The organism is Allostigmatella hybrida, assembly GCF_020103775.1.
Taxonomy (GTDB): domain Bacteria; phylum Myxococcota; class Myxococcia; order Myxococcales; family Myxococcaceae; genus Hyalangium; species Hyalangium aurantiaca.
The window spans coordinates 1-41481 of the sequence record NZ_JAHXBH010000046.1 but is presented as its reverse complement, the minus strand read 5'-3'; the positions used below and the strand labels follow the sequence as shown (position 1 = coordinate 41481).

Below are 41481 nucleotides of genomic sequence, written 5' to 3'. Positions count from 1 at the left end.
GTAGGTCGCTGCCGGATTCTTTTTTGTACACTGCGCCCCTGGCGCCCTTCACTGGGCCCCAGGGGCGTTTTGTTTTTCGGGCTTGCTTTCTCGCCAGCGGGATGTTCTCGCTTCCGCGAGCACCAGAGCGCCGCCCGGTTGCGCGAAGAGGGCGGGTAAGCGCCTTAAGTTGGCGGATTTTCTAGGCATTTTGGGACGTTGCGTCGTTTGACTCCCCATCTCCGCTCCGACTAGAGTCCGGGGGCTCCGGTCGGCATCCCGCCGCTTCCAGCTGCATCGTCCCTGCCCGGTGCCGGGCGATTCCACGAGATGAAGCGTCCCACTACATTCGGGAAGTACCTGCTGCTTGAGCGCATCAACGTCGGTGGTATGGCGGAGGTGTTCATCGCCAAGGCGTTTGGCGTCGAGGGCTTCGAGCGCTTCCTGGCCATCAAGAAGATCCTCCCCACGATGGCCGAGGACCAGGAATTCATCACGATGTTCATCGATGAGGCGCGGATCAGCGTTCAGCTGAATCACGCCAACGTCGTGCACATCCACGAGCTCGGCAAGTACGAGGACACCTACTTCATCGCGATGGAGTACGTGGCGGGAAGGGATCTCCGTACCATCCTGGAGCGCTATCGCAGGCGCAAGGAGATCATGCCGACCGCTCAGGCGGTCTTCATCGCGTCGAAGATGTGCGAGGGGCTCGATTACGCGCACCGCAAGAAGGATGCGCGCGGGCAGGACCTGTCGATCATTCACCGGGACGTCTCACCCCAGAACATCCTGGTCTCCTACGAAGGAGAGGTGAAGATCATCGACTTTGGCATCGCCAAAGCGACCAACCGCTCTCAGAAGACCCAGGCCGGCATCCTCAAAGGCAAGTTCGGGTACATGAGCCCGGAGCAGGTCCGCGGGATGCCGATCGATCACCGGAGCGACATCTTCGCGGTGGGCGTCATCCTTTACGAGATGCTCACCGGTGAGAAGCTCTTCGTGGGCGAGTCGGACTTCTCCACGCTCGAGAAGGTGCGCAACGCGGACGTTCCGCTGCCTCGCCAGTTCAACCCCAACTGTCCCGCGGGCCTCGAGAAAGTGGTGCTCAAGGCGCTCGCGCGAGAGCCCGACGAGCGCTACCTCTGGGCGTCCGATCTTCAAGAAGACCTGATGCGGTTCCTGCTCGCAGGAGACGCCATCTACTCTTCGAAGCACCTGTCGGCGTTCATGAAGGAGTCCTTCGCCGAGGACATGTTGCGTGAGGCCGAGAAGATGGAGCGCTTTTCCGCCATCGAACGGCCTGACCAGATCGAAGCTTCGGGGGTCACTGCGATCCCGCCTCAGCGGGCTCCTCGCAGGACCTCCCTGGCGACGCCGGTTCCGCACGCGGTGGCCTCCTCGGCGCGCGCCACGCCTGCTCCCTATCGGACGCCTCCTGCCCACGACATTCCTCCTCCTACCGAGGAGGAACTCGCCGAAATGGATGGGGCGTCGGACAAGACCCAGATCGTCGACTCGGCCATGGCCCTCAAGGGTGAGGAAGCCGCGGGCGTGCTCTACGACGACAGCCAGACGGGGAAGAACGCCAACCCCCTGTCGAGTGACGACACCGGACGCTCTCAGAATCCGCTCCAGGACGATGACACCGGAGCGCGGCTGCAGAATTCTTACACCAGCGACGCCACCATGGCGGCGCCCATCCCGACCGCCTCGATTCCCGTGCTGCGGCCCAAGGGCAAGAGCGGTCCCAAGTCCCAGGTCGTCATTGGAGAGGGAGAGCCCGAGAACTTCGGGGGGGCCACCATGATTGGCCCGGCTCCGACGTCTCGCCCCAACGAGGAGGAACTGGACGAGGACCCGGCGTCCACCGTGGCGCTGTCCGGTCACGGCGCCCAGGACGACAGGCTGGACGAGGCCGATGGCCCCTTCGAGGAGGGGCCCGAGCATGAGACGGGCGAGGTTCCCGCGGCTCCTGCCAGGCGTCTTCCCCCTCCGAAACCCGCGGCGCGGGCCCCCCTGCTGCCGGCGAAGCTGCGCGATCCCAGGATCCTCGCGGCGGCGGGCGGTGGGGTGCTCCTCCTGGTCGTGCTTCTTGCGGTGGTCTTCTCTGGCCCCGATACGGGGCAGATCATGTTCCGGGTCGAGCCCGCGGAACGGGCGCAGATCCTCGTGGACGATCAGCCGGTCGTTTCGGGAACCGTCCTCGAGCTGGAGCCGGGAGAGCACAGGGTCGTGGCTCGGGCCCCCGGTTTCGTGCGCAAGGAGATGACGGTGCAAATCGAAGCCGGGCAGAAGCCTTTGCCCGTGCTCCTGAAGTTGCAGCGGGAGGCCGAGGAGAAAAAGCCGCCTACCGAGGTCGCTCAGAAGCCGGAAGCCGTGCCTGCGCCTCCTCCCAAGCCCGAGGAGACGCCCTCGCGGCAGCCCACCCCGCCTCCGGAGCCTCCCAAGCCGGCGACGTTCATGGCGGTCTTCGAGGGCAATAAAGGCGCGGAGATCCTTGTTGATGGAAAACCCGCCGGGCAGACCCCCAACGCCAAGGTCGCGGATCTGGTCGCCGGGAAGACTTATAAATTCGTGGCCAAGATGGTCGGGTACAAGCCCTACGCGGGTGAGTTCGCCTACCAGGGGCAGCCCGAGCAGAAGGTGAGCTTCGCCCTGGAGAAGGAACCCGAGCAGGCCGTGGCCGTCAAGGTGCCCGAGCCCAGGCCGGAGCCCAAGCCCAAGCCGCCGCCGCCCCCCCGGGAGCCCGCCAAGCCCAAGGTGATGGGGAAGTTTGCTTGCAGCACCAAGCCCGCAGGCGCCCGCATCTGGGTGGATGGCAAGGACACGGGCCGGGAAACCCCGGTGGCCATCGGCAACCCGCTGCTCCTGCCCGTGGGCCCTCGGAAGATCGTTTTCAAGCTCAACGGCAAGCAAACCAAGCCGAAGACGGTGATCATCAAGGAGGGGGAGGTCGAGAAGCTCATCAATGAGCCCATTGAATGAGCCCATCGGATGAGCCGGTCAGCCTCACCCCTGCCTTTGTCTGGTTGAGAGGTAACGCGCCATGCAGACGACGCCTGTCCGGGCCCCAAACGAGGCCGGCCCTGCGCAGCAGCCCATTTCCTATCCGACCCGCCGCGAGTTCCTGGAGCCCGACTGGCGCCGGATTCCCGCCTACAAGGACGTCACGTCCGAGGAGTGGGAGAGTGCGCTCTGGCAGCGCAAGCACACCATCAAGAACCTCCGCGAGCTGAAGGCCACGCTTGGGCCCCTGCTTCCCGAGGACCTCGCCGCGAGCATCGAGCGGGACCAGCAGGAGCGCGCGACCATGTCCGTGCTCCTTCCCCCGCAGATGCTCAACACGATGAACCTCGAGGACCTGTGGGGCGACCCGGTCCGCCGCTACATGCTGCCCGCCTTCGCGGACCGGCGCACCGACTGGCCCAACCATCCCCGCGCCAGCCGGGACAGCCTCCATGAGGCCGAGATGTGGGCCGTGGAAGGGCTCACCCACCGCTACCCCACCAAGGTGCTCGCGGAGATGTTGCCCACGTGCCCTCAGTACTGCGGCCACTGCACCCGCATGGACCTGGTCGGCAATGACGTGCCCCAGGTGGAGAAGCACCGCTTCTCCATCGGTCCCAAGGAGCGCTACGAGAAGATGCTGGAGTACCTGCGCCGCACGCCCTCCGTGCGCGACGTGGTCGTCTCCGGCGGCGACATCGCCAACCTGCCCATTCAGCAGCTCGAGCCGTTCGTCAGCTCGCTCATGGACATCCCCAACATCCGGGACATCCGTCTGGCCAGCAAGGGCCTCATGGGCATCCCCCAGCACTTCCTCCAGGACAGCGTCCTCCAGGGGCTGGACCGGCTCGCCAAGAAGGCCGTCGAGCGTGGGGTCGACCTGGCCCTCCACACCCACGTCAACCACGCCCGGCAGCTTACGCCGCTCGTGGGCAAGGCCGTGCGCAAGCTGCTCGACATGGGCTTCCGCGATGTCCGCAACCAGGGCGTGCTGCTGCGCGGCGTGAACGACAGCGCCCCGGCGCTGCTGGACCTGTGCTTCACGCTGCTCGACCACGCGAAGATCCTGCCGTACTACTTTTACATGTGCGACATGATCCCCAACTCGGAGCACTGGCGGCTGTCCGTCGCGCAAGCCCAGACGCTTCAGCACGACATCATGGGCTACATGCCGGGCTTCGCCACGCCCCGCATCGTCTGTGACGTGCCCTTCGTGGGCAAGCGCTGGGTCCACCAGGTCGCCGAGTATGATCGCGAGCGCGGCATCTCGTACTGGACCAAGAACTACCGCACCGGCATCGAAGCGAATGATGCCGAGGCGCTCACCCGCAAGTACGAGTACTACGATCCCATCGACACCCTGCCCGAGGCGGGCCAGGCGTGGTGGCGCGACCAGCCCAAGGCCGCGTGATGGATTCCTTCCTCCCGCCCCGGGAGGCTCCGGCCGTGGGGGCCTCGACATCCCGGGCCGAGCGCCCTCCGGCCAGCGCGGCCGGACGGCGGCGCCTCTTTCCAGACGCCACGGACGCCGAATGGGGTGACTGGCGCTGGCAGCAGCGCCATGCCGTCCGCAGCCTCGCGCAGCTCGAGCGCTACGTGCCGTTGACACCGCAGGAGCGGGCCGGGGTCCTGGAGACCGCGGCCCTGTTCCGCATTGGCATCAGCCCGTACTACCTGTCCCTCATCGATCCCGAGCACCCGTTCTGCCCCGTGCGGATGCAGTCCATTCCGGTGCAGGAGGAGGCGCGCATCCGCCCCGGCGAGCTGGCGGACCCCCTGGGCGAGGACAAGACGCGCCCCGAGGAGGCCATCGTCCACAAGTATCCGGACCGGGTGCTCTTCCTCGCCCTGGATACCTGCTCCGTGTATTGCCGCCACTGCACCCGCCGCCGCATCACCAAGGGCGGCGAGGCGGAGCTCAGCAAGGACCAGATGCGCCGCGGCATCGAGTACATCCGCCAGCACCCCGAGGTGCGCGATGTGCTCATCTCCGGAGGGGACCCGTTCATTCTCAGCGATGGGCGCCTGGAGGAGCTGCTCTCGGCGCTCCATGACATTCCCCATGTGGAGATGATCCGCATCGGGACGCGCGTGCCGGTGTGTCTGCCCATGCGCGTCACGGATGCGCTGGCCCGGACGCTGCGGCGCTACGCCCCCGTGTACGTGGTGACGCACTTCAATCACCCGAAGGAAATCACTCCCGAGGCCAGCGAGGCCTGCCAGCGCCTCGTGGACCATGGGGTGCCCGTCGAGAATCAGGCCGTGCTCATGCGCCGGCTCAACTCGGAGGCGCGCATCATCCAGGAGCTGTCCCACCGGCTGCTGCGCATCCGCGTGCGGCCCTATTACCTCCACCAGATGGATGTCGCGCAGGGGTGCGAGCACCTGCGCACGCCCATCGCCAAGGGCCTGGAAATCATCCAGCAGATGCGGGGCCACACGACCGGCCTGGCCGTGCCGCACCTGGCCGTGGACCTGCCCGGTGGGGGAGGGAAGGTCACGCTCCAGCCCGATTACGTGGTGGAGCGCGGCGAGCGCGAGACGGTCTTCCGCAACTACAAGGGCGAGCGCTACGCGTATCCCGAGCCGGAGGAGACCGACTGCTCGTGCCCGTATGACGAGGTGTGGCGGGCCCAGGCCCGCTGACGCTTACTCCGCAGGCGCTTCCTGCGCGTCCGCCGGGCTGGAGGGGGCTGCTTCCTCCACCGGTGGCTCGGTCTGCTCCAGTCCCAGCTCCCCGGGCGGAAGGCCCTGCTCCACCACGGGCGGGGCGCCTGCCATGGACTCCAGCTCCACCGGGTTCTCCTCGGTGATGCCGTTCTGGATGGGGATCTCTTCTGGCTGGAGCGGCTGATTCTGGGCCTCTCGCGCGGCCTTCTCCTGCGCCTCCAGTTGCTTCGCGGCCTCCTGGACGGCGGCTCGCTCCTCCAGGCTCAGGCGCGCCACCTGGCGGGCGTACTGCTTGTCCGACACGTCGTGCTTTTCGAGCACGGCCGCCACCGCGTTCTGCTGGTCCTGGATGACCTGGCGCCGCTCCTCGGTGGTCATCTCCGAGGGCTTTCGCTTGCCGTAGGCCTCGCTCACCCGCTCCAGCGCAGCCTTCTCATCCCGGCGGATGAGGGCCAGCTTCTCCGGCGTGAGGGCCTCCTGCGCCAGGGCAAGGCCCGGAACGGCGAGCCAGGAGGCCAGCAGCAGCACGGGGGTGGGGCGGGACATGGTGACACCTCGGAGGTTCTCTTCAATCTAGGAGGACGGACCCGGGGGAGCAATCCGCCCGTGTGGCGGTTGCCTTCAGCCTTGCCGACACCGGGTACAGCGGCCGTGGGCCTGGGCGCACTGTTCGCGGGCCTGGACGCAACGCGGCGGGAGGTCTGTCCGGTCCGGTGTTTCCTCCACCCAGGAACACAGGGAATCGGCCAGCCCGCACAGCTCCGAGGAGGCATTGCAGCGCGAGGCACAGGAGGCTTCCTCCGCGTTGGCCTGGAACCGCAGTTCCTCCATCCGGGCTTTCGCGGCATCAATGCGCGCATCGCTTGTGCCCGCGACCCGCTCCACCCGGTTCGGGCAGCCCGTGAGCACCAACGTCACCACCAGCAGGAGAGGGGAGAAAGCGCGCATGGCCCTCCCTTAAAGCGCCCGCTGCCGCCCCGTCCAGCGCTCACCGCGCGGAGGCCGGGGGCCGCGTGGGCCGTTGCGTGGGCTCCGGCGGCCGCGTCCAGTAGAGGTAGGACGCCAGGGCCAGCAGCAGCACCACCGCCCACCGGCGCAGCGTGTCCTCGCGCTGGCGGCGCGGGGAGCGCGCTTCCTCTCGCTCCAGGGCCTCCAGGGTGGCTGCGACCTCCGGTCCCAGGGTGAGCAGCCTCTGGCACAGCGCCACCGTGCCGGCCAGGGCCGGGCTCACGGGGGCCACCTGCCGTCCCAGGGCCGCCGAGAGCTGGCGCGTCCAGGCGGCCTCCTCCTCCGCGTTCACGGGCTCCCGGCCCTGGCCTCCCATCCGGGCCGTCAGCGCGAGGGACTCCCGCAGCAGGTGGGTCGCGATCGCCTCCTGGCTCACCCCGTAGAGCGCGGCGCAGGCCTCCAGCGTCTCCCCGCGCGCCAGGCGCCGCCGCAGCAGGGCTCCCGCGCGGGGAGGCAGGGCCCGAAGGGCCTCGGCGAACGTGGCCGGTGAGAGCTGGGATGCGTCAAAAGCCGTGGCCATGGGTCTTCAGTCTCCCTCATTCACCGGCCGTTTTCTTGAGCCGAGATCCAGGGCTCCTACACTTCGTCTCTTATGTTGCGACCTGTTGCAGTGGTGCTGCTGGGCCTCCTGGTGTCGTCCCCCGCGTTCGCGCTGGAGACGATGCGCATCGCCATGAGCGAGGCGGGAGCGGAGGTGCAGGTGAGCGGCCAGGGCCTCTCCTCCGGTGCGGATACCGAGGAGGCCACCTTCCAGCCGCTCGGCACACGGCAGGCCCTCGTGCGCCGGCGGGGCAAGAAGCTGGAGGTCAACGGCGTCGCCATCGCGGGCAGCTCGGTGCGGTTCCGCGCGGTGGGGGAGACGCCGGGCACCGGGGAGTCCAGCGAGAAGCCCCTCAAGGCGGGCGGCATGGAGGTTCGCGGGGACGTGGTGGTGCGGCTGTACCGGGAAGGGCTCCAGCTCATCAACGTCATCCCCCTGGAGGACTACCTGGCGGCCGTGCTGGGCAGCGAGATGCCCGTCTCCTTTCCGCCCGAGGCGCTCAAGGCCCAGGCGGTGGCGGCCCGCACCTATGCGCTCCAGAAGAAGCTGGAGGCCTACGGGAGCTCCTTCTACCTGGGCAGCAGCGTGCTCCATCAGGTGTATGGCGGCGTCAACCGGGAAGACCCCCGCACCCTGGCCGCCGTGGAGGCCACCCGGGGCGAGGTGCTCACCTACGAGCTGGCCCCCATCGAGGCCTACTTCCATGCCTCCTGCGGCGGGCGGACCGAGTCCGGCCTGGCCGCGCTGCAGCGGGACTTGCCGTATCTCCAGCCCGCCGAGTGCCCCTGTGGCCGGCTGCCCGCCAGCCGCTGGTCCGCCACCATCAGCCGCTCGGAGCTTCAGAGCGCCCTGGGAGGCTCGCCCTCCGGGTTCAAGATTTCGGGCCGCACGGGGACCCGCCGGGCGTCCCGGGTGAGCACCGCGGACGGCATCACCCTGGATGGCCCCCGCTTCCGCCAGCGGCTGGGCTACACGAAGCTCAAGAGCCTGGACTTCGAGGTGGAAGAGACTTCCCACGGCTACCACTTCACCGGGCGTGGGTATGGCCATGGGGCCGGGCTGTGCCAGTGGGGGGCCAAGGCCCTGGCCGATGGTGGGCAGAACTACCGGGACATCCTCTCCCACTACTACCCGGGCACGGACCTGCAGCAGCTCTATTGATGGGTTCCGGGGCGTCCCCCAGGCTGGTACAAGCGCCCCGTGTCGTCCCGTCTCTCCGATTACGACTTCGAGCTGCCCGAGGCGCAGATTGCCCAGACACCCCTGGGCGCGCGCGATGCCTCGCGCCTCATGACCCTCAGCCGGTCCACGCAGGCCTGCGAGCACCGCCGCTTCGCGGACTTGCCCAGCCTGCTGCGGCCGGGCGATGTCCTCGTCGTCAATGACGCGCGCGTCATCCCCGCCCGGTTGCTGGGCGCCAAGGCCGGCACCGGAGGCCGCGTCGAGCTGCTCGTGGTCCGTCCCGCGGCCCCCACGATGACCTCCGCCGCGCTCTCCCAGGCCCCCGAGGCGCTGGAGTGGATCTGCCTGGGGCAGGCCTCCAAGGGCCTCAAGCCCGGGGCGCGGGTGGACTTCAGCGGAGGGCTGACGGCCGAGGTGCTGGAGGGGCTCGGAGGAGGGGAGTACCGGGTGCGCTTCGAGGCCCCGCCCGGCGGCTCCCTCCAGGCCCTGCTCGAACAGGCGGGCCGGCTGCCCTTGCCGCCCTACATCACCCGCGAGCCCGAGGCCGCGGATGCCGAGCGCTACCAGACCCTCTATGCCCGGGCGCCCGGGGCGGTGGCGGCTCCGACCGCGGGGCTGCACTTCTCCGAGGCCATCTTCGCGGCCCTGGCCGAGCGTGGCATCCGCCGGGTGACGGTGACGCTCGACGTGGGGCCCGGCACCTTCCTGCCCGTGCGCGAGGAGGCGCTGGACCGGCACAAGATGCACCCGGAGCGCTACGGCATCCCCGAGGAGACCGCGGCCGAGGTGAACGCCGCGCGCGCCGAGGGCCGCCGGGTGGTGGCGGTGGGCACCACGGTGGTGCGTACGCTCGAATCGGCCACGGACCCGGCCACGGGCCGGCTGCGCGCGGGGACCGGGGAGACGGTGCTCTTCATCCGCCCGGGCTTCGCCTTCCGCCAGGTGGACCTGCTGCTCACCAACTTCCACCTCCCGCGCTCCACGCTGGTCATGCTGGTCAGCGCGCTGCTCGGCCGGGAGCGCACGCTGGCGGCCTACGCGGAAGCCGTGCGCGAGGGGTACCGGTTCTTCTCATATGGCGATGCCATGCTGGTGACGGAGTGAGTGCGATGGGCGAGCCGAAGCAGAAGGGCGATACACGCGTGGCGCCGGGGCTGGTGCGCTTCGAGCTGCTGCACGAGGACCCGGACACGAAGGCCCGGCGCGGCCGGCTGCACACGCCCCATGGGCCCATCGAGACGCCCATCTTCATGCCCGTGGGCACCGTGGGCAGCGTCAAGGGGGTGGGGCCCGATGACCTGCTCACCCTGGAGGCGCAGATCATCCTGGGCAACACGTACCACCTGATGCTGCGGCCCGGTGAGGCGCTGGTGGGGGAGATGGGCGGCCTGCACCGCTTCATCTCCTGGGACCGCCCCATGCTCACCGACAGCGGTGGGTTCCAGGTCTTCAGCCTCTCGGAGAAGCGCAAAATCACCGAGGAGGGGGCTGTCTTCCAATCCCACCTGGATGGCTCGCGCCACATGCTCACCCCCGAGCGCTCCATCGACATTCAGGAGACGCTCGGCGCCGACATCATCATGGCGTTCGACGAGTGCCCGCCGGCCACCTCCGAGCGGCCCTACCTGGAGCAGTCCCTGGCGCGCACCACGCGCTGGCTGCACCGGTGTGCCAAGGCCTGGGGCCGCGAGCGCTCCTCCCTCTTCGGCATCGTCCAGGGCGGCCTGCACGAGGATTTGCGCAAGTCCCACGCCGAGGAGGTGTGCGCGGTGGACCTGCCGGGCTACGCGCTCGGCGGCTACTCAGTGGGCGAGAGCCCCGAGGCGATGCACGCCGGGGTGGCCTTCTCCGCGCCCCTGTTGCCCCGGAACAAGCCCCGCTACCTCATGGGCGTGGGCACCCCGGTGGACCTGGTGACGTGCGTGGCGGCCGGGGTGGACATGTTCGACTGCGTCCTGCCCACCCGGTGTGCGCGCAATGGCCTGCTCTTCACCTCGGAGGGCAAGGTTGTCATCCGCAATGCCGTGTATGCCAAGGACCCACGTCCGGTGGACCCTGCGTGCACCTGCTACACGTGCCGCACCTTCAGCCGGGCCTACCTGCGGCACCTGTTCGTCGCGGGGGAGATTCTGGCCATGCGGCTCAACACGCTGCACAACCTGCACTACTTCCTGGGGTTGATGGGCCAGGTGCGCCGCGCCATCGCCGAGAACCGGTACGCGGTGTTCGTCCGGGAGTTCCGCGCCCAGGCCGCCGCTCAGGAGGCCGAGCGGACCCGCGCCCGCTGAGGGCGGGGGCCCCGGCCGGGTGGGGAACAGGCACATGCTTTGGGCGTTCACTTGCTCACGATAGGGGGCCCCTGCTAAGAGGCGCACCCTTTGGGTCGACCTTTGCCCACATTTGGGCGGGGCTTGAGACCGAACCTTTCCAAGTAACGAGGCGGTACGTGGCACAGAGCTTCCTGATTCTGGCGCAGGCCCCGGGCAGCGGCGCGAGCCCACTGGTCAATCTGGGCTTCATCGGCCTGCTGGTGGCCATCATGTACTTCGTGATGATCCGTCCCCAGCAGAAGCAGATGAAGTCCCACCGCGAGCTGCTGGCGGGGCTGAAGAAGGGCGACGAGGTCGTCACCCAGGGGGGCCTGATTGGCAAGATCCACCTGGTCTCCGACCAGACGGTGACGCTGGAGATCTCCAGCGGGGTGCGCATCCGCGTGCTCAAGCGTTCCGTGTACGCCAAGGGCGCGGTGGCCGATGACGCGGCCCCCGCCGCCGGGGTGAAGCCCGAAGAAAAGAAGGAGGAGAAGTAATGGACCGCGGCTGGTGGTGGAAGTTCGGAATGATTGTCGCGGTGACGCTGGGGACGCTCTGGCTCCTGGTGCCCACCTACTACTCCCTGGCGGTGCTGGACCGCGCGGAGCGCAACAACCTGGCCATCCTCGACGAGCGGCTGCCCGCGTGGGCGCCCCCGGCGAAGTACCGGATCAACCTGGGGCTGGATCTCCAGGGCGGCATCCACATGGTGATGCGGGTGGACACCAAGACGGCGCTCCAGAAGCGCACCGAGCGCCGGGGCCAGCAGATCGTCCGCTACATCACCCAGGACAAGAAGCTGGGCGAGCTGAAGGCGGACTCCAACCCGGAGGCGCTGACGCTGACGCTCACCGCGGCGGACCCGGCCACCATGGACGCCATCGAGAAGGAGGTGCTCGCCACCTTCAACGACTTCACCCGGGTGAGCCGGGAGGGCGCCACGCTGGTGCTGGCCCCGGACGAGAGCCAGACGAGCTTCTTCCGCGGCGAGGCCGTGGACCAGGCCATGCTCGTCATCCGCAACCGCATCGACAAGTGGGGCGTGGCGGAGCTCGACGTGCGCAAGATGGGCACCGACTCCATCCAGATCTCCCTGCCGGGCCGCTCGGACCCGGAGCAGGCCAAGGAGCTGGTGGGCACCACCGCGCAGCTCGAGTTCCGCATGGTGGATGACACCAACCCGGCCTTCTTCCAGCAGATGCACGAGAAGACGCCGCCGCCGGAGAACAGCAACATCATCGTCACCGCCGAGGAGGGCTTCCCGCAGCTGCAGGGCCCCAACCGCGAGGCGATGCTGGCCTACGTGAAGGACCAGACGCCGGAGAACCGCGAGGTGCTCCTGGAGTGCGTGGCCAACCCGGTGAAGAAGAACGAGTGCCTCTCGTACCGCACCTACCTCGTGGAGAAGGACTCCCCGCTGACGGGTGAGAGCCTGTCGAGCGCGGACGCCCGGTTCAGCGAGCTCAACGAGCCGGAGGTGAACATCACCTTCGACGCGGCGGGCGCGCGCGAGTTCGAGCGGCTGACCGAGGCGGGCGTGGGCCGGCGCATGGCCATCATCCTGGACGACTACGTTCAGTCGGCGCCGCGCATCAACGAGAAGATCGCCGGTGGCAGCGCCCGCATCACCATGGGCAACCCCGGTGGCAAGTCGCGTGAGGAGTGGTTCTCCGAGGCGCAGACGCTGGCGCTCGTGCTGAAGGCGGGCGCGCTGCCTGCCCCGGTGACGACGGGCGAGATCCGCCAGGTGGGTGCCTCCATGGGCGACGAGCTCATCCGCAAGGGCAGCCTGGCGGCCATCGTCGGCCTGGCGCTGGTGCTTGCCTTCATGGCGCTCTACTACAAGGGCGCGGGCCTCATCGCGGACGCGGCGCTGCTGCTCAACGGCCTGCTCATCCTGGCGGGCCTGGCCGTCTTCAACGCCACGCTGACGCTGCCGGGCATCGCCGGCTTCGTGCTGACGCTGGGCGTGGCGGTGGATGCCAACGTGCTCATCAACGAGCGCATCCGTGAGGAGCTGAGCCACGGCAAGACGGCGCGCCAGGCGGTGGACCAGGGGTATGACCGGGCGTTCTGGACCATCTTCGACTCGCACGTCACCGCGCTCATCGCCGGCTTCATCCTCTTCGCGACGGGAACGGGGCCCATCCGCGGCTTCGCCACCACGCTCATCGTCGGCCTGATTGCCTCGCTCTTCACGTCCATCGTGGTGACGCGCACCATCACCACCTACTTCGTCCACGGCCGTAACGCGCAGACGGTTTCGGTCTAAGTCCGAGGAAGGGACTGACATGCAGATCATCAAGAACAAGACGAACATCGACTTCATCGGCAAGCGGAAGATCGCCGTCTACATCTCCACGATCGTGAACCTGGCGATCCTGGTGGGGATCGCCGTCTTCGGCTTCAACTTCGGCGTCGACTTCGCGGGCGGCACCGTGGTGGAGCTGAAGTTCAACACCCCCATCTCGGCGGCAGATGTGCGCAAGCGCGCCGAGGCCGGCGGCCTGCACGACGTGTCGGTCCAGGGCATCGGCTCCTCGGACGAGAACACGTTCCTGCTGCGCATGGGCGGCGTCACCCAGCTCACCGAGCAGAACGCGGAGTCCGCGAAGACGGCCCTGGAGGGCCTGGGCTCCGTGAGCAACGTCTACCCGGACCTGGCCAACGGCATCATCAACTTCCGCTCGGCCTCCGCGCTCACCCCGCAGGCCATCAAGGACGCGGTGCAGAAGTCGGGCACGGGCGTGCAGGAAGTGCGCGAGCTGGGCGCGGCGCAGGGCGGCAGCGGCTTCGACTACCAGGTGGTCGCCAGCGGCATGGCGGACAAGGTGTTCTCCGCGCTGAGCCAGGGCCAGGCGTCGCAGGACTTCGAGCAGCGGCGCGTGGACTACGTGGGCCCGCAGGTGGGCAAGCAGCTTCGCAACCGCGGCATCATGGCGCTGGTGTACGCGATGTTCGCCATCCTCGTGTACGTGGCGTTCCGGTTCGACTTCAAGTTCGGCCCCGGCGCGCTGCTGGCCATGCTCCACGACGTGGTGATGGTGGCCGGCTTCTATCTGGTGAGCCGGCGCGAGTTCAACCTCACCTCCATCGCGGCCCTGCTGACCATCGTCGGCTACTCGGTCAACGACACCATCGTCATCTACGACCGCATCCGCGAGGACATGAACAAGTACCAGGGCAAGCCGCTGGCGGAGGTCATCAACATCGCCATCAACGACACCCTGGGCCGCACCATCCTCACCTCTGGCACCACCGCCCTGTCGCTGGTGGGTCTGCTCATCTTCGGCGTGGGCGAGATCTGGGACTTCGCCGTGGCGATGCTCGTCGGCATCCTCGTGGGCTCTTACTCGTCCGTGTACATCGCCAGCCCGCTCACCATCTGGCTGGATGAGCGCGCCGCGGCCCGCGAGCCCAAGGCCCCGATGGACCCGAAGACGGCCTGAGTCCGGACAGTCAAGGGATGTTCTGGGGCCCTCCTCCCTTCGTGGGAGCGAGGGCCCTCGTCTTTCCGCCCCATTGCCTTTCCAGGGGGCGTAGACTCTTTGCCTTCGAATGAACCCGGCGCAGCTCCAAGTCACCGATTGTCCCCTGGACCGGGTCCGGCCCCCAGAGCCCGCCACCCGCTCCCAGGGACCCGTCATCGCCGTGGACCTGGGCACGACGACGTGCCGTGTGGCCGTCCTCAAGGGGGCCCAGGCCGTGTGTGTCCCCTCGGGGCGCGCGGATGGGACGCCCTCGGTGGTGGCGCTGGCCTCCGGCGGGCGCATGGTGACGGGCTCCGCCGCCCGGCAGCAGCAGGCCTCCGTGCCCGCCCTGGCCACCTGGGCCATCAAGGGGCTGCTGGCGGCGCCCTTCGGCGATCCGAAGATGCGGTGGCTGTATGACCAGCTCCGCTGCCAGCTCGTGAAGGGCGACGATGGCCTGCCCGCGGCGGTGCTGGGCAACCGCACCTTCGCCGCGCGGGAGCTGGCCGCGCTGCTGCTCATCGAGGCACGGGAGCGGGCCCAGAACTTCCTGAGCCAGCCCGTCTACCGGGCGGTGCTCACCGTGCCGCCCACGCGCAAGGAGGACCCGCTGCCGCAGACCATGACGGCGGCGGCGGCCCTGGCGGGGCTGCACGTCGAGCGGGTCATCTCCGAGCCCACCGCCGTGGCCCTGGGCGCCTTCCCCCGGCACCCCGGCAAGGCCGAGCGCACCGCCATGGTGTGCGACTGGGGCGGGGGCCACTTCCAGGCCTCGCTCGTGCGCTACTCGGCGCGGCAGTGCCAGGTGCTCGCCACGGAGGGCATTGGCTCGCTGTGCGGCTTCGAGCTGGACAAGCGCGTGCTGGAGCGGCTGCTGCGCATGTTCCCCCAGGGCTACCGGCTGGCGGCGGACCGGACCAACCCCGCGGCCCTCTACCGGATGGCCAGCGCGGCGGAGTTCGCGAAGATCCAGCTCTCGGAGCAGCCGGAGACCCGGATCCGGGTGCCCCTGGCCGCGGTGAACGCCGCGGGGCAGGCCGGCGATTTCGAGGCCGTCCTCACCCGGAAGGACTTGGAGGCCATGGCCAAGCCGCTCATCGACTCGGCGATCCGCCTGTGTGAGCAGGTGCTCGGCCAGAAGACCCTGTTCCCGGGGGACATGGACGAGGTGATTCTCGTGGGAGAGCAGTGCCGGATGCCCCTGTTCCGGGAACGCATCCAGGAGTTCTTCATCCAGGTGCCCATCCGCCTGGACGAGCCGGGCCAGGCCGCGGTCCTGAGCGCCGTGCGCCTGGGGGGCAACTCGACGCCGCCCCCGTCCTCGCCCCCGCGCACCATGACCCCCGTGCCCGGCCGCCGCTAGGGCCCGTGCCCCGGTAAGACTTTTCCCTGTTAAACAGGGAAGACATGCTAAGTCCGCCTCCTCTACCTGCCGTTAGAGGAGCGAACCATGCCTCAACCGTGGCCTTGGATGTCCCTGCTGCTTGCGCTGCTGGCCTCTCCCGCCCAGGCGGCCATCTCCGGGGTGGCGCTGAGCAATGACGCCACCCACGTCACCTACACGTTCCAGCACACCGGGACGCCCACCTTCCGGCGGGCCTACATCGACGTGGACCGGAACGCCGCGACGGGTTACGCGCAGGGAAGCATTGGCGCGGACTACCTGCTGGAGAACGGCTCGCTCTACAAGCACCTGGGGGGCGGGTGGAGCTGGCAGCTCGTCACGGCGGTGACGCACACGGCCACGGGCGGCACGGCCCGCTGGACGGTGGCCCGGGCGGACCTCGGGGAGACCGCCACCCCGAACGACGCGGACCTCGTCTTCCAGATCGAACCGCCGATGGAGACCTCCGCCAAGGCCACCCACGTCTACAGCGGGGGCCCGGCCTCCGGCACGACGACCTGGTACGCGGCGAGCAACGAGACGATTGCCAACCCGGAGCGTGGCTTCTACCGCTACACCAATGACTGCGGCACCACCGACTTCTCCGCCGCCACGCTGAAGGGCTACCGGGATACCCAGAAGATCACCCAGGTGATCTGCGTCTTCTACCTCGGGGAGTTCAAGAACGGCCCCATCAGCCAGGCCCAGCTGGACCGCTTTCAGCGGCAGGCGAACATCGTCCGGTCCGCGGGGCTCAAGATGATCCTCCGCTTCGCGTACACCACCTCGGAGACGGGGGACGATGCCTCCCCGAGCCGGGTGACCGCGCACCTGGATCAGCTGGCGCCGTACCTGAGCGCCAACAGCGATGTCATCTCCGTGGTGCAGACGGGCTTCGTCGGCGCGTGGGGCGAGTGGTACTACACGCAGAACTTCGGCAACTTGGGCGTGGTGTCGCAGGCCGATTGGAACAACCGCAAGGCCGTGGTGGACAAGCTGCTCAGCGTGCTTCCCGCCTCGCGGATGGTTCAGCTCCGGACCCCCAAGCTCAAGCGGACGATGTACGGCACGGCGGCGCTCACCGCCTCGCAGGCGTACAACGGCTCGGCGGTGGCACGCATCGGCCACCACAACGACTGTTTCCTTGCAGGCCCCACCGACTGGGGGACCTACGAGAACACGTCCGTGGAGTACCCTTACCTGTCGGCGGAGACGGCCCACCTGCCCATGGGCGGCGAGACGTGCAACCCCAACCCGCCCCGCTCGGACTGCGCCACCGCGCTGAACGAGATGGCCCTGTTCCACTACTCCTATATGAACGAGGACTATCACGCGTCGGTGATCAACGGCTGGACGTCGGGCGGGTGCAGGCCCGAGATCGACCGCCGGCTCGGGTACCGGTTCTCCCTGGTGTCCGCCACGTTGCCTGCGTCCGCCAGCCGGGGCGGGGCCCTGGCGCTGAGCCTCACCCTCAAGAACGAGGGGTGGGCGGCGCCCTATAACCCCCGGAACGTGGAACTGGTCCTGCGCCACACCTCGAGCGGAGCCCTGTACCGCCTGCCCCTGTCCGGGGATCCGCGCCGGTGGGCGCCCGGCACGAACGTGACGCTCAGCCAGAGCGTCACCCTGCCGTCGGGCATGGCCGCGGGCACCTATGCGCTCCTGCTGAACCTGCCGGATCCGGCCACCGCGCTGAACACGCGGCCGGAGTACGCCATCCAGCTCGCCAACGCGAACGTCTGGGAGGCCAGCACGGGGTTCAACAGCCTCCAGCGAACCGTGAGCGTGCAGTAAGGGGCGCCTCAGCGCGTCCAGTGACGGCCGGGCTCGGTGCGGCGCAGGTGCGCGTCGTACTCGCGGTCCTCGGGGTAGAAGGCGCCATCCACGCCGGGATGGCGCTCCCCGGCGCAGAGCAGCAGGCAGTCCTGAGTGCCGTGGTTCACGAAGCAGTGCGCGATTCCCGTGCCAGATGGGAAGCTGACGGTATGCCCGGCCCGCAGCGGAAGCTCACGGGCCACGGAGGCGCCGGGCTGAATCAGACGCACGTGGCACGTGCCCTCCAGGATGTAGACCAGCTCCTCGGCGTGAGAGTGGGCGTGGGTGAAGCTCGTGCGGCGGCCGGGCGGCAGGCGCTCGAGCCGCAAGCCGAGCCGCTCGCTTCCCGAGGCCCAGCCGAGGTTCCGTCCGAACGAGAGCCTCTCTCCGTCGAAGGGCGCGGGGTAACGCCCTTCCTCTTCCGGGACGTCGTCCACGTGAACGATGAAGCTCTTGGGCAAGGAGATCATGGGCCCAGCCTAGCCCGCCCAAGACGGGGACGGCTCAGCCCTCCCACTGGCGCCGCACCCAGGATCACACGCCCTCCAGGGTCTTGAACGGCGGCCAGCTCGGCATACAGCGTGCGGATCGCATCCCGGCCAATCCCAGCCGTATCGGGCGTGGCCACCACGGGCTGACGGAGGCCAGAGCGCATCATTCGGGCGCCCCCGGGAACATCGCCGTGAGTTCCTTCCAGGACGCTGGACGCGCAAGGATGCAGGACACCGTCGCGGGTTTCATGGGCTGATAGCGCGTCTCTTGAACCGCATAGCCATGTGCCTCGAGGAGCCTCCGGGCCGTCTCCGCGATGGGCCGGGTCTTGGCCTCGGAGGGAGGCTGGTGAAACACATACAAACGGCCGTCCGGCTTGAGCAAGGCCGCCAGGGCATGCAAGGCACGAGAGGGCTCACCCCAGAAGAGGCTGACGTTGAAGGCAAAAGCCTTGTCGTACGGCTTGCCGCCTGCCTGCACCTTCTCGATGGGGGCAGTCAGGAAGACAGCCCGGCCCTCTTCAATGGAGGAGCGATTGCGAGCCGAGGCCTTCTGCACCATCGGCGCGGAGCGATCGATGGCCGTAAGGGTCCCCGTCTGGAGCTTCCCCGCCACCAGCCCCGCCGCGATGCCCGCGCCACAGCCAATCTCCAGGACCCGGTCACCCGGCTGGATGTCCATGAGCTGAAGTGCCCAGAAATACCGTTCGTGGATGTCGAGGGTTGGCATGCTGGGGAGCCATCCTACCTGCACCGGGCGCTTGACCTTGACACCAGTGTCAGGTGCTACGGTCCTGGACAGAGGGCGCTCACCACCCGGGTGGGGGAACTGGCGCCGGAGCGGGTAGGGCGGTTGGTGTACCTGACGGCCTACTGTCCCGTGTGATTGAAGGCGTTCTTGCCCTTCGCGCTCGCGCTCACGCTGGATTTGCCGCTTGGGCTCTGGATTTCCGAGTGCGTGGTGACGCGGGAGCGGTGGGGCCGCATTCCGCGCAGCTACATTCGCTGTACTCTGGATCGCGCCACCACGCCCGCCATCCAGGTTTTGATGATCCGTGAGGCTGCTATTCCGTGTGCCAACATACTCAGTGACAAGATGCTTCGTGTTGCAAATGTCTCGCCCCCCAACGAGGGGGGCGTCCCTGGGCTGACGTGTCACATCCATTTTTGATACGTTAGTGACGCGTCAGTTTTTGTGCTCTTCGCTTTCGTTTGAGCTCCATGCGTGGCGGACTTTCCTCTCAGCCCGCCATGCAGCTTGAGTGGGTATGCTGCTTGCAGTGGCTGTTTGCAGCAGCTGGTTGCAGGAGTTGACCGGCCGCGTTACCGCTGACCTCGCATCCCCAAGCCAGGAGTTCCCATCATGAAGAACGCATTTGCCAGCATCGTCGTCGCCGCCCTCGCCCTTTCCAGCACTGCGTTCGCGGCTGGTAACTACAAGGTGGACGTGAAGACGCCCACGGACGCGAAGAAGGGGGCGCCGGCCTACGTGATGATTCACATCGAGGGGACGAATGGGTTCGGCATGAACATCGACTACCCAGTACAGCTCACGATCACGCCCCCAGCCGGCGTGACGGTCGAGAAGACCACGCAGACCAAGGCGGATGCCCAAAAGTTTACCAAGGCCGGCCTGGACTTCATTGTCAAGATCACTTCGGCGGACGCGGGTCAGAAGGACTTCACTGGCACGCTCAAGTTCGCGGTCACCGATAACAAGAACATGGCCCCCGTCGCCGAGAAGATCAGCTTCACCGTCACCGTGAAGTAGGAAGGCATAAGCGTAAGAAGGATGGGAGGCCTGAGCCTGCCCCGGTTTTTGTGGCTCTCCCGTCCTCCGTGTGGTCGAAGCTGACTGCCCTTCCCGTTTTTCCTATGCTTTCACTGTCCACTCATACCCGGGCCTGGCTTCCAGACCTTCACGTAATCGATGTACGCGGTCCACGCCGTCGAGCCCGTGGAGTTCGCGTCGCCGTACCAGAACGCCGAGGCAGAGCCGTTGATCGCCCAGGTCGAGGCGATGAAGTTCGCCATGCCCACCAGCATCCGCTTGTAGTCTGGGTTGTTGGAGAACGCGGCCGGCAGAGGAATCTCGTTGATCGTATTCGTCGACGGGTCGCCGACCCACATGCGGATGGTGTTGCCGGTACGGCGCGCCGTGTAGACCCACTGCTTGCCGTTCCTGCGGTCGACCGCCGGCCGGATCTCCGACTGCTTGTTGTCCGGGTCCCAATGCCAGGTCGTCATGATGTCGTCGCCGTCGTTGAATGGCAGCTCGACGATGTCGAGTTCCGGCGGCCACGGCGTCCCGCCCCAGCTCTCGGCGATGGGCCACATCAGGAAATACATGCCCGTGCCCAAGCCTGGAGGCAGGTTCGCCTTGAACGACACCTGGTAGTCCGCGTACCCGGGGTGCGCCGGCTTGTTGGCGTTGGAGTCCCACCACGTGCCCTGATCGAGGTAGCAGCCATCCCAGATACCAGAGCCGTCGTTCCGCTTCCTCGCGCGCATCTCGAGGTACCCATTGACCGTCACGCAGTGGCTCTGCGTGTTCATGTACATGACCGTGTGAATCAGCGGCACGTTGGTCTGCCACTGCTTCCACTTGTTCCAGTCGAGCGAGTCGAAATTGTCATCCAGATCGAGGACCCAGCCGGAGGGCGGGGAGGGGACGCCACCCGCGCCCGGGCTACCGCCCGTCAACAGGAGCCAGCTGACGTTGACGGACGCGCTGCCGCCGGCATCGTAGTACTCGACCTTCACGCGGTGCGTGCCGGCTGTGAGCTGGACGTCGCCGGTCAGTGCCGTCGCACCGTGATCGCTCCAATGATTGACGACAAGGTTGCCGTCCACGTAGATGCGGCTGCCGTCGTCGGACGTCGTTGAGAAGCGGTAGGTGCCCGCCTTGGAGAAGTTCCAGTCGCCCTCCCAGCGGACGCTGAAGTTGTCGGCGCCGGCGCCGGTGCCGGGGCTTCCTGTCCCCCAGTTGAAGTTGATGGCGGCATCCTGGCGCTGGAAGGCCTGCACCGTCAGGTTCTTGTCGCTGAAGTAGGTGCCGCGGAAGGCGCCCGACGGGATCGCAAGGCCGCTGCCGGCGGCATCGCCGTAGATATCGAGTTCCTGCACCCACGAGCCGCTCGTGTGGGTGCGATAGCGGACGTAGACGTACCGCGCATGGGTGTCCGGGATATTGCATGCCTGCCACTGGATCTTGCTTCCATCGATGTTGCAGTCATACCAGCCCGTCTGGGACCAGTTGGCGTCGAACAGCTGGACGGCGAAGCCATACGCCTGATCGCCGTAGCTCCGCACCTCCTGGACCTGCTTCAGCGATCCCAGATCGTACCCGACAAATGCCAGGTCGCCGGCACCCCATGCTCCGGAGGAGCTGTCGTCATCGTTGACTTGCCAGGGGTAATTGAATCCACCCTCGTCGATCAGGCTCACGGTCAGCTGAGCGGTGACTGCGCGTTCCGCGGTTCCAGTATCCGCTTGGGCTCCGGTCTCACCTCCCTGGCACGCCAGCGTGAGGAGGATGGGAATGACGAGGCACATTTGAGCGAGCGTGTAGCGGCGAGCACGAGCGCGATGAATCATCTCTATCTCCGTGTGGGGACACAAAGCAGTTATTGCTGCTTTTTCTATTGTTTCCGCATTTGAGCCGGGGGGCAAGCTTCCCGGTGGGGAGTCAACACCGCCCTGGCCGTTGATCACGATTGCCCGCTGGGAGCTGCCGTTCGACGGGTTGCGCGTGCAGGACTCCGGCCCCACTCAGAACAGTGACAGGCCGCGCGGTGTGACCAAGGCGCCGGCACGAGGCTCTCCGGGCGGCCTGGGCCCGCACCGCCGCGACCCAGACGCCCAACCTCGTCCCCGGGGCCCATGAGTACCTCGCGGTAGTTGAGGTTGGGCTCGGACTCCCAGTCCCCCCAGTCGTAGGCGAAGGGCGCCTCCGTGCAGCAGGTCGCGCTGGACCTGGGCTACGAAAGCGCCGGGAGCTTCGTCACGATGTTCCGCAAGGCACTCGGGGCACCACGCCGGGCCGCGATATGAGCGCGCTGCGCCGGACCGCGGAGCCCGGCGACGAGCCGTTGAGGCATCAGAAGGGAAATCCTGCTCCAGCGCCGGGCCTGGCGGCGCATCAACCCCAAGGCGCCGAACAGGCCCACGCCCCACATCGCCAGCGAGGGACCACTGGAAGCAGAGCTGGGCCGCGCCGTCCAGGCTCCACTGCACGGTGGCCGTCTCTTCGCAGTCCGTGGCACCGTCGTACTGGAGATCGGCCCGGTGCCCGTCCGTGACTCCGGGACCCGTAGCGGAACGCCCCTGATGGTCAAGGCCGGATGGAACTGCGGCCAGCGCCCGTCGCGGAGCAGCCTCTCGACGTGGGCAATGGACCGGTATTCAACGCATTCGCACAGGATGCCCTTCGAAGCGCTCCCCAGGGGCTGCGCAGGACATTCGCCCTGTGCGCTAAACTAGCTGGTCAAATCATTTGATAAAGGTCAGGCAATGACGCTTTCAGGCTTGATGATTCCACCCGGAGTGAAGCCCGGCGACAAGATTGCCACGGTTTCCCTGTCATGGGGTGGGGCGGGTGAGGAGAGGTTTCGCGCGCGCTACGAGGCTGGCAAGAAGCAACTGCAGGACACATTCGGCGTACAGGTTGTTGAAATGCCGAACACGCTAAAAGGCGCGGACTATCTCTATAACAATCCGCAGGCGCGGGCCGATGACCTGCATCAGGCCTTTGAGGACAACGGGATCAAAGCGATCATCAGCTGCATCGGTGGCGAAGATTCCGTCCGGTTGCTCGACAGGATTGATTTGAAAATCCTCCGCGCCAATCCCAAGGTTTTCATGGGGTACTCTGACACGACGGTGTCGCATTTCATCTGCCTGAAAGCCGGGTTGCGCAGCTACTACGGTCCTGCCATCCTGACAGGATTCGCCGAGAACACCGGCATGCACGAGTATCTGATCCAATCTGTGAGACGGACAGTGTTTTCCCGCGATGTCATCGGCACCATCGAAAACAGCAAGGAAGGCTGGACAAGCGAGTATTTGGCGTGGGATGTGCCGGAAAACCAGAGCATCAAACGCAAGATGCATCCGCCGATGGAGTGGCAGTTTCTGCAAGGCAAAGCCGCCGTCACGGGACGGCTGCTGGGCGGGTGCACCGACGTGCTGCCGATGATCATCGGCACTTCGGTTTGGCCAGCTGCCGATACATGGAAAGATGCCATCCTGTTCTTGGAGAATTCCGAGGAAGCCATGCCGCCCGGCGCTTTCCTGTGCATGCTGCGCAATTTGGGCGCACAAGGCATCGTAGACAGGATCAGCGGCATCTTGTTTGCGCGGCCATGCAATGTGGTAGCCGAGAAGTTCGCCGAGTATGAAGGCATGCTTCTGAAGGCCTGCGCGGAGTATGGAAGGCAGGATTTACCGATCATCACCCGCATGGATTTCGGGCACACCGATCCGATGTTCGTGATCCCGATCGGCGCAAAGGCGACGATCGATCCGGCCGGGAAACGGTTTTCCATCGATGAGCCGGGTTGCTGCTGAAGCTCACCTTGAAGAAGATCGGCGAGCCGCAAATATGGAAATCGCCTTCCAGCCGGACAAGGGAGCGCTTCCTCGCACTCAGGGATAGCGGACGGGGGGCGCGTCCTCACTCACATCCTTCCTTTCGGCCTTCTGCCTCAGAGGACCGTGGAGCACTCGAAAGGCAGGAGCCATGGATGGCGTTGCAAAAAGGATTCGCTGGTCGCGTTTCCTTCATGAGGACTCCCACAGGGGGGTGATCGTCCCGATGGACCATGGACTCACCCTGGGGCCCATCCAGGGGCTGGAGAGCCTGGAACAGATCGGGCGATGGATCCGGCACCCGGTCATCACGGGGATCCTTGCCCACAAGGGGTTGGTCGAGCGGCTGGCGGAGCAGGGACTGCTCCGGCGCCAGGGGGTGATGGTTCACCTCAATGGCATGACCTCGCTGTCGTCCACGCCGAACCGCAAGGAGATTCTGACCTCGGTGGCGCGGGCGCTGCGCCTCGGCGCGGACGCGGTCTCCTTGCAGCTCAACTTCGACGGGACGAACGACGCCGAGAACCTGGTCATGCTGGGCAGGGCCGTGGACGAGGCCCACGACGAGGGGCTGCCGGTGCTGGCCATGGTCTACGACAAGACCGATCCTGCCCGGGAGGAGCAGCGCCTGCTGCGGATGCGCCACCTCATGCGCGCCTGCGTCGAGCTGGGCGCGGATGCCCTCAAGATCGCCGCGCCCGCCAGGCTCGCCCTGTTGCCGGTCCTGTTGGATGGCATCCAGGAGCACACCGCCGTCTTCTTCGCGGGCGGTTCCAAGTGCTCGGACGAGGAATTCCTCTCCCTGGTCCAGGAGGCGGTGGCCTGCGGTGCCACGGGCCTGTGCGTCGGACGGAACGTCTTCCAGCGCGAACGGCCGTCGCTTCTCCTCGACCAGGTGTGGGACCTCCTGCAGGGGGATCACGCCGTCAGCAGCCTGGGGGCCGCCGCTTTCCTGACCCAGGGCTTCAGTGAAGCCGTGAAGTGATTTTTCCGAAGTCACAAATCCTTTCTCACCACTCTCTCTTTAGGGCCGCGCAAAGGGCCGTTCAGTGCGCGGAATCCTCGTCATCAGGAGCAGGCATGAGCACCCCAGACACTGTCATCAACATGAGCGAAGCCGTTACCATGCACAAACGCGAGCGCATCCGGCTCGAGCGTTTGGAGGGAGGCCGGAACCGGGCCGAGGAGTCCAGCGCCCTCATGGTCTGGTTTGACTCGCGGGGGCTGTCCACCCCCCAGGACCACGAAGGCTTGATCGCGCGGCTGACGAACCTGCCGTACACCGGCATTGTCCTCTACCCGGACAACCTGGCCGCGCTGGCCCCCGCCATCCCCGCGCGCATGCTCACGGTCTTCCATGCCGAAAGCGCCGGGGACCTGGAGCAGCTCTCCGTGCTTCCCTCCCGGGAGGCCGTGGTGGCCAGCCCGGATGTGCAAGTGCTGGCAAAGGCGGCGGAGCAGGGGCTGAAGACGTGCTACCGGGCCTACGTGGATGATGGAGAGAGCCTGCATCAATCCATCCAGGAGGGCTGCCGCCACGCCTATTTGATGATCCGCTTCAGGGATCCCACCAACATCCCGTTGGAGTTGGTGATCGCCTCGCTGCAGGCCACGAACACCGTGCTCATCAAGGAGATCAGCACGCCCACGGACGTGGACGATGCCATCGTCACCCTGGGGGTGATGGAGGTGGGCGCGGACGGGGTCATGTTCTCGCCGCGTGCCCACGGTGCGCTGAGTGACTTCGTCTCGCGCCTGGGCCGGCTGGAGCGCACGGCGGTGCAACTGGAGGTGGCGACGCTGGTGCGCAGCACGCCCATCGGCATGGGCTACCGCAGCTGCATCGACACCACCACGCTCTTCTCTCCCACGGAGGGCATCCTGGTGGGCTCCACGTCGCAGGGGGGGCTCTTGTGCTGCCCGGAGGTCTTCTTCCTGCCCTACATGGAGCTGCGTCCCTTCCGGGTGAACGCCGGGGCCGTCCACAGCTACGTCTACAACTTCGGCAACCGTACGGACTACATGAGCGAACTCAGGGCGGGTTCGCCCTTGATGCTGGTCGACCGTACCGGGAGCACGCGCCGCTCCAGCGTGGGCCGGATGAAGACGGAGATGCGGCCCTTGCGCCTCATCGAGGCCCGGTTCCAGGGCGGCGAGTGCATCAACGTCATCATGCAGGACGACTGGCACGTCCGGATCTTCTCGGACGATGCCAAGCCGCTGAACATCACCGAGCTGAAGCCCGGGGACCAACTGCTCGGCCACAGGGCCCTGCCGGGACGGCACGTGGGCATCAAGGTCGACGAGCACATCATCGAAAGCTGAGAGAGCGTCCCATGAGAGCATTTGAGCAGTTTCCCCGGAGCGGCCGTCCCCTCATGGTGAAGAAGTTTGGGGGGACGTCCGTGGCGGATGTCGAGCGCATCCGCAAGGTCGCGCGGCTGGCGCTCGAGAGCCAACGGGCAGGCAACGACGTGGTGGTCGTTGTCAGCGCCATGAGCGGGGAGACGAACCGCCTGCTGGGGCTGGCCCACCAGATGCTCTCCCGCCCGGATGCCCGGGAGCTGGATGTGATTGCCGCCACGGGAGAGCAGGTCTCCACGGCGCTGACCTCCATGGCCATCCAGTCCGAGGGGGGACAGTCCTGCTCCTTCCTGGGACACCAGCTCCCGCTGCGCACGGACAGCGCCTTCACCCGGGCCCGCATCCACCAGGTGGAGCAGGAGCGCATTCGCAAGGCCCTCTCGCGGGGGCAGATCGCCGTGGTCGCCGGATTTCAGGGCGTGGACTCCGATGACAACATCACCACGCTGGGGCGTGGGGGCTCGGACACCACGGCGGTGGCCCTGGCGGCCGCGCTGGGCGCGGACGTCTGTGAAATCTACACAGACGTGGAAGGCGTCTACACGGTGGATCCCCGCGTCTGCGCGTCCAGCCGGAAGCTGAAGTCCATCCCTTACGAAGAAATGCTCGAGCTGGCGTCCCTGGGAGCCAAGGTTCTGCAGGTGCGCAGCGTGGAGATCGCCATGAAATACGCGGTGCCTGTTCACGTGCGCAGTACGTTTTCGGAGGAGGAGGGGACCTGGGTCGTCTCCCGGGAGAAGACGTTCGAATCCCGGGTGCTCGCGGGGCTGGCCTGCGAGCGGAACCAGGCGCGGGTGGAGATCTCCGGCATCGAGCACCACCCCGGCCGGGTGGCGGAGCTGATGGAGCTGCTGGCGCAGATGAACACGAGCGTGGACCTGCTGCGCCATTGCCGGGAGGACGTTCATGCGAGCCTCGCGTTCACCCTGGCCGAAGAGGAACTGCTCCGTGCGAGGCCCTCGCTGGAGCAGCTCGTGGAGCGCATGGGGGCCTCCAGGGTTCACGTCTCGGCGGGCCTGGCCAAGGTGTCCCTGGTAGGCATTGGCATCCGGTCGGATCCCTGGATTGCCGCCCGCGTGTGCCGCAGCCTCGCCCGGCACGGCATCGGTGTCTCGGACCTGGCCGTGAACGAGCTGCGCATCAGCGGACTGGTGGAGGGGAACCATGCGGACGAAGCGCTCCGCATCCTTCACGAGGCCTTCCTCCTCGTGCCCACGGACGCCGCGGAACCTTCCGCCGCGTATGCCGAAGGGGGCCTGCAGTGAGCTGCCCGCGCATCCTCATTGTCGGCGGCGGCATTGGCGGACTGGCGGCGGCCCTGGCGTTACGGCGGGCCGGGTTCGAGCCGCGGGTGTTCGAACAGGCCGCCCGCCTTCAGCCTGTCGGGGCCGGCATCCAGATGAGCCCGAATGCCACGCGGGCTCTCCTTCAGCTGGGGTGCGGAGAGCACCTGCGCGCTGCCGCGGTGGCCCCGGAGTCGCTGGAGGTCAGGAGCTGGAACACCGGAAGGCGCATTTTCTCCACCCCCTTGGGCGAGCGTTGCCTCCAGGAGTACGGCGCCCCGTATTACCACGTCCACCGGGCCGACCTGCACGCGGTGCTCTTGAAGGCACTCGGGCAGGAGCCGCTCCACCTGAGCGCCCGTTGCACCGGCTTCGTCGAGGAAGACGGAGGGGTGCGTGTGGACTTCGCGGATGGCTCTAGCCAATGGGCGGACCTGCTCATTGGCGCGGATGGCATCCACTCGGCCGTCCGGACGGCGGCCTTCGGGCCGGAGCGCCCCCGCTTCTCGGGCTACGCGGCCTTCCGCGCCGTCCTCCCGGCCGAACGCATCCAGGGCCTCCGGCTCCAGCGCAACCTGACCTCCTGGTGGGGCCCCGGGCGGCACTTCATGCACTACTTCATCTCAGGGGGGCGCCAGCTCAACTGCGTCGCCGTGGTCCCGGCGAAGACGTGGCCGCTGGAGTCCTGGTCGGCCCAGGGAACTCCCTCGGAGTTCCTCTCGGAATTCCAGGGGTGGCACCCCGCGGTCCTGGAGATGATCCGCGCGACGGAGCAGGTCTTCAAATGGGCCTTGTACGATCGGGAGCCCTTGCCCCGGTGGAGCCGTGGGCACGTCACGCTGCTGGGGGATGCCGCCCATCCCATGCTGCCTTTCCAGGCGCAGGGAGGGGCTCAGGCCATCGAGGATGCGGTGGTGCTCGCGGGCTGTCTGTCTCGGAGCGCCGGAAGGCCTCGGGAGGCGCTGGAGAAATACGAGCGGTTGCGCAAGCCCCGGACCAGCCGGATCCAAGGGGTCTCCCGGGGCAGCGCTGAGCTGTTTCACCTCGCCCGGCCTGTCCAGGTTCTCAAACGCAACACCCAGCTCCGGCTCACCCATCGGTTCAGGCCGGGAAGGCTCGCGCACCGGATGGACTGGTTGTACGCGCACGACGCGCTGGCCGAAGCCAGTGCAGCAGCAAGAGAGGAGAGCACACATGAACGGCATTGAGAAAGAATTGCATTGGCATGGGGGGGCGCATGGAGGCTCCTGGGAGAAGCCACACATCCGGGAGGTCAGCCACGAGTTGACGGTCCAATACGCCACCCATCCGATCCGCCGGGTGCTCGATGACGGTCAAGTGCAGGTCGACCTGGTCAACCTCCGTTCCTACAATGGGAAGCTGGTGGGGCCGGTCATGGAGGTCCGCCCAGGGGACACGCTGAAGGTTCTCTTGAAGAATCAGCTTCCCTTCCATGAAGACATGGTGGGCGATCACCCGCACAACGGCCCTCACGGTTCCAACGTCACCAATCTCCATTTCCACGGGATGCATGTCTCACCCGCTGGAAACTCCGACAACGTCATGCTGTCGATCGGCCCGAACCAGCAGTTCGAGTACGAGGTCAAGATTCCGAGTGATCATCCCGCGGGTACCCACTGGTACCACGCCCACAAGCATGGGGCCGTTGGCATCCAGTTGGGCAGCGGCATGGCGGGGCCCTTGATCGTCCGCGGCGGCATTGACGGCGTCGAGGGGATTCGTGAAGCCCGGGAGCGCATCCTCGTCCTGCAGCAGATTCCCTACAAGATGGTCACCAACCCCTACGACGAGACCCAGCAGGCGAACATGGTGGAGGAGTTCGCTCAGCTCTTCGAGTTCACCTGGCTGAGCGAGCTCGTGCCTCAAGGGCGGCGTGTCACCCTCAATGGGGAGACCCTGCCGACCTTCCAGATGCGTCCGGGAGAAGTCGAGCGCTGGCGGTTCATTCACGCGGGCATCCACTTTCCGTTCCGGCTCCGGCTGGTCCGGGAGGGCGGCAACCCCGCCACCGAGAGCATTCCCTATTACTTGATTGCCATGGATGGCATCACGACGGGCCGCCTCGACAAGGTGGACGAGACCGAGATGCACCCCGGGTACCGCGAGGATGTGCTGGTCCAGGCGGTGGGCCGGGATGGGAAGCCCTTGGCGCAGGGAACCTACCTGCTCGTGGACGAGGTGGAGCAAAACCCCCAGGCCAAGGTCCTGGCGCGCATCGTCGTGAGCGGGCCGCCGAAGAAGATGAAGCTGCCCAAGCCGCAGGCGCTGGCACCGTTCGCGCCGTTCAAGCCCATCCTGGACGAGGAGCTCACCAGCCATACGCCTCAGCCCGCGCATTTCGAAGTCCAGATGCTGCAACCGCCTCCGGCGCCCGTCTTCAAATTCCTCCTCAACGGCGTCGAGTTCGATGCCCATGCGCCTCCACGCAAGCTGACCCTGGGCGCGGTGGAGGAGTGGCTCGTCACCAGCACGGGGGTCCCGGAGTTCTTCCCGGGCCATCCTTTCCACATCCACACCAATCCCTTCCAGTTCACGGATGCGGAGGGAAGGATCGTCTGGAAAGACACGCTGTTCGTGCCTGTTGGCGCGGAGTTCCGCTTGCGCACCCGTTACAAGCGCTACGTCGGCCAGTTCATGCTGCACTGCCACATCGTGTCCCACGAGGACGAAGGCATGATGGAGCTGCTGGAGGTCGTTCCGCCCAAGCAGGATGCGGGGGGCGGCCACGGCCCTCACCACTGAGCTTTGCCAGTAGGCGCGAGAGGTTTTCCATGGTGATCGATGCGCATGCCCACGTCTCTCTCTCCAGCTATGGAGCCACAGAGGGATATCTGAAGCAGCTCGAACAGAGCGGCATCCAGCAGGGCATCATTGGCCCTGGCGCCATGCTGGATGTCAGGCGGATGAGCGCCTACCTCGGGGGCAAACTCAAGCCGGACAACGACGTCCCGGACAATGGGTATGTGGAGCAGTCCTTCCGTGCCCACCCCCAGCTGCATGGGCTTGCGTGTGTGGATCCACGAGCGCCACAAGCGGTCCAGACGCTGGAGGGGTACTTGAGGCGAGGTTTCCGTGGATTGAAGTTGGCACCCCTGGTTCATCCCGTGCCGTTCGACAGCCCGGCCGTTGCCGGACTGGTGAGCTTCTGTGGTGAGCTGGGGGTGCCTGTTTACGCACATACCGGGCCCCATCCAGGGGCCAGCACGGCCGGGTTCGCCGCGCTGGCCCAGCGTTTCCCTCGCACGAACTTTGTCCTGGAGCACCTGGGGTTTGGACCGGCCGATCCAGAGGCGACGGCCGCCGCCACCCACCTGGACAATGTCTTCCTGGAGACCTCGCTGGGCAGCTACCTGCACATCGAGGAATCGGTCAAGAAGGCAGGCGCTCACAAGGTGCTCTTCGGCTCCGAGTACCCCCTGTCACACCCCGCCGTGGAACTGAAAAAGATTCTCCTGCTCCCCATCTCCAGCCACGAGCGCGAGAGGATCCTCGGCGGGAACATCCGTGAACTGCTTCGCCTCGAATGAACATCCACACAGGGAATAGAACCATGGCGTCGCTTTATCCACTGGAAGCCCTCAACCGGATCTTGCGGCATGCACGCAATGCTCCCTTCTACAGGGCACACCTGCCAGTCACTCCCGTCCAGTCCTGGGAGGACTTCAAGCGGATCCCCTTCTCGACGAAGGAGGACCTGCGGCGGCACTCTCCGGAAGGGCTGGTCTGCGTTCCACGTCAACAGCTCTTGCAGTACCACGAGACCTCCGCGACGACGGGGGCCGCGGTCTCCGTCTGGTACAGCGAGAAGGACTTGAAAGAGATCCGGAGCCGTCTGGGGAATTGGGGCGTCGGCTTCAACCGCGACGACCGCGTGCTCATCAAGTTCCCCTATGCGCTCTCCTCCATCGCACACTTCGTCCAGGCCGCCGCTCACCACAAGGGCGCGTGTGTGATTGCCGCGGATGCGGGAACCGCGGTCACCCCCTTGCGGACCGTGGTCGAGTTGATGAGAAAGCTGCAGGTCACCGTCCTGGCCACCATGTCACTGCAAGCGGTGGTGGTGGCCGAAGCGGCGGAGATGGCGGGCCTTGACCCTCGCCGTGATTTTCCCCACCTGCGTGCCATTTGCTGCGGCGGAGAGCCCCTCACGCCGTACCGCCGCCAGCTTCTCCACGACATCTGGGGAGTCCCCGTCTATGACAATTATGGGATGACCGAGACAGGACCCCAGGCCATGGACTGCCCGGAACGCAGGCTGCACCCGTTCCAAGAAGCTGTCTGGATGGAGGTTCTGGATGACCGCTTCGAGCACGAGGTGGCCCCCGGGGAGACGGGAAACCTGGTCGTCACGTCGCTCACCCCCCGGGCCACCCCCATGATCCGGTACATCACGGGCGACAGGGTCAGACTTCTGAACCAGCCCTGTGCATGCGGCCAATCCATCACCCTTCAGCACCGGGGCAGGGCGGCGGACATCCTGCGGGTCCAGGGCAAGCCGTTCGACCTCTGGGACCTGCAGTCCATCGTGTTCCAGCTCCCGAGCCGGCGGTTCTGGAAGGCCGCCGCCGAACCGGAAGGGCTCCGCTTCATCGTGGAACAGGAGCGGAACGAGTTCCCCCTCCAGCCCGCACTCCTGGAGCGTCTGCGGCAGGCCCATGGCGTCGGCCTGCGGGTGGACCTGGTTCCCAGAGGGACCCTCTACAACCGGAATGAGCCGGTCTCGTTTGGACGGCCCGGGAAGCCCGTCTACCTCTGTGACGCCGCGGAACTCGCGGCCCTGGTGGACGGCAGCCAAGCCTCCATTGCGCGCCGGTCAGCGGGCGGGTGAGCGCTGCACGAATGCGTCGAGCTTGGCGAGCGTCTGCTGGCCGAGTTCCGCCGCGCCAAACGACTTCACACGCTGGCACGCCTGGGCCGTGAGGAAGACCGAGTGCATGGTGATGAGCGTCTTCTGGCCCTGGGCCTCGAAGGTCACGGTCACGTCGAACGCTTTCGGGTCCTCGTCCACGTCGGAGTCGTGCTGGTACGCCAGCCGCTCGGGGCGCACCACCTCCCGGTAGGTGATGCGGTTCGGGAACTTCGTGCCGTCGGGCCCGGTGAGGAGGAACCGCCAGGTGCCGCCCGGTTTGACGTTCATCTCGTGGACCTGGGTGGAGAAGCCGTTGGGGCCCCACCACTGGGCCACATGGGCTGGGTTGGTCCACGCATCGAACACCAACTCGCGCGGGGCGTTGATCGGGCGCGAGACAACAATCTCCCGGTCGGAGGTGGACGAGAGGGGAGGGGAGGCACGGGGCGTGGAGTTCATCGCTTGCGTCCTTTCTTGGCGTTGGGGGAGGGGACTGCGGTGTCCTGTTTCGGAGGTTCAGGCGGCTTCTGATTCGCTTGAAGGGTGGCGAGGTAGGACTCGAGCCGGTCGAACCGCTGCTCCCAGTGCTCGCGGTACTGCTCAACCCACTGGGAGACTTCGCGCAGCGGCTCGGCCGCCAGCGAGCACGGGCGCCACTGGGCCTCCCGGCTTCGGGTAATCAGTCCTGCTCGCTCCAGAACCTTGAGGTGCTTGGTGACCGCCGGGAGGCTGATGTCGAAGGGGGCCGCCAGCTCGGTGACCGCCGCTTCGCCCTGCGACAGCCGGGCGAGGATGGCCCGCCGGGTCGGGTCGGCGAGCGCGGAGAAGGTGAGGGACAAAGGGTCGGTCGGCATCGGTACTTAACCAGATGTATAAATAACCAACTGGTTAAATGCAAGGGGCAAGGGCCCCTGTCGCAGGGGCATGCGCTCGCCGCTTCGGGGTTACTCGCCCAGCGCGGAGTAGTTCACGAGGGTGTACCGGTACTTCTGCTGGGCACGCATCCGGGCGGCCAGGGCGCCGTGGACCGCCTCGTCCCAGCGGGTGTACCGCTCGATGAAGCGGTCCGAGGCGGGCTTGTCTCCCGCCCGCTGAATGGCGAGCACCTCGCGCAGGAGGCTGCCCACCACCTCGGGGTACTTCTCGTAGTGGATGTGGAGCCCGTCCGGCCGCAGCTCCAGCAGGCCCTGGTCGAGGAAGTAGTTGAGCTGCATGAGCTGCATCGTCTGGTAGGGCTGGTCCCGCCGGGGGCGGACCACCTGCAGCACGCGCAGGATGCCGCTGGCGTACAGCTCGCGCAGCGTGGTGTCGTCGTAGAAGCCCCGCTCGCGCAGCTGCTTGCCGATGTACAGCGAGACGAGGTCCGACTTCATCTCCTCCAGGGCGCTCGAGTTCTCCTCCAGGGCATCGCTGTTCACCGAGCGGCCCTTCACGTCCTGGTCCACGCCCAGGTAGTGGCCCACCTCGTGCCAGAGCGTGCGGTTGAAGCCGCCGCTGGGCCCCAGGTGGGTCCGGAAGGGCTCCGCCACCACCGCCTCCCAGACGGTCCGCCCGTTCGAGAACAGGTTCGGGTTCTTCATGATGTTCGAGCGCAGCAGGATGGTCCGGCCGTAGCGGCGGGCGTGCAGCGGCTCGTTGGGGAGGATGGTGGCCGTGTTGGTGCTGCGGGCCTGGGCGAAGTCGGCGACGACGTTGTAGACGCCCACGGGAATGTCCGAGCTCACCGTCTTGTGCGGCGTGTAGGGCAGGCTGTCCTCCAGCGCCTGGAGCCCCTGGAGCCCCTTCTCCAGCTTCGCCGTCGCGGCATCGTCCCGGATGAGCACGCTCAGCGAGTAGAACGTCTTCGCGCCGAACAGCTCGTCGTCGTAGACCTCGTAGGAGCCGATTTGCGCGTTGAGCCGCCGGAACCGGCCCCGGACCCAGGAGGCATCGCCGGACTCGTAGTCATTGGAGAGCAGGTCCCGGGCGCGGTTGCGCAGGTAACCGGCGAACTCGGCGTCCTCCGCCTCCACGGCGTTGGCGGCGTCCCACAAGAGCCCGTGGGCCTTCACCATGCGCGGGGCATAGGCGACGGCGTAGGGGACGGCATAGAGCAGGGCCGGGTCCGGCTTCTTGGCCAGGGCGCGCAGCGTCTCGCTCAGGCCCGGGTGAAGTCCCGCGATGACCGGATAGCGCTCCAGCGTCCCCAGATCCTGCCGCAACGAGGCGGCATCCGCCCGGCGGACGACGGTGCGGGGGGCCAGCAGCGAGGCCTGAAGGCCCGGGTGCTTCTCCAGGACGGCCTGGACCTGGGCCTTGGTGATGCCCCAGGGGTAGACGTTCTTGCCGGGAACCACCGGGTCCGTGGGCAGGAAGGGCATCCGCTCGTTCTGGAGCGTGTTGGCGATGGGCCCCTGGAAGAGGCGGTAGAGCGTCCGCTGCTGACCGGCGAGCGGGGTCTTCTGGGCGTCGAGCTTCTTGCGGAGCTCAAGGGCCTTGGGATGCCGTGATTCCTCGTAGATGTCCTGGAAGAGCGCGCCCACTTCCAGGAGCTTGGCGAGGGCGGCGCGTTCCCCGGCGGACAGCGGGGACAGGTCCGTGTCCAGCCGGATGGTCTGCGTCTTCTCCAGGATTTCGCGGGTGTGGTCCTCGGTCCAGGAGGAGGGAGGGGCGGCCTCGGGAGAGGTGGAGAGCATGAGCACCAGGGCGGCGGCTGCGCGGTTCATTCCCTGGAGCGTAGCCCGGTCTTGCTGGTAAAGGCGCAGACCCATGACGCTCTCGTCCGGACGGGGACTGTTGCTAGGCGGCGGGCTCCTCGGTGTCCTGCTGGCCTTGCTGTGGCTCCGGAACGAGCCCCCCGCCGTGCGAAGCGCTGGAGCGGCTCCGGACGGCTTCTCCGTGCACCAGGCCCTGGAGGTTCGCGGCCGGTTGATGGAGGGGATGGGCCCACACCGCGTGGGACAGCCGGCCCTGCGGGTGCTTCGCGACCGCCTGCTGGGCGAATTCCAGAAGCTGGGCCTGTCGCCGCAGGTGCAGTCCACCTTCGTCTGCTCGGACTACGGGACGTGCGCGACGGTGGAGAACCTCCTGGTCCGGTTTCCGGGCCGGGGCCCCCATGCCGAGGGGCGCCAGGCGGTCATGCTCGCGGTGCATTACGACTCGGTGGGGGCGGGACCGGGCGTGTCCGATGACGCCAATGGCACGGCGGTGGTTCTGGAAGTCGCCCGCCACCTGAAGTCCGAGCCCGCACGCCGCAACGACATCATCCTGCTCATCACCGACGGCGAGGAGTACGGGCTGCTCGGGGCCCACGCCTTCGTGAGGCATCCCTGGGCCAACGATGTGGCCGCCGTCGTCAACGTCGAAGCCCGGGGCAGCTCGGGCTTGAGCCACATGTTCGAGACCGGCCCCAACAATGCCCGGCTCGTCGGGTTCTACGCGAAGCACACCGCGCGGCCCTCGACGAACTCCCTGGCCTATGCCGTCTACAAGCGCATGCCCAACGACACGGACTTCACCGTGTTCAAGGCCGCCCAGATGACCGGGCTGGGCATCGCCAACATCGAGGGGGTGGTGCACTACCACACCCCCTATGATGACCTGGAGCACTCGGATCCGAGGACCCTCCAGCACCATGGGGATGTGGCCCTGGGGTTGCTCCGCGCGATGGCGGAAGAGGATTTCTCCCAGCCGCCGCCGGGAGATGCCGCGTTCGTGGACTTCCTGGGCCTGTTCGTCCTCCACTGGCCCGTGGGGTGGACCCCCGGCCTCGCCTTGCTGGGGCTGGGGCTCCTCCTCGCGGGGGCCTACCGGTGGTCCCGCGAGGAGCCGGTCTCGCCGCGGCAACTGGGCTGGGTGAGCCTGGGCTGGTGGGGACTGCTGCTGTTATGCGCCGGGGTGGGCTTTGCCTACTTCAAGCTCCTGAGCGCGAGCGGGGCGGCCCCCGTGTCGTGGATCGCCCATCCCGGCCCCGCGCTCGCCGCGCTGGGGCTGCTCTGGGTGTCGGTCTTCTGGCTGCTCTGCGCGCTCATCGCCCGCAGGACGACGGGCACGGCCCGGTGGATCGCGGTGTGGGCCTGGTGGGGACTGCTGACGGTGGGGCTCTCGTTCGCCTTTCCCGATGCCATCCCCTCGCTGCTGATTCCGGTTCCCCTCGTGGGGCTTGCCGCGGTGCTCACGCCCCGGGGCGTGGGCCGCGTGGCGGTGGTGGGGCTGGGCACCGCCGTGGCGGGATGCCTGATGTTCCCGCTGGTGTTCTTCCTGCTGAGCAGCCTGGGACTGCCCTCGCTGCCCCTGGTGGGCTTGCTGGCGGGGCTGATGCTGGCCACCCTCTTGCCCCTGTCACCCTCCCGGTGGCCCCTGGGCTGGCGGCTTCCCTCGGTCTGTGCCGCGGCCGCGGCGGTGCTCTCGCTCTGGGCCCTCCGCCTCTCGCCTTACTCGGAGCAGGCACCGCAGCGGCTGAACATCGTCTACCGGTTCGACCAGGACCGGCAGTCGAGCCGCTGGGCGCTGGAGGGCGACCTGAGCCGGGTGCCCGGGCCGCTCGCCGAGTTTCAGCAGGGCACGCGCGAGGTGACCGCGCCGTGGGACACGAAGCCCTCGTTCCTCCTGCCCGCGGAGTCCATCGGGCTGACCGCGCCCGAGCTGGAGCCCCTGCACGTCGAGACCGTCGCGGCGGGACGCACCCTCCAGTTGCGGCTTCGCTCGACGCGGGGAGCGCCTTTCGTGAACGTGGCGTTTTCTCCGGCGGCCCGTCTCACCTCGGTGCGTGTGAATGGGCAGAACGTGCCCTCGCAGAAGGAACGGATCCGCAATCGCTACGGCCAATGGCGGGCCGTCTCCTGCGTGACCGATGCGCCCCAGGGATGTGTCGTGGAGCTGTCCCAGGAGGGCAGCGAGCCCATCGAGGCGTTTCTCTATGACGAGTCTCCGGGCATACCGCCCGGCCGGTTCTCTCGCCGCGCGGAGTGGAAGGACTTCGTGCCGAGCCAGAATGGGGATGTCACGGTCGCCTCGCGCTCGTTGAAGATCTAGTACGCTCGGCCGCATGTTCCTGACGGTGTTCACAGTGACGGCGGCCCTCGCCACGGCTTCTGGAGAGGCGTCGCCTTCCAGCAAGACCCTGACGTTCGAGGGCGCGTGCGATGCCTCCGGGGCCGTGGTGCTGGGCCAGGACGCGTTCATCGTGGGAGACGATGAGGACAACATGCTCCGGGTCTACGACAGCCGCTCGGGAGGCCGGCCCCTCCACGCGGCCGATGTGTCCAAGGCCCTGAGGGTTGCGTCCGGCAAGAACCCGAGTCCCGAGACGGACATCGAGGCCGCCACGGACATTCCTCCGCTCGCCTTCTGGTTGACCTCCCACGGCCGGAAGAGCTCCGGGAAGCAGGACCCCAACCGCTTCCGCTTCTTCGCGACCCGGGCCTCACCGGACGGGCAGTCGCTTCAACTGGAAGGGAAGCCCTACACGCGGTTGCTGGAGGATCTCCTCGCCGCGCCCCAGCTCAAGGGGTTCGGGTTGGCCTCGGCCGCGCAGCGCACACCGAAAGAGCCGGGAGGCTTCAACATCGAGGGGATGACGGCCATGGAGGACGGAAAGTCCCTCCTGATTGGCTTCCGGAACCCCCTCCCGGAGGGCAAGGCCATCACCATCGCCCTCTTGAATCCCGTCGAGATGGTGAAGGGGAGCCCCGCCCGCCTGGGCGAGGCGCGGCTGCTGGACCTGGAGGGGCTGGGCATCCGCTCCATCTCCTGGTGGCGGGGGCAGTACCTCTTCATCGCGGGCCCCTCCTCCTCGGAGGGAACCTCGCGTCTGTTCACCTGGGACGGGAAGGCCGGCAAGCCCTCGCGGGTGGAGGGCGCCGACTTCACCGGGCTCAACCCCGAGGCCTTCGTCACGTTCGAGGACAAGGAGGAGATCCTCATCCTCAGCGACGATGGGACGCGCCTGATCGACGGCACCGAGTGCAAGCGGCTCAAGGACCCCGCGAAGAAGCAGTTCCGCGGCTTCTGGCTCCGCGTGCCGCAGGCTGCCGCGCCCCGGGACGGTCAGTAGCCGTGGCGGGTGCTCTGCACCTGCACGAGCTTGCCGTCCTCGAACGTCACCACCTGCATCAGCCGGTTGGTGCCGAAGTTGTACGTCCAGTCCTCGTAGGTCTTGTAGACGACCTCCTTGGTGGATTCGTCCTTGCCGGTCCGGGTCTTGGTCTCCTGGGCCACGTTGCGGGTGTCCTTGGAGGCCGGTTCACCGCACCGCGCCAGCACCTCTTCCCGGGACGCGCCGTCCGAGACGATGTGGGTGCCACACCGGAGCGAGGCGGCGTGGCTGGGCGGGGCGAGGAAGCAGAGCGCTACGGGGAGGGCCATCACGAGGGAACGCATCCGAGGAACTCCGTGGAAAAAGCAGAAGGGTGAGGGGGCAGACGCCAGCGGCCCCCGCTTATTCAACCGCGCATCAAATCAGGACTTTCACGGCCCGGACCATCTCCTCCGTGGGGTCCGGGTCAGCGATGATGTCGAAGCCCAGCTTCTTGCAGACGCGCTGCATGGGGCGGTTGCGCGACAGGATGTCCGCGACGATGCGCTCCAGCCCCCACTCGCGGCCAATGTCCACGAGCCGCTGGAGCATCTCCGAGCCCAGCCCTTGGTACTGCATCCGGTCGCTGATGAGCATGGCGAACTCCCCATCCCCGGTGCCCTGCAGGCGCGTCAACCGGCCCACGCCGACGATTTCGTCCCCTTCGGGCGTGGGGTGGATGGCCAGCAGGGCCATCTCCCGCGCGTAGTCGATGAAGCAGATGCGCGCCAGCCGCTCGTGGGCCACGCGCTGGTCCAGCCGCATCATCCCCGCGTAGCGCATGAAGACGCTCTGCTCCGAGAGGGCGCGGTGGAAGGCCTCCATCTTGGGCTCGTCCTCCGGGCGGATGGGCCGGACGATGAGTTCCGTGCCGTCCTTCGTGCGCAGCCGTCCCTCGTACTGCGAGGGGTAGGGGTGGATGGCCAGCGGGGGCAGCTCGGACTCCTGCACCCCGGGCTCGTGCAGCACCACCCGCGCATCCAGGGCGACCGGCTGTCCGGCCGAGGCCAGCAGGGGGTTGATGTCCACCTCCTTGAGGAAGCGCTGCTCCACCACGAGCTTGCTGAAGCGGACCAGCAGGGTCTCCAGCGCGGCCATGTTCACCGGCGGGCGCCCCCGGACGCCTTGCAGGGCCTTGTAGATGAGCGTGCGCTCCATCAACCTCCGCGCCAGGGTGGTGTTCAGCGGCGGCAGGCCCAGGGCCCGGTCCTGGAACACCTCCACCAGGATGCCGCCCGCGCCGAAGAGCAGCACGGGGCCGAACTGCGCATCCAGGCTGCTGCCGACGATGAGCTCATACCCATCCAGCCGGACCATGGGCTGCACCGTCACGCCGTGGAAGGCCTCCGCCTGGCCTCGCTCGGTCAGCGCCCGCTGGATGCCGGAGAACGCCTCGCGGACCTGCTCCGCGCTGGCCAGGTTCAACCGCACGCCGCCCACGTCCGTCTTGTGCATGATGGTGCGCGAGTGGAGCTTCACCACCACCGGGTAGCCCAGGGCCTCCGCCTGGGTCACGGCCTCGTCCTCCGTGGCCGCCAGCCGCGTCTCCACCGAGGGGATGCCATACGCGGCCAGCAACTGCTTGGACTCGTACTCCGTGAGCAGCGTCCGTCCGTCCGCCCGCGCGGCGTCGATGAGCGCCCGGGCCCGCTCGCGGGCGTTGCCCGTGGCCTCCTCCGCCAGCGTGGGCGTCTCGTACAGGGCGCTGAGGTAGTAGCTGTAGCGCCACATGTAATTGAAGATGCGGGCGGCCGTGTCGGGATAGCCGAATGTGGGGATGCCCGCGTCGTTGAGGATGCGCTCGCCCGCGGCGACCTCCGAGCCGCCCATCCAACTGGCGAGGACCGGCTTGCCCAGGCGGGCATAGGGTTTGAGCCGGTCCGCCGTCTGCGTGGGCTCCGTCATGTCCTGCGGGGCGAGGATGACGAGGAGCCCGTCGCTGTTCTCGTCCGCGCCGGCCACCTCCAGCGCCTTCGCGTACCGATCGGGATCCGCGTCGCCCAGGATGTCCACGGGGTTGCCGTGGCTCCACTGTGGCGGCAGCAAGCGATTGAGGGCCGAGAGCGTCTTCTCCGAGGGCTTGGCCAGCTCGCCCCCGCCGGAGACGAGCGCGTCCGTGGCCAGCACCCCCGGGCCGCCCGCGTTGGTGACGATGGTGAGCCGCCGGCCCTCGGGCCGGGGCTGCTTGGCCAGCACTTCGGCCATGTAGAAGAGGTCCGCGATGCTGTCCACGCGCAGCACGCCCGCGCGGCGGAAGGCGGCGGTCAGCACCTCGTCGCTGCCCGCGAGCGTGCCGGTGTGGGACGCGGCGGCCTTGGCGGCCTGCTCGGTCCTGCCCGCCTTGATGACGATGATGGGCTTCTGGAGCGCCACCTCGCGGGCCGCCGAGAGAAACGCGCGCGCGTCGCCGATGGACTCCATGTAGAGCAGGATGCTGCGGGTGCGCGGATCATTGCCCAAGTAGTCGATGAGGTCTCCCCAGCCCACGTCGAGCATGGAGCCCAGGGAGACGAAGGCGCTGAAGCCCACCGTTTCGCGCTGGCTCCAATCCAGGATGGCCGTCAGCAGGGCGCCGCTCTGGCTGATGAAGGCCACGTTGCCGGGCCGGGCCATGGCGCCCGCGAAGGTGGCGTTGAGGCCGGTGGTGGGCCGCATCAATCCCAGGCAGTTGGGGCCGATGATGCGCATGCGCCCCCGCCGGGCCTCGCGCAGCACTTCCTGCTCCAGCAGCGCCCCCTCCACGCCCGTTTCCTTGAAGCCGGCGGAGATGATGATGGCGCCCTTGACGCCAGCCTCGGCGCACTCCCGGATGACCCCCGGCACCGTGGGGGCGGGGGTGCCGATGACGGCCAGGTCCACCGGCTCCGGGATGGCGGAGATGGACGGCCAGGTCCGGATGCCCAGGACATTGCTGCGCTTCGGATTGACCGGATACACGGTCCCGCCGAAGGGATTGCTGATGAGGTTCCACAACAAGGTGCGGCCCACGCTGCCCTGGCGCTCGCTGGCGCCGATGACGGCCACGCTTCGGGGCGCGAAGAGGGCATCGAGCGGATGACGGGCCTGCTGGTGCAGCAGGTCGTACGTGGGCTCTATGGGCGGGCGGGCAGACATGGCCTTGCTGTACCACGGCGGCTCAGGCCCTGGCCGCCCTCACCACCGCCCCCGGTGCGCTATTCCGGCGCCGGTAGGAGGAAGTAATAGCGGGGGGCAGGCGGGGACAGGAAGCGTGGGTTGTCCACGGGGGGTTGCAAGAGGCTGTAGCTGCCCGCCATCGGCTGCTGGAGCTGATAGCTGCCCGCCATCGGCTGCTGGAGCTGATAGCTGCCCGCCATCGGCTGTTGGAGTTGATAGCTGCCTGCCATGGGCTGCTGGAGCTGATCTGAGGCATCCCCTCATTTAGCGAGCAGGCAGACAAGCGTTGACTGGGCCGTCTGATGCAACAAGTAGGGTCCATCG

35 protein-coding genes are annotated in these 41481 nt (G+C 67.3%); 23 read left to right on the top strand and 12 right to left on the bottom strand.

Going from position 1 to position 41481, the window contains the following annotated elements:
- Window positions 1–309 precede the first annotated feature (309 nt).
- From KY661_RS35650 to KY661_RS35640, 3 genes are all read left to right on the top strand, one after another.
- The gene (locus KY661_RS35650) at window positions 310–2967 is read left to right on the top strand and encodes a serine/threonine protein kinase (RefSeq protein WP_225414443.1); all 2658 of its coding nucleotides are present in this window, start codon (window positions 310–312) and stop codon (window positions 2965–2967) included.
- A gap of 61 nt (window positions 2968–3028) precedes the next feature.
- Window positions 3029–4399, top strand: a complete 1371-nt coding sequence (locus KY661_RS35645; protein WP_225414442.1) for a KamA family radical SAM protein — start codon at window positions 3029–3031, stop codon at window positions 4397–4399.
- Window positions 4399–5634 (top strand): KamA family radical SAM protein, encoded by a 1236-nt coding sequence (locus KY661_RS35640; protein ID WP_225414441.1) that lies wholly within the window; start codon window positions 4399–4401, stop codon window positions 5632–5634. The genes KY661_RS35645 and KY661_RS35640 overlap by 1 nt, the downstream gene beginning before the upstream one ends.
- 3 nt (window positions 5635–5637) lie before the next feature.
- Here the strand turns inward: KY661_RS35640 and KY661_RS35635 are convergent, their stop codons facing one another.
- The 3 genes from KY661_RS35635 to KY661_RS35625 form a co-directional block, all read right to left on the bottom strand.
- Window positions 5638–6204 carry a hypothetical protein gene (locus KY661_RS35635; protein WP_225414440.1) on the bottom strand — a complete coding sequence of 189 codons (567 nt, stop codon included), beginning with the start codon at window positions 6202–6204 and terminating at the stop codon, window positions 5638–5640.
- A gap of 75 nt (window positions 6205–6279) precedes the next feature.
- On the bottom strand, window positions 6280–6606 hold the full coding sequence (locus KY661_RS35630; RefSeq protein ID WP_225414439.1) for a hypothetical protein: 327 nt from the start codon (window positions 6604–6606) through the stop codon (window positions 6280–6282).
- 40 nt (window positions 6607–6646) lie between these two features.
- Window positions 6647–7186 (bottom strand): hypothetical protein, encoded by a 540-nt coding sequence (locus KY661_RS35625; RefSeq protein ID WP_225414438.1) that lies wholly within the window; start codon window positions 7184–7186, stop codon window positions 6647–6649.
- A gap of 72 nt (window positions 7187–7258) precedes the next feature.
- On the opposite strand from KY661_RS35625, the gene KY661_RS35620 reads away from it, so the two are divergent.
- The 8 genes from KY661_RS35620 to KY661_RS35585 all read left to right on the top strand — a co-directional run bounded on the left by KY661_RS35620 (window position 7259) and on the right by KY661_RS35585 (window position 17349).
- Entirely contained in the window at window positions 7259–8368 is a 1110-nt protein-coding gene (locus KY661_RS35620; RefSeq protein WP_225414437.1) for a SpoIID/LytB domain-containing protein, read from the top strand.
- 39 nt (window positions 8369–8407) lie between these two features.
- Window positions 8408–9493, top strand: coding sequence for a tRNA preQ1(34) S-adenosylmethionine ribosyltransferase-isomerase QueA (gene queA, locus KY661_RS35615; protein WP_225414436.1), 1086 nt, complete (start codon window positions 8408–8410; stop codon window positions 9491–9493).
- Between the two features lie 5 nt (window positions 9494–9498).
- Complete coding sequence (gene tgt / locus KY661_RS35610; protein ID WP_225414435.1) at window positions 9499–10677, top strand: tRNA guanosine(34) transglycosylase Tgt; 1179 nt, start codon at window positions 9499–9501, stop codon at window positions 10675–10677.
- A gap of 158 nt (window positions 10678–10835) precedes the next feature.
- On the top strand, window positions 10836–11198 hold the full coding sequence (gene yajC, locus KY661_RS35605) for a preprotein translocase subunit YajC (RefSeq protein WP_075008434.1): 363 nt from the start codon (window positions 10836–10838) through the stop codon (window positions 11196–11198).
- On the top strand, window positions 11198–12973 hold the full coding sequence (secD, locus tag KY661_RS35600) for a protein translocase subunit SecD (RefSeq protein WP_225414434.1): 1776 nt from the start codon (window positions 11198–11200) through the stop codon (window positions 12971–12973). The genes yajC and secD overlap by 1 nt, the downstream gene beginning before the upstream one ends.
- 19 nt (window positions 12974–12992) lie before the next feature.
- Window positions 12993–14150 carry a protein translocase subunit SecF gene (gene secF, locus KY661_RS35595; protein WP_225414433.1) on the top strand — a complete coding sequence of 386 codons (1158 nt, stop codon included), beginning with the start codon at window positions 12993–12995 and terminating at the stop codon, window positions 14148–14150.
- 109 nt (window positions 14151–14259) lie between these two features.
- On the top strand, window positions 14260–15534 hold the full coding sequence (locus KY661_RS35590) for an Hsp70 family protein (RefSeq protein WP_075008431.1): 1275 nt from the start codon (window positions 14260–14262) through the stop codon (window positions 15532–15534).
- 87 nt (window positions 15535–15621) lie between these two features.
- Complete coding sequence (locus KY661_RS35585) at window positions 15622–17349, top strand: DUF4832 domain-containing protein (RefSeq protein ID WP_225414432.1); 1728 nt, start codon at window positions 15622–15624, stop codon at window positions 17347–17349.
- Window positions 17350–17357: 8 nt separating this feature from the next.
- Here KY661_RS35585 and KY661_RS35580 read toward each other — a convergent pair whose 3' ends face one another.
- The gene (locus tag KY661_RS35580; RefSeq protein WP_225414431.1) at window positions 17358–17840 is read right to left on the bottom strand and encodes a cupin domain-containing protein; all 483 of its coding nucleotides are present in this window, start codon (window positions 17838–17840) and stop codon (window positions 17358–17360) included.
- A gap of 184 nt (window positions 17841–18024) precedes the next feature.
- On the bottom strand, window positions 18025–18591 hold the full coding sequence (locus KY661_RS35575; RefSeq protein ID WP_225414430.1) for a class I SAM-dependent methyltransferase: 567 nt from the start codon (window positions 18589–18591) through the stop codon (window positions 18025–18027).
- A 168-nt stretch (window positions 18592–18759) separates the two neighbouring features.
- Between KY661_RS35575 and KY661_RS35570 the strand changes: the two genes are divergently transcribed.
- Window positions 18760–19032: a hypothetical protein gene (locus tag KY661_RS35570; RefSeq protein ID WP_225414429.1), complete on the top strand. Its 273-nt coding sequence runs from the start codon at window positions 18760–18762 to the stop codon at window positions 19030–19032.
- 192 nt (window positions 19033–19224) lie between these two features.
- Entirely contained in the window at window positions 19225–19632 is a 408-nt protein-coding gene (locus KY661_RS35565; protein ID WP_225414428.1) for a hypothetical protein, read from the top strand.
- A 110-nt stretch (window positions 19633–19742) separates the two neighbouring features.
- On the opposite strand, the gene KY661_RS35560 is transcribed toward KY661_RS35565, so the two are convergent.
- Window positions 19743–21458, bottom strand: coding sequence for a PA14 domain-containing protein (locus KY661_RS35560; RefSeq protein ID WP_225414427.1), 1716 nt, complete (start codon window positions 21456–21458; stop codon window positions 19743–19745).
- A gap of 915 nt (window positions 21459–22373) precedes the next feature.
- Between KY661_RS35560 and KY661_RS35555 the strand changes: the two genes are divergently transcribed.
- From KY661_RS35555 to KY661_RS35520, 8 genes are all read left to right on the top strand, one after another.
- On the top strand, window positions 22374–23429 hold the full coding sequence (locus tag KY661_RS35555) for a S66 family peptidase (RefSeq protein WP_225414426.1): 1056 nt from the start codon (window positions 22374–22376) through the stop codon (window positions 23427–23429).
- A 247-nt stretch (window positions 23430–23676) separates the two neighbouring features.
- The gene (locus tag KY661_RS35550; RefSeq protein ID WP_263437629.1) at window positions 23677–24435 is read left to right on the top strand and encodes a class I fructose-bisphosphate aldolase; all 759 of its coding nucleotides are present in this window, start codon (window positions 23677–23679) and stop codon (window positions 24433–24435) included.
- A gap of 95 nt (window positions 24436–24530) precedes the next feature.
- A complete protein-coding gene (locus KY661_RS35545; RefSeq protein WP_225414424.1) occupies window positions 24531–25775 on the top strand; it encodes a 3-dehydroquinate synthase II in 1245 nt (414 codons plus the stop codon).
- A 53-nt stretch (window positions 25776–25828) separates the two neighbouring features.
- Window positions 25829–27079 (top strand): aspartate kinase, encoded by a 1251-nt coding sequence (locus KY661_RS35540; protein WP_317987326.1) that lies wholly within the window; start codon window positions 25829–25831, stop codon window positions 27077–27079.
- Window positions 27076–28305: an FAD-dependent monooxygenase gene (locus KY661_RS35535; RefSeq protein WP_225414422.1), complete on the top strand. Its 1230-nt coding sequence runs from the start codon at window positions 27076–27078 to the stop codon at window positions 28303–28305. Before KY661_RS35540 ends, KY661_RS35535 begins: the two co-directional genes overlap by 4 nt.
- Window positions 28292–29860 carry a multicopper oxidase family protein gene (locus KY661_RS35530; RefSeq protein ID WP_225414421.1) on the top strand — a complete coding sequence of 523 codons (1569 nt, stop codon included), beginning with the start codon at window positions 28292–28294 and terminating at the stop codon, window positions 29858–29860. The genes KY661_RS35535 and KY661_RS35530 overlap by 14 nt, the downstream gene beginning before the upstream one ends.
- Before the next feature lie 29 nt (window positions 29861–29889).
- Window positions 29890–30645, top strand: coding sequence for an amidohydrolase family protein (locus tag KY661_RS35525; RefSeq protein ID WP_225414420.1), 756 nt, complete (start codon window positions 29890–29892; stop codon window positions 30643–30645).
- Window positions 30642–31946: a phenylacetate--CoA ligase family protein gene (locus KY661_RS35520; RefSeq protein WP_225414419.1), complete on the top strand. Its 1305-nt coding sequence runs from the start codon at window positions 30642–30644 to the stop codon at window positions 31944–31946. Before KY661_RS35525 ends, KY661_RS35520 begins: the two co-directional genes overlap by 4 nt.
- Here the strand turns inward: KY661_RS35520 and KY661_RS35515 are convergent.
- The 3 genes from KY661_RS35515 to KY661_RS35505 all read right to left on the bottom strand — a co-directional run bounded on the left by KY661_RS35515 (window position 31932) and on the right by KY661_RS35505 (window position 34717).
- Window positions 31932–32426 (bottom strand): SRPBCC family protein, encoded by a 495-nt coding sequence (locus tag KY661_RS35515; protein ID WP_225414418.1) that lies wholly within the window; start codon window positions 32424–32426, stop codon window positions 31932–31934. The genes KY661_RS35520 and KY661_RS35515 overlap by 15 nt on opposite strands.
- Window positions 32423–32821, bottom strand: a complete 399-nt coding sequence (locus KY661_RS35510) for an ArsR/SmtB family transcription factor (protein ID WP_225414417.1) — start codon at window positions 32819–32821, stop codon at window positions 32423–32425. The genes KY661_RS35515 and KY661_RS35510 overlap by 4 nt, the downstream gene beginning before the upstream one ends.
- A gap of 90 nt (window positions 32822–32911) precedes the next feature.
- Complete coding sequence (locus tag KY661_RS35505; RefSeq protein WP_225414416.1) at window positions 32912–34717, bottom strand: NUDIX hydrolase; 1806 nt, start codon at window positions 34715–34717, stop codon at window positions 32912–32914.
- Here KY661_RS35505 and KY661_RS35500 point away from each other — a divergent pair.
- Window positions 34716–36980: a M28 family peptidase gene (locus tag KY661_RS35500; protein ID WP_225414415.1), complete on the top strand. Its 2265-nt coding sequence runs from the start codon at window positions 34716–34718 to the stop codon at window positions 36978–36980. The two genes, KY661_RS35505 and KY661_RS35500, sit on opposite strands and share 2 nt — an antisense overlap.
- 13 nt (window positions 36981–36993) lie before the next feature.
- Window positions 36994–38001, top strand: coding sequence for a DUF3616 domain-containing protein (locus KY661_RS35495; protein WP_225414414.1), 1008 nt, complete (start codon window positions 36994–36996; stop codon window positions 37999–38001).
- On the opposite strand, the gene KY661_RS35490 is transcribed toward KY661_RS35495, so the two are convergent.
- The 3 genes from KY661_RS35490 to KY661_RS35480 all read right to left on the bottom strand — a co-directional run bounded on the left by KY661_RS35490 (window position 37995) and on the right by KY661_RS35480 (window position 41387).
- Window positions 37995–38327 carry a DUF2845 domain-containing protein gene (locus KY661_RS35490; RefSeq protein ID WP_075008404.1) on the bottom strand — a complete coding sequence of 111 codons (333 nt, stop codon included), beginning with the start codon at window positions 38325–38327 and terminating at the stop codon, window positions 37995–37997. The two genes, KY661_RS35495 and KY661_RS35490, sit on opposite strands and share 7 nt — an antisense overlap.
- Window positions 38328–38400: 73 nt before the next feature.
- Complete coding sequence (locus KY661_RS35485) at window positions 38401–41136, bottom strand: bifunctional acetate--CoA ligase family protein/GNAT family N-acetyltransferase (RefSeq protein ID WP_225414413.1); 2736 nt, start codon at window positions 41134–41136, stop codon at window positions 38401–38403.
- Between the two features lie 59 nt (window positions 41137–41195).
- A complete protein-coding gene (locus KY661_RS35480; RefSeq protein WP_225414412.1) occupies window positions 41196–41387 on the bottom strand; it encodes a hypothetical protein in 192 nt (63 codons plus the stop codon).
- Window positions 41388–41481 lie beyond the last annotated feature (94 nt).

Excerpts from the sequence above, each read along its gene's own strand:
- KY661_RS35650 (WP_225414443.1), top strand. The coding sequence starts at position 310 with ATGAAGCGTCCCACTACATTCGGGAAGTACCTGCTGCTTGAGCGCATC.
- KY661_RS35645 (WP_225414442.1), top strand. The coding sequence starts at position 3,029 with ATGCAGACGACGCCTGTCCGGGCCCCAAACGAGGCCGGCCCTGCGCAG.
- KY661_RS35640 (WP_225414441.1), top strand. The coding sequence starts at position 4,399 with ATGGATTCCTTCCTCCCGCCCCGGGAGGCTCCGGCCGTGGGGGCCTCG.
- KY661_RS35635 (WP_225414440.1), bottom strand. The coding sequence starts at position 6,204 with ATGTCCCGCCCCACCCCCGTGCTGCTGCTGGCCTCCTGGCTCGCCGTT.
- KY661_RS35630 (WP_225414439.1), bottom strand. The coding sequence starts at position 6,606 with ATGCGCGCTTTCTCCCCTCTCCTGCTGGTGGTGACGTTGGTGCTCACG.
- KY661_RS35625 (WP_225414438.1), bottom strand. The coding sequence starts at position 7,186 with ATGGCCACGGCTTTTGACGCATCCCAGCTCTCACCGGCCACGTTCGCC.
- KY661_RS35620 (WP_225414437.1), top strand. The coding sequence starts at position 7,259 with ATGTTGCGACCTGTTGCAGTGGTGCTGCTGGGCCTCCTGGTGTCGTCC.
- tgt (WP_225414435.1), top strand. The coding sequence starts at position 9,499 with ATGGGCGAGCCGAAGCAGAAGGGCGATACACGCGTGGCGCCGGGGCTG.
- secD (WP_225414434.1), top strand. The coding sequence starts at position 11,198 with ATGGACCGCGGCTGGTGGTGGAAGTTCGGAATGATTGTCGCGGTGACG.
- secF (WP_225414433.1), top strand. The coding sequence starts at position 12,993 with ATGCAGATCATCAAGAACAAGACGAACATCGACTTCATCGGCAAGCGG.
- KY661_RS35590 (WP_075008431.1), top strand. The coding sequence starts at position 14,260 with ATGAACCCGGCGCAGCTCCAAGTCACCGATTGTCCCCTGGACCGGGTC.
- KY661_RS35585 (WP_225414432.1), top strand. The coding sequence starts at position 15,622 with ATGCCTCAACCGTGGCCTTGGATGTCCCTGCTGCTTGCGCTGCTGGCC.
- KY661_RS35580 (WP_225414431.1), bottom strand. The coding sequence starts at position 17,840 with ATGATCTCCTTGCCCAAGAGCTTCATCGTTCACGTGGACGACGTCCCG.
- KY661_RS35575 (WP_225414430.1), bottom strand. The coding sequence starts at position 18,591 with ATGCCAACCCTCGACATCCACGAACGGTATTTCTGGGCACTTCAGCTC.
- KY661_RS35565 (WP_225414428.1), top strand. The coding sequence starts at position 19,225 with ATGAAGAACGCATTTGCCAGCATCGTCGTCGCCGCCCTCGCCCTTTCC.
- KY661_RS35560 (WP_225414427.1), bottom strand. The coding sequence starts at position 21,458 with ATGATTCATCGCGCTCGTGCTCGCCGCTACACGCTCGCTCAAATGTGC.
- KY661_RS35555 (WP_225414426.1), top strand. The coding sequence starts at position 22,374 with ATGACGCTTTCAGGCTTGATGATTCCACCCGGAGTGAAGCCCGGCGAC.
- KY661_RS35550 (WP_263437629.1), top strand. The coding sequence starts at position 23,677 with ATGGACCATGGACTCACCCTGGGGCCCATCCAGGGGCTGGAGAGCCTG.
- KY661_RS35545 (WP_225414424.1), top strand. The coding sequence starts at position 24,531 with ATGAGCACCCCAGACACTGTCATCAACATGAGCGAAGCCGTTACCATG.
- KY661_RS35540 (WP_317987326.1), top strand. The coding sequence starts at position 25,829 with ATGGTGAAGAAGTTTGGGGGGACGTCCGTGGCGGATGTCGAGCGCATC.
- KY661_RS35530 (WP_225414421.1), top strand. The coding sequence starts at position 28,292 with ATGAACGGCATTGAGAAAGAATTGCATTGGCATGGGGGGGCGCATGGA.
- KY661_RS35525 (WP_225414420.1), top strand. The coding sequence starts at position 29,890 with ATGGTGATCGATGCGCATGCCCACGTCTCTCTCTCCAGCTATGGAGCC.
- KY661_RS35520 (WP_225414419.1), top strand. The coding sequence starts at position 30,642 with ATGAACATCCACACAGGGAATAGAACCATGGCGTCGCTTTATCCACTG.
- KY661_RS35515 (WP_225414418.1), bottom strand. The coding sequence starts at position 32,426 with ATGAACTCCACGCCCCGTGCCTCCCCTCCCCTCTCGTCCACCTCCGAC.
- KY661_RS35510 (WP_225414417.1), bottom strand. The coding sequence starts at position 32,821 with ATGCCGACCGACCCTTTGTCCCTCACCTTCTCCGCGCTCGCCGACCCG.
- KY661_RS35500 (WP_225414415.1), top strand. The coding sequence starts at position 34,716 with ATGACGCTCTCGTCCGGACGGGGACTGTTGCTAGGCGGCGGGCTCCTC.
- KY661_RS35505 (WP_225414416.1), bottom strand. The coding sequence starts at position 34,717 with ATGGGTCTGCGCCTTTACCAGCAAGACCGGGCTACGCTCCAGGGAATG.
- KY661_RS35495 (WP_225414414.1), top strand. The coding sequence starts at position 36,994 with ATGTTCCTGACGGTGTTCACAGTGACGGCGGCCCTCGCCACGGCTTCT.
- KY661_RS35490 (WP_075008404.1), bottom strand. The coding sequence starts at position 38,327 with ATGCGTTCCCTCGTGATGGCCCTCCCCGTAGCGCTCTGCTTCCTCGCC.
- KY661_RS35485 (WP_225414413.1), bottom strand. The coding sequence starts at position 41,136 with ATGTCTGCCCGCCCGCCCATAGAGCCCACGTACGACCTGCTGCACCAG.
- KY661_RS35480 (WP_225414412.1), bottom strand. The coding sequence starts at position 41,387 with ATGGCAGGCAGCTATCAACTCCAACAGCCGATGGCGGGCAGCTATCAG.